We start from the raw sequence: 53798 nt of genomic DNA on the forward strand, positions 1-53798 counted from the left end.
CGCACTGGCCGACTTCATCCGCAAGGGCAAAGGCAAGCCGAAGCGCGTCTTCTGCACCTACACCGCAATGCTCGCCATCCGCCGTGAGCTGTCCAAAATCACCACAGTGGAGGTGGTCTCTTGACCCCCGAATCGACCGGCGGCACTACCGCGTCAAAGGGAACCATCCGGGTTCTGCAGCTGTACCCGCGGGAGATGAACATCTACGGCGACTGGGGCAACGCCCTGGTGCTGCAGCAGCGCCTGAAGTGGCACGGATACACACCGGAGCTGCTCGAGTACAACGTGGGCGACGAGTTCCCGGAGGGCGTAGACATCATCCTTGGCGGCGGCGGGCAGGACAGCGGCCAGCTCGTCATCCAGGACGACCTCCAGTCACGGGCCAGCCTCCTTAAGGGAATGGCCGAGGACGGCACGCCCATGCTGCTCATCTGTGGGCTGTACCAGCTGTTCGGCCGCTTCTTCAAGACCCGCTCAGGCCCGGTCATTCCCGGCATCAGCGTTCTGGACGTGGAGACCCATGGCACGGATGAGCGGCTGATCGGCAACGTCAAGGTCACCACCGCGGAGTTCGGCGAGGTCCTCGGCTACGAAAACCACAGCGGCCAGACCACCCTGGGTCCCGGCGTCGAACCGCTGGGGACGGTGGCGAAGGGCACCGGCAACAACAGCAGCGACGGCCAGGAGGGAGCCCGGTACCGCAACATCGTGGCCAGCTACCTGCACGGTTCCCTGCTACCCAAGAACCCGGCCATCGCCGACTTCCTGATCCGGACCGCCGTCGAACGCAAGTATGGAACCTTCACTCCCGGCGAAGCGGATGACCGCTTCGCCGTTCTGGCCCGCGAGCACGCGGCCCGCCGGCCGCGTTAGGAGCAATCGCGCGAGGGCAGCGCTCCCGTTTCAGCGCTCCAGTGTCAGCGTTCCTTGGTGACCAGCAGCTCGCGGGCTCCGGCCTGCGCCGCACCCATGGACTCCACCACCTGTTTGGTCCGCAGCCGGGTGTCGGCGTCCGCCGCGGGACTGGCGCAGACGCCCTGCGGGGCGTCCGCGGCCACAGAGCACCAGCGGTAGGGGGCGCTGACGATGACTGACGGTGCCCAGGCGACATCGGCTGCGGTCCAATTGCCGGCACTGTCCTGATTGAACTGTGCCCGGAGCAGCAGGCCCTCGTTGTTGACAACGTACGTCGGGGACAGTTCTGTCACGCCATTGCCCAGGCCGTAGGCGATCCACGTTCCCTTGTAGTTTTCGACGGGGAGCACCGAGTGCGTGTGATGTCCGTAGATCATGGTGAACTGGCCGCTGTCGGCCAGCGCGTGCGCCACTTCCAGCTGCTGGGCGTTCGGGGCACTGGCGTACTCGTCCCCCGCGTGCACGGCGGCCAGGACGATGTCCGCGCCCAGCTTTCTGGCCTCCTTGGCCTTGGCGATCATGGTGGGCGCGTCGAGCATGTCCACCTGCCAAGTCTGTTCCGGGACCTGCCCGTTGAGTCCGTAGGTGCCCGCAATGACGGCAATCCGGGCGGCATCGGTCTGCAGGATGAGGATGCCCTTGGACTCGGCCTGCGTACGGTAGGAGCCGGTGTGCTGCAGCCCGGCTGTATCCAGCACATCCAGTGTCCTGGCGAGGCCCTCGGTGCCTTGGTCGATGGTGTGGTTGCTGGCCGTGGTGCAGGCACGGTAGCCGACCGATTTGGCGGCAGCGGCAATCTGCGGCGGGACGTTGAAGGAAGGGTAGGCGGAGAAGGGGCCCCCGGGCAGGGCCACCGGCGTTTCCTGGTGGCAGATGGCTATGTCGCTTTGTTCGATGTAGCGCCTCTGCCCTTCCAGCAGCGGACCGAAGTCCAGTCCCTTGACCCCGCCGGCGACGGCATCTTCGTGGGCCTGTTGCCACAGCTGGGTGTGCACCAGCATGTCACCGGTGACCAGGATGGACGTGCAGCGGACGGCCGTGCACGCGGGACCGACACCCGGGGTGGGGGTCGCTGCGGCGCTCGGTGTGGGGTCGGCCGTCGACGTCGGAGCTTCACTGCTCCCAGCGCTGGACTGCGCTGCCGGGCTTGAGGGCTGTCCGGCCGCGCTGGCAGGCTGGCTGCCGGACTGGCTGCCGGACTCGTTGCCCGGCTGCGGCCGGGCCTGCTCGGCGGCCACGCCGCAGGACGCCAGCCCCGCCATCAGCAGTGCAGCAGCAGCCGCTTGCAACGCACGGCCAGAGACGTTGTTGTTCCCCATGACCCTAGCGTAAGTCCGCGGCACGCCGACGGCGGGCAACCCGCCCGTAGAACCACGCCAAAACATTGTGCACCGCAGAGCTGCATGAAAGGGTTTGCTTCATGACCAATCCCCTCCTCTCCCCCAGCGCCCTGCCCTTCGGATTGCCGCCGTTTGCCGACATCGACGACGACCACTACGCCGAGGCGGTTGACGCCGGGCTCACCGAGCACCTGACCGAGATCCAGGCCATCGTGGACAACCCCGGGCCGGCCACGTTCGACAACACGGCGCTGGCCATGGAGAAGTCCGGCCGGCTGCTGGACCGCGCCGCGGCTTCCTTCTTCACCCTGGTTTCAGCCGACGCCTCGGAGCCCATCACGAAGCTGGAGACCGAACTGTCGCCCCGCTTCGCGGCCCATCAGGATGCCGTGTACCTGAACCGGGCACTCTACGAGCGGTTCGCCGCCGTGGATACCGCGGGCCTGGACGCCGAAGCCAAAAGGCTTGTCGAGGAGTACCTCAAGGAGTTCCGCCAGTCCGGGATTCAGCTGGACGACGACGGCCAGGACCGGCTCCGGTCCCTGAACGCCGAACTGTCCCGGCTGGGCACGGAATTCGGGCAGCGCGTCAAGGAAGCGATGAAGTCCGCCGCCCTGCTGCTGGACAGCGCCGATGACCTGGCTGGCCTTCCCGGGGATGAGATCGCCAGCGCCGCAGAAGCAGCGCGCGTTGCAGGTCATGACGGCAAGTTCCTCCTGACGCTCATCCAGCCAAGCAACCAGCCGGCCCTGGCCGCACTGGACAACCGGGACGTGCGCCGGCGGCTCTTTGAAGCGTCCGTGGCCCGCGGCAGCACCGGCGGCGACCTCGATGTCCTCGACCTCGTGAATTCAATGGTCCGGCTGCGCGCAGAAAAAGCCGCCCTTCTGGGCTTCGCCAACTATGCCGAACTGGTGGTGGACCGGCAGACGGCTCCGGACTTCGGAGCTGTCCGGTCCATGCTGAACCGGCTGGCGCCCGCCGCCGTCCGGAACGCCGACGCCGAGGCAGCCGCCCTGGCCGAGAGCGCGGGCCACCCGCTGGAGGCCTGGGACTGGGCCTACTACTCCGCCAAGGTGCGGCGGGAACGGTACACGGTGGACGAGCAGGCACTCAGGCCGTACTTCGAGCTGGACCGAGTATTGACGGATGGCGTGTTTTTCGCCGCGACCTCGCTCTTCGGCATCACCTTCCATGAGCGCAAGGACCTTGCCGGCTACCACGAGGACGTCCGGATCTGGGAGGTCCGGGACGCGGACGGAACAGAACTGGGGCTGTTCCTCGGCGACTACTACACCCGCGAAACCAAGCGGGGCGGGGCTTGGATGAATTCGCTGGTGGACCAGTCGGCACTTCTGGGCACCAAGCCGGTGGTCATCAACAACCTGAACATCTCCAAGCCGCCCGCGGGTGAGCCCACGCTGCTCACGCTCGATGAGGTGCGCACGGCGTTCCACGAGTTCGGCCACGCCCTGCACGGGCTGTTCTCCGACGTCACCTACCCCCGCTTCTCCGGAACGTCGGTGCCGCGGGACTTTGTGGAGTACCCGTCCCAGGTCAACGAAATGTGGATCATGTGGCCGGAGGTGCTGTCCAACTACGCCCGCCACCATGCCACCGGGGAGCCGCTGGCCCAGGACGTCGTCGACCGGCTCAACGAGTCCCGCCTGTGGGGCGAGGGATTCGCCACCACGGAGTACCTCGGTGCGGCGCTGCTGGATCTGGCCTGGCACGTCCTGGACACCGACGGCGTTCCGCAGGACGCCCTGGAATTCGAGGCGAAGGCACTGGCCGCGGCAGGGGTTGCCCATCCGCTGATTCCGCCGCGCTACCGCACGGGCTATTTCCAGCACATCTTCGCGGGCGACGGCTACTCTGCGGGCTACTACTCCTACATCTGGAGCGAGGTGCTGGACGCCGAGACCGTGGACTGGTTCACCGAGAACGGCGGTCTCAGCAGGGCCAACGGCGACCGGTTCCGCGCCGAGCTGCTCTCCCGCGGCAACAGCCGGGATCCGCTCGAGTCGTTCCGCACCCTGCGCGGCCGCGACGCCGCCCTCGAGCCCCTCCTCAAGCGCCGCGGGCTGGGGTAACTCCCCTAAAAGCAGACGACGGCGGCGAGTCACCCGGCAAAGGTGACTCGCCGCCGTCGTACATCAGGAGCGCCAAGCGAAGGGCGGTGTGGTCCGGCAGCGTGCGTAAAAGGGGCCCCGCGCCCTGAGCAGCAACTTAGCTGCCAATTAGAGCGCGGGGAATAGCACGCAGAGGATCAGCGCCGTCCGCCGCCCCCAACGGCGGAATTACCAGCCGCGCTCTGCGAGACGGTGCGGCTGCGGGATCTCCTCCACGTTGATGCCGACCATGGCCTCGCCCAGGCCGCGGGAGGCCTTGGCGATGACGTCCGGGTCATCGAAGAAGGTGGTGGCCTTCACGACGGCGGCCGCACGCTGGGCCGGGTTGCCGGACTTGAAGATGCCCGAGCCCACGAACACGCCGTCGGCGCCGAGCTGCATCATCATCGCAGCGTCCGCAGGGGTGGCGATGCCGCCGGCGGTGAACAGCACCACGGGGAGCTTGCCGGTGGCGGCAACTTCCTTGACCAGTTCGTACGGGGCCTGCAGTTCCTTGGCCGCGACGTACAGCTCGTCCTCGGGCAGCGCCGCGAGCTTGGCGATCTCGGCGCGGATCTGGCGCATGTGCCCGGTGGCGTTGGAGACGTCGCCGGTGCCGGCCTCGCCCTTGGAGCGGATCATGGCCGCGCCCTCGTTGATGCGGCGCAGCGCCTCACCGAGGTTGGTGGAACCGCAGACGAAGGGAACCTTGAAGTTCCACTTGTCGATGTGGTTGACGTAGTCGGCCGGGGTCAGGACCTCGGACTCGTCAATGTAATCGACACCGAGGGACTGCAGGACCTGGGCCTCGACGAAGTGACCGATCCGGGCCTTGGCCATGACCGGGATGGAAACGGCATCGATGATCTGGTCGATCATGTCCGGATCGGACATGCGGGACACGCCGCCCTGGGCGCGGATGTCGGCCGGGACGCGCTCGAGCGCCATGACGGCAACGGCACCGGCGTCTTCGGCGATGCGGGCCTGTTCGACGTTGACGACGTCCATGATGACGCCGCCCTTGAGCATCTCTGCCATGCCGCGCTTGACGCGGTTGCTGCCCGTCACGCTGTTGGCGGACGAGCCGGCTTCGTTGCTTACATCAGGTGTAGACACAAAAACCCCTATGGGTAGCTAGATGACCTTCGCCGGCGGCGCAGGCACGGACATGCCGTTTTTGCACACACCGGATTACCGGATCCATTGACCGGGCAGTTCTAATACTAGTCCCACGGCGGCAGCCCGGCTTAATCAGGTTTGCTCGGAATCTTCCAGCGACTGGACGCGCACAGCCAGGACGCGCTGGACCACCGTGACCAGGCTCGCCGCCGCCAGCAGCACCAGGGTCGCCAGCAGCACAACGGGCGGCAGTCCGACGCCGGTCAGGCCGGTGATCACCAGGACGGAAACCAGCCGTTCAGCACGTTCGGCAATGCCCACGTTCGCCTGGAAGCCGAGGGATTCGGCTTTCGCCCGGACATAGGAGACCACCATGCCAAGGACAAGGCAGACGACGGCGGCAATGGCTATGGGGGCATCCTCACCGCCGGTGAAAAACCAGATGGCCAGGCCGGCAAAGAGGGCACCGTCAGCCAACCGGTCCAGGCTGGAGTCCAGGAAGTTGCCCCAGCGGCCGCCCAGGTTCTGCATCCGCGCCATGATGCCGTCAATGACGTCGGAGAAGATGAACAGGGTGATAAAGATCGTTCCCCACCAGAGCTGGCCCAGCGGATAGAACACCAGTGCCCCGACCACCACGCCGGCCGTTCCCACAATGGTGATGGCGTCCGGCGAGACGCCAATTTTCAAAAGCCAGCGTGCAAGCGGGGTAAACAGCGCGGTGAAGAACCCGCGGGCATGCCTATTCAGCATGCGTCTCCCCGGGCCAGGCGTCGGCAACCTGCTGGCGGACCTCGTCGAGGGTCTGCGTGATCGCCTTGGTCTGGGCGATGATCGGGAAGAAGTTTCCGTCCCCGCCCCAACGCGGAACGATGTGCTGGTGCAGGTGGCCCGCGATGCCGGCCCCGCCCACGACCCCCTGGTTCATGCCCAAGTTAAAGCCGCCGGGATTCGCCACCTTCCGCAGCACCCGCATGGCGGTCTGCGTCAGGTCGGCGAATTCGGCGGTCTCCTCCACCGTCAGGTCCGTGTAATCGGGAACGTGGCGGTAGGGGCACACCAGCAGGTGGCCGGGGTTGTAGGGGAACAGGTTCAGCACCACGTAGCTCGTGCGGCCGCGGTACACGATGAGCGACTCCTCATCCGTGCGCGCGGGCGCAATGCAGAACGGGCAATCGTCTTGGTTCTTGAACTGGTGCTGCCCGCCCTTGATGTAGGCCATGCGATGCGGAGTCCACAGCCGCTGGAAGGCGTCAGGAACGCCGGCGAGGCCAAAATCGTCCGTTGCTTCCGCGTCCCCCGGATAGCCCGGCCCTGTGTTCTCCTGCACGTGTGCCCCCTCCGCCGCGGCTAGCTGGTCCGGTTGCGGACGGCGTCCACAATCCGCTGGACAGCCTCGGCCACGGGCACGCCGTTGTCCTGGCTGCCGTCCCGGAACCGGAAGGAGACGGCACCCGCCTCCGCGTCCTCACCACCGGCGATGAGCACGAACGGGATCTTGTCCTTGCTGGCCGTGCGGATCTTCTTCGGGAAGCGGTCCGAGGAGATGTCCACCTCGGCGCGGATGCCCGCAGCCTTGAGCTTGTCGACGACGTCGAACATGTAGTCGTTGAAGGCCTCCGCCACCGGGATGCCCACCACCTGCACGGGAGCAAGCCATGCCGGGAAGGCACCGGCATAGTGCTCGGTGAGGACACCCATGAACCGCTCCACCGAACCGAACAGGGCTCGGTGGATCATGACCGGACGCTGGCGGGTGCCGTCGGCGGCCTGGAACTCGAGTTCGAAGCGCTCAGGCAGGTTGAAGTCGAGCTGGATCGTGGACATCTGCCAGGTGCGGCCCAGGGCATCCTTCGCCTGCACCGAAATCTTGGGTCCGTAGAACGCGGCTCCGCCCGGGTCCGGAACGAGCTCCAGCCCGGAGGCCTCGGCCACTTCGGCCAGGGTGCGGGTGGCTTCCTCCCAGGTGGCGTCGTCGCCGACGAACTTGTCCTCGTTCTTGGTGGACAGCTCGAGGTAGAAGTCGTCCAAGCCGTAGTCCTTGAGCAGGCCGAGGACGAAGTTCAGCGTGGTGGTGAGCTCGTCCTTCATCTGCTCGCGGGTGCAGTAGATGTGGGCGTCGTCCTGTGTCATGCCCCGCACGCGGGTCAGGCCGTGGACCACACCGGACTTCTCGTAGCGGTAGACGGAACCGAATTCGAAGAGCCGCAGCGGCAGTTCGCGGTAGGACCGGCCGCGCGAGCGGAAGATGAGGTTGTGCATGGGGCAGTTCATCGGCTTCAGGTAATAGTCCTGGCCGGGCTTGCGGACGGTGCCGTCCTCGTTGTGCTCCGCGTCGATGTGCATCGCGGGGAACATGCCGTCCCGGTACCAGTCCAGGTGGCCGGATACCTCGTACAGGTGGCCCTTGGTGATGTGCGGGGTGTAGACGAACTCGTAGCCGGCATCCACGTGGCGCTGCCGGGAGTAGTCCTCCATGGCCTTGCGGATGATGCCGCCCTTGGGGTGGAAGACCGGTAGGCCCGATCCGAGCTCGTCCGGGAAGGAGAACAGGTCCAGCTCGGCGCCAAGCTTCCGGTGGTCGCGGCGCTCAGCCTCGGCGATGCGTTCCTGGTACGCCTTCAGGGCGTCCTTGGTAGGCCACGCGGTGCCGTAGATGCGCTGCAGCTGCTGGTTGTTCTGGTTGCCCAGCCAGTACGCGGCCGAGGACCGGGTCAGGGCGAAGGCGTTTGAGATGAGCTTGGTGTTGGGCAGGTGGGGGCCGCGGCACAGGTCGCACCAGACGCTGTCCCCGCTCTTGCGGTCGACGTTGTCGTAGATGGTGATGTCGCCGGCGCCCACTTCGACGTTGACGCCTTCGCCGGCATCGGCGGCCTCGTTCTTCTTGCCCAGCAGCTCGAGCTTGTAGGGCTCGTTCTTCATGGCTTCGCGGGCCTCGTCCTCGGAGACGACGCGGCGGACGAACTTCTGGTTCTGGTTGATGATCTTGAGCATCATCTTTTCCAGGGTCTTCAGGTCTTCCGGGGTGAACGGCTCAGCGACGTCGAAGTCGAAGTAGAACCCGTCAGTGATGTAGGGGCCGATGCCCAGCTTGGCGTCCGGGCGCAGCTGCTGCACGGCCTGGGCCATGACGTGGGCGGTGGAGTGGCGCAGTACGTTGAGCCCGTCGGGGGAATCAATGGTGACGCCTTCAACCTCGACACCCTCGGGAAGGGGCTGGTCCAGGTCTTTGAGTTCGCCGTCAACACGGGCCACAACGACGTCGCGGCGCTCAAAGAAGAGTTCCGCGCCGGTGGTCCCGGTAGTCACCTTCATTTCTTCGCCATCGACGATGAGGGTGATCTGCTGGGCATCTGACACGGGTGTCTCCTATTCAAAGTTCAGGCTTCGTAGCTTGTGGCGTACGGGGACCACAGCCAGCCTCGTCAATGTTATCTGTTGCGGAAGTGGCGAGCCAAAGCGCCACGGCGGCGGCCAATCGGAACAATTGGAAAAGGACGGGGCCGGTCAGCTTCCCAGGCCGGTGATGGCCAGGTTTCTGCTGATGCCATCCAGTGGCCCCGGCTGCCAGAAGTCCTGTTCAGGGTCATCTGGTCCGACGGCCCCTGGTTCACGATTTCCCTGGTCAGCGCTCCCCCGTTCGGGGAGCGGCAGGGTGTCCACCTGGCTGAGGTCCCAGGCCATGCTGGCACTGAGGCTAATGCCGCGCGGACCGGTCCGCCTGGTCGTTCCCCGGATCAGCAGCAGCCGGGTCCCGAACAGCAGCGGGCCCGCATGTTCCTGGGCCTCGTGGAAGAACACGGAATCCACGCACCCGGTGCCGTCGTCGATGCTGATGAAGACCACACGCCTGCCGCCGCGCATGGGCGGGGTCTGGGTCGCGATCCTCACACCGGCCACCAGTACCTCCGTGCCGTTTCGCAGCCCCAGCAGCTTGTCCGCAGTGGTGACGCCCAGCCGGTCCAGAAGCGGCCGGTGGCTGGACATCAGGTGTTCGCTGACGTCAACCGCCATCAGGTCAAGTTCCGCCCGGACGTTCTCCACCGTGGTGGGTTCAGGCATCCCGGGCTTGACGTTCCGCAATTCGACGTCCCCAAGGGGCAGCGCGAGTTGCCCCTCAATGACCTCGGCGCCTTTCTTTACTGACTTGCTCTGCAAACTTTGCAGGTGGTGGACAAGGTCTGCCCGGTTGGCTGTCCCGCCGGATTCCCGGTGCAGCGTGTCAAAGGCACCCAGTTGGGCAAGCCGCTTGATGCTGGGCTTGCTCAGCCTGGAGCGTGCCCTCAGATCCGCCAGGGAGTCATAGGGCTGGCCTGCAACGATCCGCTTCAATTCAGAACCGGACAGCCCGAAGATGCCGTTGAGGCTCAGCCTGATCCCCAGCTTTCCCCGGTCAGGGCCCTCCGCGACACGCTCCACCCGGTATTCGGCACCGCTGCGGTTGATGTCCAGCGGAAGAATGGGGATGCCCATACGCCGCGCCTCGGCCACAAGGAGACGCTTGGGGTACATGCCAGGATCGTGCTCCCACAGGCCCGCAAGGAACGCCTCCGGATGGTGGGCCTTCAGCCAGGCCGACTGGTAGGTGGGCACGGCAAAGGCCGCGCCGTGGGCTTTGCAGAACCCGAAACTGGCGAACGATTTCAGGGTGCCCCAGACCTTGTCCACTACCTCCGGCGAATACTTCCTGGCCTTTGCCTCGCGGCGGAAAAACTCCTCAACCTGGCCCTCCTTGACCTCGTTGCTCAACGCCCTGCGGAACTCGTCGGCTTTCGCCAGCCCGCAGCCGGTCATCACATCAAAGGTCCTCAGGATCTGCTCATGGAAGACCGTCACCCCATGGGTTTCCTGAAGCACCGGCTTCAGGTCCGGGTGCGGGTAGGTCTCCGGCGCGAAGCCGTGCCGGTGTTCAAGGAAGGGCCGCACCATGTCCGATTTCATCGGCCCAGGGCGGAACAGTGAGATGTCGATGATGAGGTCGTTGAACTCGCGCGGGGCCATCTTGCCCACCAGCTCCCGCTGGCCCGGCGATTCGATCTGGAAGCACCCCAGGGTGTGGGTGCTTCTGATCAGCTCATATGTCGGCTCATCATCCAGGGGCACGGCATTGAGGTCGATCAGGCCGTCCTCGGCGATGTAGTCCGGCCCGCTGCCCCCAGGTCCAGCGGGATGGGCTCCGGCTGCCACCACTTCAGCCTTGGAGGGGTGGATCCGGATGATCTCCCGTACGGCAAAGGCCATGGCACTTTGCATCCTGACGCCCAGGACATCCAGCTTCAGCATGCCCATCGGGTCCATGTCGTGTTTGTCGAACTGGCTCATGGGCAGGCCGAGGCCGCTGGGCTGGACCGGGGTCCGGTCCAGCAGGGTGGCATCACCGAGGATCACCCCGCAGGGGTGCATGGAGATGTGGCGCGGAAGGCGGTCCAGCCGTTCGGTGAGGTCCACCAGCAGGTCCAGCTGCTGGTTCTCAGAAAAGTTCCGCTGTTCCACCCGTCCGGCGAACTCGCGAAGTTCCGGTTTTTCCTCCAGCGCCTCCCGGAACTTCCGTGCCGAAAAGCGCCACAGCTGTTTGGCAATCTCGCCGACATCGCCGTCGTCCATCCCCAAAGCCATGCCGGCATCCCGCACGGCACCGCGAGCGCGGTAGCCGTTCTGCATGCTCATCAGCGTGACGCGCTGTGAGCCGAACCGGTCAAAAATTTTCCGGTAGACGTTGTGCCGCTCAGCGCTTTCCACATCGATGTCGATGTCCGGCAGCGTGGACCGGTCGCCGGAGAGGAACCGTTCGAAGATCAGGTCATGCTGGAGGGGGTTCACCTGGCTGATGTCGATCAGGTAGTTGACCAGGCTGGAAGCGCCCGATCCCCGTGCTGCCGCCCTCACATTCATGTCCAGGATCATGCGGGAAACCTCGGCCACGGTGAGGAAGTAGGAGGCAAAGCCTAGGCGGGCGATGATCTTCAGCTCATGCTGCAGCCGGGCGCGCATGTCTGCTTCTGCCTTCCCGGTGATGCCGGGGAATCGCCGCGCAATTCCGGCCTCGCAGCGCTGGGCCAGTTCTGCCAGCGGATCCCCTTCAATGCCGATGACGGCGGCCTCGGGCACCACCGGCTGCTTCCAGCCCATGTCGGACACGGGATCCATGCGGCAACGGTCCACGAGCGCCTCAGTCTGCGCGAGCAGCACCTGGAGATCGGCGGCACCGTAGCCGGCGGCATGGATGATCTCCTTGCCCAGCTCCACCATTTGGTCCGGGGATTTCAGCCAGCCCTGCCCGTTGGGCTGGAGCAGCGGCTCGGCGGAGAGTTCGGGAAGCGACTTGAGCGTGCGGGCCGAATCCAGGACGTCGGCGGTGGCCGCCCCGTCCTCCTCGCAGTAACGGACGGCGTTGGTAAGCACAGCCGGCACGCCATACTCCTGCGCCAGCTTGAGCATGCGGACCGCATGGGCCGTGCTCAAGGGCGCACCCGGTGCACTGAGGTGGGTGACGATCTCTGCCGCGACGCTCCCGGCGGGCATGGCGTCCAGCCAGCCTTTGAAAAGGGTGCGGGGCCGGAGGTACCGCCGCCCGCCCAGTGCGAGGCCGACGTCGGAATCCGGGCCCAACAGCACGGTGAGCACCGGCTTCAGGGTTTCCGGGTCCAGCACGCGTGAGGCGAGTTCAGCCCTTGTGACAGCAACGGGCACCGCTCCGCCGGCTTTGCCCGTGGTGCGGGCGTGTGCGTCGGAGATCAGCCGGCACAATGCCTTGTACCCCGCACCGTTGTTATGGCCATGCGCCAGGACAACGACCCGTCCGGTGACGCGGGCTGCCGAAAACCGGATTTTGGAAAACCGGGCGCCAGCCATCTGCTCACCAGGTAACCCGGCGTCGTGGTCATCCTCGTCGTCGAACACTGACAGATCCACGCCGACCACCGGGTCAATCCCGGCAGCCATGCATGCCTTGAGGTGTTTTACAGTGCCGTAGAGACCGTCCCGGTCAGTGCACCCAAGGGCGGTTGCTCCCTGGGCCGCTGCTGCCTGGGCAAGTTGATCTGGCCAGGAGACACCGTAGTGGGCGCTGAAGGCGGTGGAAACGTGTAAGTGAGTGAAGCTCATGCTGATTTGTGATGGAGTGCGACTTCGGGCCGGAGGGCGTCGTGGATGCGGAGCAGCCGCCAGCGTCCGCTGCCGGCATGCCGCACCAGGTCAAGGGTTAATGGTTCCAGTGGTTCTGCAGCCGGAGTTTCCGGCGGGCTGCTTCTGCCGGCAGGCACGACCTGCACCCGCCAGATCTCATGGTCCACAAGCCCGGGGCCGCTTCCCAGCGGGGCACGCCGCTCTTCGGCCCACCACTGGCGGCGTTCATACCAGCGCAAGGGTTCGGCGCAGACCCGGTATTCCCTGCCGCCCCACCGAAGCTCCGCTGGCTCACCGGTAGGTGCGCAGACGACGTCAACAGACTCGCTGAACGTTCCCATGGGTGCCTCCGGATACCAATCTCATCCTGCAGAAAATACGCAGCCATTCGAATATGTATTCGAATAGTTCCAGTCTACGCCGGGCCGGGGACAAAACCTAGATGGGTGTGGACGGACGGCGGCTCACAGGGCAGGATGGTCCCATGAGTTCCAATGACGCGCTCCTGAAGCAGGTAAGCATCGCCGCCAAAGAAAGCACATTGGTGGCCAGGTTTGATATCGACGGCAACATTCCAGCATCGGGCGCCTTTGTTGTGGGGCTCGTGGCTGCCACTCCGGATTATTCTCATCAACGGAGGCTGGGAATCGAGTTCATGAACGGCGAGGCGGTCTCGATCTATTCCTTCAGCCATGACGGCACGGAGGAGAACTTCGACCTCAGCAGCGTTGAGCACTCGGGCAACACCATCACGGGCAACTTCCCCATGAGCACGGTACTGGGGCTGGACAAGAGCCACCTTATGTCCGCGTTCAGCGAGGCCGACGGGCGGGAATTCCAGTCCGGCGTGCCTGTCGAGGAGAAGCTCTAGAGGGTCAGCGCCCTTTCAAAGCGGCACCGGGCAGCAGCCCGGACCAGCCGGCCCGGCGCCTCGGCGCGCCTGTCAGCGGCCCAGCCCCCACTGCAGGAAGCACCCGTCTGCGGGGAGAACCCGTCAGCCGCCAGAACGCTTCAGCGGACGAACGCGTCCGCAGCCAGAAGCAACAGCTCAGCTGTTGTCGTTGTGGATTTTCATCTCAAGCTCGATGAACTTCGAGATCATGGCCCGGTACGTGCTTTCCACGATGTCCGGGTCTATTTCTTTTTTCTCCGCGGCCGAGCGCACATGCTCGATGACCCGCTCCACGCGTCCCGGCGCCCGCACTTCGGCGTCGTCCCCCTTCAGGGTTCCCGCGATGCGGATCAGGCGCTCACGGCGGGCGATCAGCGTGACGATCTGCTCGTCCACCTCGTCCACCGCAACCCGCACGGCGGCGAGCTGTTCCCGGTCAGCCTGGGCGTTTTTCTCGTCTCCGTGATTTGTGGGCATGATCATGACAGTATCGAACCATGCAGCCCAGAGTCGATTTTATTTCATTGGGAGTGCGCAGCGTGGCCGCCTCCCGGCGCTTCTATGTGGACGGCCTGGGTTGGCCGGTCCACCGTGAGGTTCCCGATGAGGTGGTCTTTATCCAGGCCAACCACGGCCTGATTCTTTCCCTCTGGGATGCGGGGCAGATGCAGGCCGAGGCCGCCGTTGATGCTCCCACCGCGGTCCCCTGCATTACGCTCAGCCACAACGTCGGCAGCGCCGAGCAGGTAAACCAGGTGATAGCCCAGGCAGAGTCGGCCGGCGCGGCCGTCGTGGCCCCTCCCAAGACCCAACCGTGGGGCGGCTACACCGGATACTTCGCCGATCCGGACGGCTTCCGCTGGGAGATTGCCTACAACCCCACGTGGACAGTGGACGACGGCGGCCAGGTCACCGTCTGATTGCAGGCTCGGCTCTGATTCCGGTCAACTCCCCTGCCCGGCACGCGCAACCTCAGAAAGTCAGTCTCAGAAGAGTGCCTCCACGGGCTCGATGAGCTCCGGGGAGTTGTTGCGGACGTTGCCCACGGCCTTGCCCACGGAATCCACCCGCCAGCCGGCGGCGACGTCCTTCACGCCGGACCGGACGAGTTCCACCAGGCCGGCAGCGTCATCGACCTGCGGGTCAAGCCAGGCCGCCATGGTGTCGCGGCTCATGGGCAGCGGGACGCGGTCGTGGAGCGCCGTCAGTTCGGCGAACACCGTGCCTTCAGTTCCCGCCGGGGGCGAGTCCGCCGTCATGATGGACATCGAGAGCATCCACTGGGCTGGTTCACCCGGCGGCACGGACGGGTCCTTCCACCACTCGTACAGTCCGGCGAAGGCCATGGCGGAGTCGTCCCGGGGGTGGACGTAGTAGGGCTGCTTGCTGCGGCCCTCGCCCTGTTTCCATTCGTAGTAGCCATCCGCCGGGACGGCACAGCGCCTCGATTGCACAGCCTTGCGGAAGGCCGGCTTCTCGAGGACCGACTCGCTCCGGGCGTTGATCATCTTCGCGCCGATGCCCGGGCTTTTCGCCCAAGACGGCACCAGGCCCCAGCGGGCGACGTGCAGCTGGCGGACCGTGTCGCCGTCGATAAGCCGTTCCAGGACGATGGGCGCGCCGTCCGTGGGCGCAACATTCCACGACGGCGGGATTTCGGTTTCGTTCTCAAGCTCAGCGTCGAATTCGGCCAGCAGATCCCCCACTGCCCGGGCCATGACGTAACGTCCACACATGGCACCAGCATGCCATTGCAACAGAGGCTGGGGAATACCGGTGCCCGGGTTACGGTTGTGGGGAAGGAAACCGACAGGACCATATCAATCCGAGGAGAGCCCGTGGACTTTACCCCCGAAGACGGCACCATCACCATGTTCTCGACCACCTGGTGCGGCTACTGCAACCGGCTGAAGAAGCAGTTGGACGCCCAAGGAATCGGCTACACCGAGATCAATATCGAAGAGGTCGACGGCACGGCAGACCTCGTGGAGCAGATCAACGGCGGCAACCGCACCGTCCCCACCGTTCTCTTCCCGGACGGCACCGCTGCCACGAACCCGTCCGCAGCCGAGGTCAAGAGCAGGCTCGCCGCGTAGGGCTGAAGCCGCAGTCAAGATGCACCAGTAAAGGCACCGGAATCCGGTGCCTTTACTGTTTGGTTCAGACCTTTTCGTCGATCCGGTCCTGCACCGGCCTGCGGGCGTGGGCTTCCTTGCGGCGGGGCTCCTTGCGGCGGGCCAGGAAGGCCCACAATCTGGTGTCGTCCGCGTGGGTCCGGGGTTCCGGATGGTCCACAGGCAACGGTTTCCCGGGCGCAGCTTCCGGCGTCGCCGGTTCCCGGTGCGCTTCAGGCTTCCGGACGGCATCCTTCCGGGTGTCCCAGCCGAAATCCGCACGCGATGAATAGCACATCACCGACCTCCTTTTCAGCGGCTGTTCCTTAATCGTCCTCTCCTGCGCGTTTGAAATCGACAGGTCTGGGTACGAAAAATCCGGGCGAGCCCTGCTCCTGGCGACGGCCAGTCCAGCGCATTACAGTTGGAGTTCCTTCCCGCGTTCCAAAGGATTGCTGTGAACCCAGTTTCCCCGCAGATCGGCACCGTCTTTGTCCCCGTCAGCGACATTGAGGAAGCCCGCGACTGGTATTGCGGCATGCTGGGCGTGCCCGCCGATGACAAGATCCTGCTGGACCATCTGTACATACTCCCCATGGAGGGCGCCGGCCTCGTCCTGGACAGCAAGATCTACTCCCCCGGCGCCGTCTTCCAGGTTCCTGCGTTCCACTTCAACACCGCCGACATCCAGGCCGCCCACGCCTTCATGAAAACCCGCGGCGTGCAACTCACCGAAGTCAACGATGACCAATGGTTTAACTTCCGGGACCCGGACGGAAACGTCCTCATGATCTGCCAGATCCCGCTGGCCACCGAATAAACCGGCCGCCCAAACCGGGCGCCGGAGGCAGAGTGCAGGGCTAGGCGCGAAGACTGCTGAAGTCCGCCTGCCCCAGCGTGGCGTACTCCGCGTAGGTGCGGACCACCGCGTCCTCGATGGCCTGCACGTCGAGGACAGGAACAAGGTCGTTAACGGCACCGGCGGTCGCAGGATCCCACTCCAGGCCCAGGGCCTCGTAGCTGGCCGTCAGCACCTCGCGGATGGGCGCCGAGTTCTCCACCACGACGACGGAGCTGAACAGCCAGGCGCCGGACACCACGCGCTGGGCTGTGCCTACCAGTTTGATCCGGTGGTCAGGGGCCCCGGGCGCGAAGCCGTGGACGCTGTATTCGCCCGGACAGTACTCCCCGGGAATCTCGCCGACGGCGGCGTGCACGCCCACGCTCTGGAGCGCCCCCGACAGCATCTCGCCAAAAAATGCGAAGCGGCCTTTGGCTCCGGCGATCGCATCGCTGTGCGGCTCCACGTGGTCAATGATCAGCGTGCCTTCGTGATACGCGGCGGCGCGGCCTCCTGCCTTGCGGATCAGCGGTTCGAACCCCAGGTCGCGGCAGGCCTGGGCTGCGGCGCCGAAGCCGGGCAGGCGGGTGTCACGCTGGCCGAAAGCAACAGTCGGTGCGGGCCGGTACAGCCGAAGCGTGGATCCGATGGCCCTGGCCCTGGCTTTGCCGAGGAGCTCGATCCCGAAATCAAGGTCGCGGACGGCGCCGAGGGACTGCTCCTGCCGGACGAGGGTCAGAGTCCGTGAATCAGCCCCGGCCTGTTGCATGTTGCTAGCTCCCTTGGTCGTGTTGCAATTTTTGGTCGTCGCCGCCGCCTTCGCCGTGATCGACGCCGTGTGGCTCAAGATCATGAACCCGTTCTACCGCAGCCACATCGGTGAGTTGCTGGCCGACCGGCCCCATCTAGGGTACGCCGTGGCGTTCTATTCGATTTACATTGCGGGCATCGTCTTCTTTGCCCTGCGGCCGGCGCTCGACGGCGGCACTTGGCTGACCGCCGACGGCCATGGGGCGGCTGGGCGCCTTCGCCTACGCAACGTACGACCTCACCAACGCCGCGACGCTCAAGACCTGGCCGCTGCAGCTCCTTGCTGTGGACATGGCGTGGGGCGCCCTGCTGACCGGCCTCGCCACGCTGGCGGGCTGGCTGGTCTTCCACCAGGCAGCCCAGCGGTCAGCTCTTCCGCAGCGTGAGGATCTGTTCCGCCCGTCCGAACGGGCCGGAGCGGTCATGAAGCACTGTCGAGGTGAGGCCGATGCCGTCAGCACCGAAGGACACGGCGTTGTCCAGCCCCAGCCACTCGCCCTCCGGCCGCCGGTACATGTGGATCTGGAGGTCAAGGTTCGGGAAGGCGTAACTGTCTTTGCCCGGAGGCACCCGCGCGGCAATACCGTTGGCGGTGTCCACGAGCCCCATGAGCCTTGCCATGTCCGTGCTGTCGTTTCGGTCCGTCAGCGGATGGTCCGTGCGCAGCCACACTTTCCCGGCACCGGGCCGGTGACCTTCCGCCACCCGCATTTCCAGGGAGCGGATGTAGCCTCCCGGCCACACGCTCGCGCCGTCATAGGGTTTGCATTCTTCCGGTGAGGGAATGGCGCCGTCCTCGACGGCGGCCACGGCGGTCGTGTCACTGGTGACCATGCGCCAGGCCGTCGCCCTGATGGCCACACGCCCGGCAGCCACCAGTTCAGCCTGCAGCAGCTCGATGGTGCGTCCCGGGCGCAGCGTCGCGGTGACGATTTCAAATTCACCGCCGGGAATCAGTCCCAGGATTTCGTAGCTGAGCCTGGCCATCCGCATGTCGTCCCGGGGGTCGTGCCGGTCCAGCCGGTCCGCCAGGAGCCCCGACGCCGGTGCCATGTGCTGTTCGTGGGCGTTCCAGGCCCCCTGGGCGTGGATGGTGGAGCGGAAGCGGCCACCGCCCAGGTCCTCGTAGTAGGCGTCGCCGCCGGCGAGTTCCGGGAGTTCAGCAGTCAACGGTGACTCCTTCAAAGCGTGATCGGTTAATCCCGGTTCACTCTATCGCTTCCGGCTATGGAGCCGTCTCAGGCCTCGATCCGGACGCCGTGCCAGAAGGCCACGTGATCCCTGATCCGGGCTGCCTCGGCGGAGGGGTCGGCGTAATACCAGGCGGCATTCTCATTACGCAGGCCGTCAACCCGCAGGCTGTAGTAGCGTGCCTCCCCCTTCCAGGGGCAGTACGTGGAGTGGGAGCTGTCCTCCAGGTACTCGGTGCGTACTGACGATTTGGGGAAGTAGTGGTTCCCCTCCACCTTCACGGTGGCCTCGCTCTCCGCGATCACGGCGCCGTTCCAGACCGCTTTGACCATAGTGCTTCCTCCTCCAGGACAGGTTCGCTTCATCCACAACACCCGGCTGTCCGCAATGATTCCTGTGGCAGGAGCGCGTCGGCTGGCCGCGGACCTTCAGCCCGCAAGCGCGGCAAGGCCAGGCCGACCCGCAGGGCCGTCCTCGCCGGAGCCCTCGCCCTGACACTGTCCGCCGGCGGTGCCACGGCCTGGGCGCTGGACAAGTTCGTTGTGCTGCACGTGGAAATCTCCGATGTTTCCGCCTACGAGGCAGCCCAGGGTGTGGCCTCCGAGGCCACGACGGTGCGATCGTCCGCCTCCCTCACGGACACCTCCTACACGGCCGACGGCGCCAACATCAGCATCTCCACGGTGGTGACCGGCAGCGGTGACAGCACCGTCACCTACTACGTTGCCGACGTCGTCCTCGACGACGCCACGACGCTTAAGTCCGCGTTCGCCAACGACAGTTTCGGCGAGAACATCACTCAGGCCACCTCGGAAATCGCTGCAGCCCACAACCGCATCTTCGCCATCAACGGCGACTACTACGGCTTCCGGGACACCGGCATCGTCATCCGCAATGGTGTTATCTACCGGAACGAGGGCGCCCGCCAGGGGCTGGCGTTCTACCGGGACGGCACCATGAAGGTCTACGACGAAACAGCCACCACCGCAGAACAGCTGGTGGCCGACGGCGTCTGGAACACCCTGTCGTTTGGACCGGCGATCGTGCAAGACAGCCAGGTTGTGGACGGCATCGAGGACGTCGAGGTGGACACCAACTTCGGCCACCATTCAATCCAGGGCGAGCAGCCGCGCACCGCCGTGGGGCTCATCGACACCAACCACCTGGTCTTTGTGGTGGCTGACGGCCGCAGCCCGGGCTACAGCGCTGGCGTGACCATGACGGGAATGGCGCAGATCATGAAGGATCTCGGCGCAGAAACGGCGTACAACCTCGACGGCGGCGGCTCCCCCACCATGTATTTCAACGGCGCACTGGTCAACAATCCGCTGGGTGCAAACCGCGAGCGCGGCACCTCGGACATCGGCAAGTGAGGTCCCGCCATGATCATCCTGATCCCCGCGTACGAGCCGGACGCCCAGCTCCTTGAAGTGATCGGCGCGATCCGCGCGGCAGACTCCGCCCTCAATCTCGTCGTCGTCGATGACGGCAGCGGACCGGCCTCCCCTTGACTTGGCGCCACGGAGCTCGGCACGGTCACGGCCGGAGAGTACACACAGGGACACGGCCCCGGCGGAAGGTAATTCAGGCCAGAGGCCACAGCACCCTGTGGAAGCCGGCATACGTCCGGCGCGGCATATTTCGCCCCGCCGGACGCGCACTTAATGTGCGGCTCTCCATATGATGATCTGGGTAGACTCGGAGACTGGTCCTTCTAGCAGCCCTCGAAGAGGTGTTCGATGCGAGTTATTAGCTACAACCTCCGCAAGCACAAGGCGAGCGGCGAACTGATGAATCTGGCCCGCAACTTTGGGATAGACGTCCTCTGCCTTCAGGAATGTGACTCATCCGATCTGCCTGACACACTCGGCCCGCTCCACCTGGCCGACTACACAAAGGGCAACAGGCTGGGCCTGGCCATCTACTACCGGATTGACCGGTTCACGGCCTTGGATACGCAAACCTTTTCCCTGAAGAAGTCAATGCATGACCGCATAATGGCACCCGCCCATGAGCGGCTGATCGGCACCCGGATGGTGGACAATGAAACCGACCATGAGCTGGTGGTGGGTTCGTTTCACGCCGCCCCGCTCACGGCGTCAAACTCGCTGCGGCGCAAGCAGATCCACGCGGCGCATGCCGAGCTGCTGAGCATGGGCACCGGCCTCATGACGCTGATGGTGGGCGACTTCAACTACCCGTTCTTCACCAAGAGCCTTGACACGCACATGAAAAACTCCGGCTACGCCCTGTCCCTGAGCAACCACAGGACCTACACCCGGTACAAGGTCTTCAAGGGCCACTTCGACTTTGCCACGTCACTGGGCCTGGACATCGAAAGCGTGGAAACCCTCCCCCGGGGGAAGTCGGACCACCTGCCCATCCTGGTGACGGCCGAATACGGCGCCGACCGGTCGCCGATCAAGGGGCAGCCCGTTTCCTGAGGCGTCTGTCAGGAGGCTTCTGTCATGAGGCGGTGTGGTCCTGTACGGGGATGACATCGATCCGGACGCCGGGTCCGACGACGACCAGCACCCGCTCAGCTCTCACCCCTTCCAGCGCGGCCAGAAGGTTTCCGGCATCCGGCTGTGCGGGATCCGGCCCTGCCGTTTGGCCGGATCGCAGCCAGACCGTCACGTCGGCACCGGTGGCTTCGCGGATGGCGCGTGACAGCGGAACGTGATCGGAGCCCGTCACCAGGACCACCTGGCCGATCGTCCGTCGCGCGGTCCGTACCGGACCGGCGTCTTGCGCCCCACCAGCTTCCTGCAGTGAGCCGGTTTCCTGCAGTGAGGCAGCCTCCGCCGGCAGCACCGCACGCTCCCTACGCCAGACGCTGTAGTGATAGGCGGCCACGAGCGCGGTGGCGGTCAGCAGTCCGAGCGGCGCCGGGGTCCGTCCCACCAGGTTTCCAGAGCGCAGCGGATCCAGCAGATACCCAAAGGCCTGGTAGCCGACCACTAGCAGGGCGATCAGGGCCACGACCGCACTGATCGCGAAGATAGCCACGAGGTAGATGCGCCCTCCGGCAGCGGTGCGGGAAGGCACGGTATCTGCCCCGTCTGCATTATCGGCGTTCGCCGATCCACGGCGGTTCGCTGGCTGCCACGCCCTCCACCAGACCGCACCGCCCACAAGCAGGGCACTGATTCCGCCCAGCAGCAGTGTGCGCGTGCCCGTTCCCGCCAGCGTTGTTTCGGCAAAGCCCAAGGCCGCGTTGACAACAACGCCCACACCTGAGGCCGCAGCGACCACCGCCACTCCGGCTGCCAGCAGCCGCCCCGTCACCCGCATCTTCTCCGACCGCGCGGCGGTCAGCACCGAGTGGTAGCGCCAGACGAGGGACCCGACAGCTGCCGCGGCCAGCGCGGGGCCGAGGGGTTCCACGAGCCGGATCATGTCTTCGGAGCGGTCCAGTACCAGCCGCAGCAGGACAAACACCGCCGTGATGGCGCCGGCCATTGCCGTAATGCAGCCGCCAAGCACACCGAAGACCGCCGCGGCCACGTTGGCCAGCGGTGAGGAAAGGTGCCGCGCTTCGCCATGGACCCAATGCCACCACCAAACCAGGAATCCGCCGCCGGCCCAGATGAGTGACTCCAGCACCGAAACCCACCAGGGCGATCCCACGTCATGCGTACCTGCCAGGCCCCGCAGCGCCGCATCGAGAAGACTGCCGAGCGCAGTCACGGTCCCGCCGGCACCTATCAGCAGACCGAACACCGACCCCGCGAGCGCCGGGACGGTGTCCAGCCGGCGCGGGCCCTTGCTGCAGTGCTGCCAAATCCACCTGTGCCATGCCCAGATGGCCGCCCACACCACACCCGTGGCCAGGGACGAACGCCATTCCAGGTCCTCAACCACCGCACCCGCCGGGCCGAATGCGGCACGGGCCAGCAGCCCAACCAGCTGCGATGCAGCGCCGAGCGCAGCCGTAACCGCGGTGATAAGGGCAACGATGTATACGCCGGAGACGTACAGCCCCCAGGCAACCGAGGAGCGCTCCGCTTCCTCCCCCTGGCGGCGCCACACGAGCCACCACAGGACTGCGGCCATGGACCCGCCGACCAGTGCAAATGCAAGGGACCGGGCGAGGCTGCCGACGTCTTTCCCGGCCAGCGCTGCGCCGGAGGTAAACAGCCGCTCAAACAGGCCGCCCACGCCGGACGCACCGATCAGCACGAGGACAAAGAGGAGTGCAAAGACCACCAGTCGCCGCACCATGGGCACCGCCGGAGATGATGATCCGCGTGTGCCGGGCCGGACGGTACTCACGGCCTTGCCGCCGGAACGGGACAGATGGTGAGCTGCCACGGGGCGGTCGCAACGAGCCAGTTGCCGTTGACCCGTTCCAGGCCAAACACGGCCTCGGTCTCGAATTCGGCGTTCCCGAAAGGACCGCTGCCGTTGGAGGTGGTCAGGACGACGTGCACGTCCGCTGTGTCGGCATGCTCCACGGTGGAGGCCAGCGTGACCCGGAGCGTGCCCGCCGCAGGACGGTCCGCCGGCACGCACGGCCTGTCCGGGTACGAAGTCCCGTAACGTCCGTCAGTTGAGTAGCGTGCGGCAGCCGCGCCGTCATTGTTGAGGACGGCCGCCGCATACCGCTGGACCACACCCGCCGGCGTATTCTCAGCGAGCGGCTCCGGCTGGCCGCGGAAAAAGACCACAGCGAGCGCCACGGCGACGAGACCGGCAATGATGGCGAGAACTGTAATCAGAGTCCGGTCGGGCCGTGGCGGTGCGGTCATCCGGGCAGCTAGGTGGTGTGGTGCTCGACGGTGAAGTCGCCGCCGGGGTACAGAATGGTCTCGTGGCCATCGTCAAAACGGACGTGGTACGGCGGCGCTCCGTCGGCGCCCCGTACCTCCAGAATCTCACCGTGCCGATCCGAGGACTCCACTGTCCTGCCCCGAATGATGATGCGGTCTCCCTGGGTTGCCTGCATGGCAATCACCTCCCAGCCCTAGAGTACGATGCTCTTCCCTCTGGCGGAACAGCCCCCGGGCATCCACCGCCGCCGGACTGGGGTTAGGCCCGGCCCCCTGTGTGGCGGATGCAGACAGGGGTCCACGGGCGGGCCTCCAGCCGCCCTTCGGCGATCTGCTCTCCGCACACCGCGCATATTCCGTAAGTGCCCGCGTTGATCCGCTCAAGGGCAGCGTCGACTTCCGCGAGTCCGGACCGGCTTTGGTCCAGGAGGGCTGACGCCTGCGAGAGTTCGAAGGCGATGGTTGCGCCTTCGGGGTCATGCTCGTCGTCGACGTTGGAGTTCTGCCGGGCTGCATTCGCGGAGGCAATGTCTGCGCTGAGCGCCGGCAGGAGGGCGAGCTTCCTCGCCCGTTCCTCTTCCAGCAGCAGCCGGAACTTCTCAGTGTTCAACACCGGAGCCGTCCAGCAGCCTGCCGCGCAGGTCCGGCCAGGAGGCGGCAAAGGCAGGATGCAGGTTGATGCCGGCCACCTCTTCGACGGGAATCCACAGCAGTTCGATGCTTTCGGGGTCGCTGATGGCCGGCTCGAAGGGCTCCAGCACCCGCACTGCCACGGTGGTGTAGGACCAGTAGCCGACGTCGAACACGGACGTGAAGAGCACTTTGACGTTCTGTTCGGGAACAGCCGCCTCCTCGTGGGCCTCCCGCAGTGCGCCGGTCACGGCGTCCTCGCCCTGGTGCAGCGCGCCGCCGGGGAGCCCCCAGGTTCCGCCGTGGTCGCTCCAGGTGGCGCGGTGCTGCAGCAGGACGCCCTTCTCCGCATCATGGACCAGGAGGCCGGCCGATCCGAAGCGCCCCCAGAACCGTCCGCGGTCGCCCTCCACCCAGGCATCGCCCGGGTCGCGGGGGCCAAGGGGACGGCGGGGATCACCGGGTGAGGGTGGAACGATTTTCTCCATCGTCCCAGTCTGCCCCATGGGAAGATGCTTCGATGAGCCTGCGTCTGGTCCTTGTTGCCGACACCCACGTCCCCAAGCGCGCCCGGGCACTGCCCGAGCAGGTGTGGGCCGCCGTCGAGGCTGCTGACGTGGTGTTCCACGCGGGTGACTGGGTCAGCGCGGACCTGCTCGACGAGTTCGAACAACGCAGCCGCCGGCTGATCGGTGTTTACGGCAACAACGACGGCGACGAACTTCGCCGGCGCCTGCCCGAGACGGCCAGCGTGACGCTCGACGGCGTCCGTTTCAGCATGATCCACGAGACCGGTCAGGCAAAGGGCCGGGAGCAGCGCTGCGAGGCCCTTTTTTCCGGATTCCGACGTCCTGGTTTTCGGCCACTCGCACATTCCCTGGGACACGCTGGCGCCCGGCGGGATGCGCCTCCTCAACCCCGGCTCCCCCACCGACCGCCGCCGGCAACCGGTCTGCACGTACATGACCGCCGTCGTCGTTGATGGCTGGCTGGCTGACGTCCAGATGGTGGAGGTCAGCGCCAGCCGCTAAGTGGCCACACGGGAAAGGGAGCCCTGCCACGGTTGACCGGGCGGGACTCCCTTCGAATCTCCGCAATAGACGGAGAGTCAGGCGTGGTGATCCTTTTGGTCAGTCCTTCTTGAAGGCGTCCTTGACCTTTTCACCGGCCTGTTTCAGATCGGCCTTGGACTGGTCAGTTTTGCCCTCGGCCTCAAGGCCGGGATCGTCGCCGGCCTTGCCCGCGCCTTCCTTGGCCTTGCCGCCAAGTTTTTCTGCTGCATTGTCGATTTTGTCGTCCAGACCCATCCCACTGTCCTTCCGTCTGCGCAGCCCGCTGGGTGCAGGCTGGCTCGTGCTCCCAGTCTAGGTCCGCCAACTGGCGCGGTGAAGGGCAGCTACCACTTACGTGCCTGGGCTTGCCAGCAGCCCGTCGGTGGCGGCGTCGGCTTCCCCGCCGAAGTAGTGCTCCAAGACGCGCCGGAACACCTGTTCGTCCGGCGCCGCACGCAGGAACAGCGTCATGGAGGACTGAAGCTTCCGGGCATCGATGCCGCCGAAAATCTCCGCCGCGCCGCGGTTGCCCACGTTATCCACCGCGGTGGCACACTCGATCAGCCGCGGCCCCAGCACGGGATGCTGCAGGTACGCCCGGGCTTCCTCAAGGGAGGCGATTGCGTACCGTCTGGAGGTGGCGCTTTGCCCCAGGCCGGCAATCTGCGGAAAGACGAACCACATCCAGTGGCTACGCTTGCTGCCTGCGCGGAGCTCCTCCAGAGCATGTGCGTAGGTGGCCCCGTCATTCTGCGCGGCGACGAACCGTTCCAGGTTATGCGGGTCATTCATGGGTTTTCCTAGCTGGATACGTCCCGCTCGATATCTTCGGCGAGGTCGTCCACGTCTTCAGGCCGCATGCTGATGCCGGCTTCGTCCAGCCGTTCCTCAAGCACGTGGCTCACCTCGTCCTCGACGTGGCCCAGCCGGATCTCGTCGCGCACCTCCTCCGCGATGTCTTCGACGGTATCGGGCCTGTCCGCCCCTGCCGCGGCATCAGCGGCTTCCGCCACAACATCCGCGTGCGGATTCTCAGTGAAGTAGTCGTCGCCGGTAGCTGCAGATTCAGTCATATCCCATGGTGGCGGCACCGCCTAGACCCGGTCAACAGGTCCGGCAGGGAAACCATCCTGCGCCCGGCAATGGACCCGGACATGGATATGTTTCATTCATGTGCTTGTAACACGTCATAACAGCGGCAATCCTCACCGCGGCGCATGGGTTCCACCGGCGGTTCCGGCCAGATGACTGCGGAGACAGCAAAAAAGCGCCCCGGCCATCAGGCGCCGTTAACAAATTCGAAACACGGCAGTCACGCGGGCTTTACGTAGACGCGATTTTTGAAACCCGTGTGTAACTTGCCACGCCCAGACCCGAAACATAAGTCCACGAATATCAATGAGGGGCGTGGCGCCGGCATCAGCGGTCCGCGGAAGGAATGAGTTTCCTGGGAAGGGAAAGCGCGTTGGAAATCACTGCGGCAAACGTTTGGATGATGGTGTCGGCGGCACTGGTGCTGCTCATGACCCCGGCACTGGGCCTCTTCTATGGCGGCATGACCCGCGCCAAGGCCTCCCTCAACATGATCATGATGAGCTTTGTGTCCGCCGGCATCGTGGGCGTCGTCTGGGTGCTGTGGGGCTACTCCATGAGCACCGGCGAAGGCGTCCTGGGCCTGTTCGGCAACCCGTTCGCCAGCTTCGGTCTGAACGGCCTCATGGGCACTCCCGACCTCATCAAGGCCGGCTTCGCCGGAACCTTCGCGATCCTCACCGTGGCCCTGATCAGTGGCGCGATCGCCGACCGCGCCAAGTTCACCGCCTGGGTTCTGTTCGTGCCGCTCTGGATCACGGCCGTGTACTGCCCGCTCGCCTTCATGATCTGGGGCGGCGGCCTCATGAGCCAGGGCGGAGCAGTGACCGCCATCTTTGGCCAGGTCATCGACTTCGCCGGCGGCGCCGTCGTCGAAATCAGTTCCGGCGTTGCCGCCCTCGTACTGGCACTGATCGTCGGCAAGCGCCACGGTTTCGGAAAGGACCCGGGGCACCGCCCGCACAACGTCCCGTTCATCATGCTCGGCGCCGGCCTCCTCTGGTTCGGCTGGTTCGGCTTCAATGCCGGCGCCGCCACCACGGCAGAACAGGCCGGACTGATCTGGGTCAACACCCTGGTTACGCCGTGTGCCGCCATGCTGAGCTGGCTCCTCACGGAGAAGGTCCGCCACGGCCACCCCACCTCCCTGGGCGCAGCGTCCGGCGCCGTCGCCGGGCTCGTGGCCATCACGCCGTCGTGCGCCAACATCAGCCCAGTGGCCGCCATCGGCCTGGGCCTCGTTTCGGGCGTGGCGTCAGCACTCTTCGTCGAACTGAAGTTCAAGTACGGCTTCGACGATTCCCTGGACGTCGTCGGCGTGCACCTGGGCTCCGGCCTGGTCGGGACCCTCGCCCTCGGTTTCATCGCCCTCCCCGTCAACGGCGAAGGCGGCGGCCTCTTCTACGGCGGCGGCGTCCAGCAGCTCATCGCCCAGACCGTTGCCGTACTCATCACGCTCGCGCTCTCCGGCCTGATGACCGCAATCATCGGCATCGCGATCCACAAGACCATCGGCTTCCGCGTCAGCCATGAGGCCGAAGTTGCCGGCGTCGACCGCTCCGAGCACGCCGAGAGCGCCTACGAATTCGGCAGCATGGGGCACAGCCAGTTCCACCCGCTCCGCCAGCACATCGCCGTGGCTCCGGCCGTTCACCCGGCAGGCACGCCGGGTAACCCGGCGGCGGGAGATGCCGGCTCCAGCGAGGCGGCAGAGGAACTGCAGCCCGCACCGGCTTCCGTCTAGCATTCCCGCGTCCGCAGGATCTGGGTCCTAGCGGCGGAAGGAGAACCGGAGCTCCGGTCTTCGCTCCGCTACGGCGTCCAGCACGGCTTCAACGGCCTCCTGGTCTGGGCTGCTGCCCGGCGTCGTCATCGCCGGCAGTACGTCCGCGGCGATCCTGGCGCGGCGGACGAAGCCGTCCCAGTCACCGCCACCCGATCGAAGTGCCCGCAGGGACGCCATCAACGACGCGCGGCGGAGCCAGACGTCCGGGTCACCCGCCCACCTGTCCAGCACCGCGTCGGCACGCACGCGAGCCTGGCCCCCGAGCCTCTCCACCAGCGGACCAACGACGTCGACGGCGAGAGGGTCGACGAGCGTCGGCATGTGCGCGTCCCGCATGAAGCCCTCCATGCGCGTCAGGTCAGAGTTGGTCAGCAACTCCAGCTTGGACTGCAGGAGGACGACGGCGGCCAGGCGCCGCTCGTAAACAGGCACCTCCCACAGTTCGGAACTCAGGGAGGTGATCTCATCGTGGGTCAGTCCGGCATGGCGGCGAAGGGCATCACGGACCGTTCCGCGCACCGCGCCCACCGACGCGCCGTAGTACTGCATCCCGCTGCCGAACCGGTGGCGCATTTCCTCGGCCCGGTACCACGAAGCCTCGCGCTGTAGGGTGTCATCCACGAACTCGCCGGCAGCAGTCACCCGCTCATTCTTTCCGCCGGGCGCCGGGCAGTCCAACTCCTGTCTCCTGGCCCCGGCCCCTCGTTAGCGACGACGCGGTGACGCTCTGTTTCCGGCCCCCGTCATAAAAGTGTTCCCGCAGGTCAGTTCGGGGAAACGGTTGCATGGTCCGTCTGCGGCCTTCCCCGCGCTTTGCGGGCCTTGGTAACGATCAAGTAACGTTGAGGCCTGTTCCGCAAGGGACGGCCCCATTGGGGCCCCGGAGGCCCCCGCTGGACTCCGGAAGCGCAGAGCGGCAATTCGGCTGCTCCGGCCCCGACGACCGGGGCCCAGAATCGCTTCGTGCTTTTCTTTACCACCTAGATTGTGGCTGCCTTCTGCGCGGCAGCCGTGTGCCCGGAGGGGTCTTTTGCTTAAGAAGAACATAGCCATTGCCATTAGCATCGGCGCACTTTCGCTGACCGGATGCGGCCTCGCTCCCTCCGCGGAACAGGCTGCCGGTCAGGCTGCCGCCGCCGCTGGAACGGCTTCCACGAGCCAGGCCTCTGAGTCGGCTTCCGCCAAGACCGTGTCGGCTCACGCCGCCAAGGCTCCCGCTGCGAAGGCTGCCGCGGCGAAGACTGCGGCCACCAAGGCTGCTGCATCCAGGGCTGCTGCGTCCAGGGCAGCAGCGGCGAAGGCCGCCGTCGCAAAGGCAGCGGCAGCCAAGACGGCGGCAGCGGCGAAGACGGCAACCGCCGCTGTGCCGGCAGCCGTTGCTGCTGCCGCTCCCGCAAAGGCGGCACCCGCCGCCGCCGCTCCTGCCGTCGCTTCTACCGGCACAACCGCGCCCGCCATAGCCGCTGCGCCGAAGGCGCCCGCAGCTCCCGCCCAGCCTGCTCCGGCCGCTGTCACTCCGGCAGCCACCACGCCGGGAAGCGGCACGCAGGCCGCCAGCGCGCTCGGGTGGGGTTCGGTTGTGGCCGGCGACGAATTCAATTACACGGGCACCCCGGACCGCACCAAGTGGAGCGTGTACAACAGCCCCGGACATGCAGGCAACGGTATCCGCAGCCCCAAGGCGTGGTCGGTGGCCAACGGCGCGGCAACTGTCAGCGGAGATTCGGCCGGTACCACCGGCGGCATGTCGGCAAAGTTTGCCAACCAGAAGTACGGCCGCTGGGAGACCCGCATGAAGACGAACCGGCGGGATTCCGAATACCACCCCGTCCTCATTCTCAATCCGGTCAGCAAGTCGTCGACCTGTGACGAGGTTGATTACGCCGAGAGCACCTCCGATACGACCCTGGTGAAGTTCTTCCTGCACTATGCGTGCAGCGGCACTAAGCAGACCTACTCTGCCAAGGCGGTTGATACCACCCAATGGCACAACTACGCCGTGGAGTGGACTGCGGCTGGCATCACAGGCTACATCGACGGTGTCAAGACCTTCACCGACACCACCCCGTCCCACCAGCCCTCCGGCAGCGTGCACCAGACGCTGCAGCTCGACTGGTTCCCTGACGGTTCCAGCACCACGCCTTCCCAGATGCAGGTCGACTGGGTGCGCGTCTACAAGTAGATAAACCTCAGAAGTCGATATTGAGCACCGAGGGTGTCCGCATTGAGCGGGCACCCTCGGTGCTCACTTGGCCTTGCTGCCGTTCAGGCCTTGGGACGCAAGGGACCCGGAACCGTATTCAGACCGACGCCGGATAGCTGGCGAGGATGTAATCCGCAGCTGCCGGCCCTTTCATGCGAAGGCCGTTCGGTTCGGGGATAAGGCGCCCTTGCATGCCCTCCCAAAAGGTCTCCTCCCCGTGTGGCACGGTGCCGGTGACATGACACCAACTGGTGTACAAGCCGTAAAGGGGGTCTGGCCGGAGGGTGAATCCGGAGCCGTCGTCGGAGGTCGTGGCCTCCATGAGGAACTGGTCAAACTGTTTATCAGCCACAGGTAGGCTCTTTTCGCACGCGTGCATGGCACCGCCGTTCGGCTACAGCGGCTACATTTCGGGGCCAGCACGGGGCACCAGAAACGGATGGTTCAATCTGTATTCGTTGCCGCATTCCCGGTGGATGGGTGGAAGGCCGCCAAATATTAACGCCTGCGAGCGCGGATGCCTGCGAGCGCGGCCGTTCCCCGACCCGCCTGCTGACTGCCGTGCCTGTGAGACACTCGGTGTCATGCGCGAACTCGTCGTCCTTGGAACCGCATCGCAGGTCCCGACGCGGACGCGCAACCACAACGGATACCTGCTGCGGTGGGACGGCGAAGGCCTCCTCTTCGATCCCGGCGAGGGCACGCAGCGGCAGATGATCCATGCAGGTGTTTCCGCCAACCAGATCACCCGCATCTGCCTGACCCATGTTCACGGTGACCATTGCTACGGGCTTCCCGGCGTGCTGTCCCGCATGGCCCTGGACGGCGTGAAGCACCCGGTGCACCTGCACTATCCCGCGTCCGGAGAGGACGTGGTCCGGGCGCTTGTCTCGGTGGCCTCGCCCGGGATCGACCTTCGCCTGCAGCCGCACTCGGCTGCCGGTGAAATCGCCCCGGGGCTGGAAGTGCGGCCCTTGCGGCACCGCGTTGAAACCTATGGCTACCGGCTGACCGAGCCGGATGGCAGGACCATGCTGCCGGAGCGGCTGGCGGCAGCGGGCATTACGGGCCCGGACGCGGGCCGTCTGCAGCGGGAAGGAGTCCTGCGGGGTGTGCGGCTGGAAGACGTCAGCATCCCCCGCGCCGGCCAGGGCTTCGCCTTTGTCATGGACACTGCCCCGTGTGAGGGCGCCGAAGGGCTCGCCGACGGCGTCGACCTCCTTGTCACGGAGTCCACATTCAGCGACGACGACGCCGCTCTGGCCGCGCAGTATGCGCACCTCACGGCTGGGCAGGCCGGGGATCTGGCCGCCAACGGCGGCGCCGGAACCCTGGTCCTCACCCATTTCTCGTCCCGGTACGGCGACGTGGATATCCTCGCCGAGCAGGCGCGGGCCCGGTCGGGAGGGACCGCCGTCGTACCTGCCAATGATCTGGACCGGTTCAGCCTCCCGAAGCGGCAGCGGCCGCCATACTGACCGGCGGCCAGGGGAAGCCCGCAGAAAAAGTAGAATTAACCAGACATGCAATGTTCCTACTTCGATGCCGCCCGCTGCCTCTCCTGCACCCATATGGGCAAGCCCTACGACGAGCAGCTGGCCGGCAAGCAACTGCACTGCCAGACACTCCTCTCCGGCCACACGTCCGCAGAGTGGCTGCCGCCTGTCGCGAGCCGCGAGTCCGGCTTCCGCAACAAGGCCAAGATGGTGGTGGGCGGAACCGCCAAGAACCCCACCATCGGGATCCTTGACGCCGAAGGCCGAGGCGTGGACCTGCGCGAGTGCGGCGTCTGCTCGCCCGGCCTACTCGCCTGCTTCCCTGTCCTGGCGGCCTTCATCAGCCGGGCCCACTTGACGCCCTACGATGTCCCACGGCGCAGCGGCGAGCTCAAGCACCTGATCATCACCGAGTCCCCGGACGGCGAGATCATGCTGCGCATGGTCCTGCGTTCGGAAAAGCTGGTGCCGCGCATCCGGGAGCACCTCCCCACCCTCCTGGCCTCCCTACCGCAGGTGAAGGTTGTCTCCGTCAACCTGCACCCGGAACACAAGGCGGTCCTGGAAGGCGACCGCGAGATCCTGCTCACCGAGCAGTCCACGCTGCGCATGCGTGTCAACGACCTCGACCTCCACCTCCGGCCGCAAAGTTTCTTTCAGACGAACAGCGACATGGCGGCGGCCCTGTACCGGCAGGGGCGCGAATGGGTCAACGAACTGGCACCGTCGTCAGTCTGGGACCTGTACTGCGGCGTGGGCGGCTTTGCCCTGCACTGCGCTGACCCCTCCCGCGAGGTCACCGGGATCGAAACCAGCCGCGAAGCCATTGTGTCGGCCAAGCTCAGCAGCGACGAGGCAGGGCTGGAGCACATGAATTTCCAGGCGGGCGATGCCACAGCCTTTGCCGTCGCCGCGGCCCGGGCACCCGAACTGGTTATCGTCAATCCGCCACGGCGCGGCATCGGCAATGAACTGTGCGGCTGGCTGGAATCGTCTTCCGTTAAGCACGTGGTCTACTCCAGCTGCAATGCGCAGTCACTGGCCCGCGACCTGGCGGCACTCCCCTCGTTCACCGCACGACGGGCCAGAGTTTTGGACATGTTCCCGCAAACCACGCACTACGAAGTGATGGTGCTGCTCGAGCGGGCCTAGCCGACCTACATTCTTGATCCGAACATCGGCAAAAGTTTCTCCTGTCTTGAGGTCCCCGCGGGAAAGTGACCGGTAAGCCGCGCGGCAAGGTCGCGGCAAGAACTGATGGGCTCAGCATGCGACGGACAGCAGGCGGTGCGAAGTGACCGGCACAGAAGACATCCCCGTCCTGGACGCCGGTCCGCTGCAGGTCCTTGCCGCCGAGGTGGGTCCGGCTTTCGCAGAGGCCTTTATCGATGACTACCTGCAGATGTTGCCCGACCGGGCGTCGAAGATCCTCCGCGCCCTGGCCGGCGGCGACGCGCGGATGGCGGCTGACGCCGTCGTCAGCCTGAGGGCGACGTCCGCCATGGCGGGAGCCCTGCGGCTGGAGCGCTGCTGCAAGGAACTGGAATCGCGCATCCGGCGCGGGCAGCGGCTGGAGCCCGACGCGGTCAGGGCAGTGCTGTACGCAAACATCAGGCTGCTGGTGCGGGAAGCCGGACGCCAGGGCCACCTCCCCCGGACGTAGAATCGTCGGACAAGATCGCCTGAAGAGCAGCCGAAGGCTGAACCGTTTACAGGAGGATTCACATGAGCCGCACGATCAGCCCAGCCGCCGCCACTGCTGCACAGACCATTTTCCGCGTGGGCCTGGGCAGCGTCCTTATTGCCCACGGCACCCAGAAGCTCTTCGGCTGGTTCGGCGGCGGCGGGATCGAGGGCACCAGCAAGGGCATGCACGCCATGGGGTTCCGGCCGGCGAAGCCCAGCGCGGTCCTGGCCGGCCTCGGCGAAGCGGGTTCCGGGCTGGCACTCGCGCTGGGCCTCGGCACTCCGGCTGCCGGGGCGGCTGCTGCCACCACCATGGGCGTTGCGGCCAGCGTGCACGCCCCCAACGGCTTCTTCGCCACCGAAGGCGGCCTGGAATACCCGGCCGTCCTGGGACTTGCGGCAGCATCCTTCACGATTGGCGGGCCGGGCAGCGTCTCCCTCGACTCCGTCACCGGCCACGTCCTGGACCGCCCGTGGATGCGGGCCGTAGCCCTGGCCGTCATTCCGGCGGCCATCGCGATCCAGGTCTACCGCCGCCAGAAGGCCCTGGCCCACGACGCCTCCGGCCCGGACGCCGAAAACCCCGCGGGCCAGGACACCGCCAGCCAGGACGCCGCGAGCTAAGGCACCGCGAGCTAAGGCACCGCGGGTTAGGCAGCCACTAGACGTACTTCTTGAACCACTCCAGCGTGTCGTTCCAGGCGGCCGTTGCCTGCTCCTGGTTGTAGCGGTCGCCTGTGTCGTTGTGGAAAGCGTGGTCGACGCCGGGATAGACCTTGAGCTGGTTGCGCACGCTGGTGGCCGCCAGGGCATCCCGGAGTTGCGGCATGGGCCCGGTGATCCGGTCGTCCAGTTCAGCGTAGACACCGAACACCGCGGGCTTGAGGGACGGCACCTTATCCAGGTCGGGCGCCGGACCGTAGAAAGCCGACGTCGCCTTGAGTCCCGTAATCTCGACCGCCGACTGCCAGGTGATGCCCCCGCCGAAGCAGTAGCCGGTCATGGCGATCCGGCCCTGCTCCACGAAGGCCTGCTTTTGCAGGTAGTCGAATCCTGCCGAAAAGTCCGCCACGTGCCGCTGCGCGCCGGCCTGCGTCAAGGCTCCCGGAACGGCGTCCCGGTCCAGGCTCGCCGTGCCGCCTTCCCTGCTCAGCAGGTCAATCGCGAGGGCCGCATACCCTTCCTTGGCAAACCGCCGGGCCACATCCTGGATATGGGGAGTCAGCCCGCGGTTCTCATGGCAGACCAGGACGGCGGGGCCGGGTTTCCCGGCTTCGGGCCGGGCGAGGTAACCACTGATCTCGGTGCTGCCGGACGGGAACTTGACTGTCGACGTCGTAATTCCGGCTGTTCCCTCGGGAACGGACAGCGGGCTCTTCGCCCCGGGAACGGCGCCTCCGGACGCCGTGCCTGTGGCGACGCCGGACGTCGGGGTGGGAGTGGGCATGGGATCGGTGCTGCGCGGAACTTCCTGGGGGGTGCAGCCGACCAGGAGCATCGCGGCGGAAGCGGCAGCCATGCTGCCGGTGATGAACGCCACCCGGCGGGTGAAGGTGTGCTGGCTCATGGCCCCGGCACGGTAATCGTCGAAAAATTCCTCGATCAGGTACTTCTCAAACTTGCCAAGCTGGGTCATCACGGCCTCCTGGAGTTTTGCCGCTTATCCTCCTCTGAACCCCATGGCCAGGCAAGGGGACCGCGTGGGTATGTGCGAACCGTCAGGTCCGCCCGCCGTCTTTCAGGCCCCTGGCGTATGCGGCCTGCCCCACGTGCTGAAGGCAGTCGGCAACCGTGCTGACCAGCCGGACGCCGAAAGTGACCGGCGGGTCCCAACGGGTATCGACGACCCGGTCAAGGCCATCGTCAGCAAGGCTGCTAAGAACCTCCACGGTCTGCCGGTGGACCGCCTCGTAGTAGTCAGCGAGCAGCTCCCGCGTGGCCCGAACGGCGTCGACGTTATCCGACGAATGGCCGTAGCCGGTGTCATGTTCGGGAAGCGGCAGGCCGAAACGGCCGGCAAAGCCCTGCGAGGTCCAGACCTGTGGCAGACCGGCAGCGGAAGCAACCTGCGTATCCTCTGTCCGGCCGAGGTGCCAGATCAGCCACGCGATGGAGTTCCCGTTGCCGGCGGGCCGGTGGACCAGGGTTTCGTCGTCGAGCCCGTCGAGTGTGACGTCCACGATTTCCCGTACGCGGCCAAAGGCGTCCAGCAACAGTTCATTTGATTTCATCGGGTCCCCTTACTTCTGGCTGTGGGCGGTTTACATTTGGCTGTGGTCGGCGACGGCGGGATCAGAACCGATGCGGGACCCGGCTTCGAGGGCGGTGATGCCGGCCATCTCTTGGGGCGTCAGAACGACGCCGACGGCGGCCAGGTTGTCCCGCATGCGGCCGCTGTTGGCTGACTTGGGAATGACGATGGTGCCCTGGGCGAGGTGCCATGCCAGCACCACCTGGGCAGGGGTGACGCCGTACTTGCCGGCAATGGATGTCACAGCCCCGGCGTCCAGATCGGCACCCTGGCCCAGCGGGCTGTACGCCTCCACGGCAATGCCCAGGGAGCGGCTCTTTGCCGCCAGTTCGGACTGCTGGAACGTCGGGTGCAGCTCAAACTGGTTAACCGCCGGAATGACGTCCGCGCTTTGAAGGAGTGCTTCCAGGTGGTCCACCAGGAAGTTGGACACACCGATCGCGCGGATCTGGCCGCTGGCGTGAAGCTTCTCCATCGCCTTCCATGCCTCGGTAAAAAGGTTCCGGGACGGCACCGGCCAGTGGATCAGGTACAGGTCAACGTAGTCGACGCCCAACTCACGGCAGCTGTTCTGAAAGGCTTCCTGGGCCACGCCCTGCTCACCGTTGCGCAGCTTGGTGGTCAGGAAGATGTCCTCACGGGGTATCCCCGAGGCAGCGATGGCTGCGCCGACGGCGGCTTCGTTCCGGTACGCCGCCGCCGTGTCGATGTGCCGGTAGCCGGCTTCCAGCGCGTCCTCGACAATGCGCTGGGTCTCTTCCGGCGGAACCTGGAAGACGCCGAACCCGAGCTGCGGGACCTTGACGCCGTTGTTCAGGGTGACATTCGGTACGGCTGGGTGTGTCGTCATCAGAATCTTCCGTTGCTGGGGCGGGCCATCCCAAGTATGCCTCCCACCCAGGCGGCGGAGCACCCCTCAGGGTGAGCGGGCCACCTGGACCATTGGTATGACTTTCGACAAAGCCATGCGCCCAACACGGCCAGCGCAATTGCCCAGGTTGTTCTCTGCCGTTTCAGGCCCGCTCACTGAGACTTATCCTCACGGTGTTTATCCCAGCACCATTTCACATCAAGACGACGGCCGGGCGCCAGAGGAGTCGGATCATCGGGTGCGGTCCGATGGCGCCTTTCGGCCTGCCCGGCCCGGGACTACGATTTTGCCTGTTGCACCCGCCAACGCTAACCGGCACCGGTCCGGCAGCACCAGAGCAAAAGGGGGAAGTTCCGTGAGGAGAGAGACCAGGCAGAGCGGGCCGCACTGGCGGCGGGTCATGGCAGCCCTCGCCAACCGCGACGCGCGGACCGCCTACGCGCAAATTGTCCTCGGAGCCAGGCACGATGACGTGTCTTCCGGCCTGGCCGGCCAACGGCGGGACCGGGCCATCGCGGCCCTGCTCGACGCTGGCCTGGTGGAACGGAGTGCTGACGATGAGCTGGAGGCGTCCGAGTCCATCTTTCACGACCTCCTCACCCAGCAGCCCAAACGCCAGGCGCAGATTGGAGTGGCGCGCTTCATGCGTCTTGGCCGGATCGACAGGTATCCGGCCAACCAGACGGAGCGGCGGGAGCTCCTGGCCTGGATTGCCGGCGAGACCTTCGAGCCGGGCGAGGAACTCTCCGAACGAAAGGTCAACGAACGGCTCCTGGGCTACACCGACGACGTCGTGCTGCTGCGCCGCTACATGATCGATTTCGGCGTGCTGGAGCGCACGCCGTCGGGATCCTCCTACTGCCGCCCTAGAGAAGGGTAGGTTCAGTCCCCGCGCGCCTTCCGGGTGGCGGCATCGTTAGCTTTCTGGATCGCCTCGACAAGGTCGTCCTTGCCCATCTTTGAACGTCCCTCGATGTTCAGCTCCCGGGCTCGCTTATAAAGGTGATCCTTGGAGGCGTTCGCGTCCACGCCTCCGGCGGTGGGAGCCGATGAATCCACTCCCTCCGCCGCGTGCTGGTCAGAGGGGCCGCGCTTCTCCTTGGGCTCCCAGTGGTCGCCCACCTTCTCATAGGTGTGCTTTAGGGATGCGAAGGCTGTCCGGGCAGCCCGGCTCTCGTCGTTGTCATAGGACTCGAGGGCTGAATCGTAGGTCTTGGCGAAAGTGTCCTGGGCTTTCTGCTCAGAACGCTGCAGGGTCGACGGAAGCTCGTCCTTGCGGGCGTGATCGTTTTTGCCGGTCTTGGGCATGCCACCAACGCTCCTTCATCAACTGTCGATACATGCGGATGCAACCAGCTTGGCACTGATGCTTGGCTTTTGCATGGGCATGAGGTGTGAAGGGCCATTCAGAAATTTTCCCGTATGGCCGATAGTGCGCGCGGAGCCCTATACCGGCCCATGACGCTTTCTATGGCCGCGAGGCAATCGAGGGCGGTGGCAGCAGCACCCGGAGCACCGTCGTCGAACCACCGGACAAATGCCGGCGTGAGCGAGTCGACTGCGCGCCCTGCCCGGAAAGAGCTCAGGAAAGCGGGCGAAGAGCCGCGTGCGGCGGAACTTCCAGTGCCGGCGGGACCCTTGCGCTTGTTCCGGTTCCTGCCGTTCTTGCTCAATGCTGCCCCTGACTGATTGCGCGTCGGTTCTTACGACGACGGTACTTACCATCCGCGCGCTGTGCCAGCCGTCGCGCTGCACTCATGGGCGTGCTCCTGGCCACTAGGCTTCCCGCGTCAGGCTGCGGTTCCGCCCCTGGTAGAGGCGGCGGTAGCTGGAGGGTGTGGTGTTGAGTTCGCGCATGAAGTGGAGCCGGAAGTTGGCTGCCGTTCCCAGGCCTGTCCTGGCAGCAACTGCTTGCACGGTCAAGTCGGTCTTTTCGAGCAGACGGCAGGCCTCGGCAATGCGCTGGCTGGTCAGCCAGCGCAAAGGCGTTGTCCCCGCGTCTGCCAGGAATTTTCGCGCGAAACTGCTCGGTGCCCAGCCGGCGTGAGCAGCCATGTCGACGACGGTCAGTGGCTCTGCCAGATGCTGCCTGGCCCAGGCGCACGTTTCAGCGAAATGGGTCAGCGGCGCGGCCACCGGGCGCTCGATGAACTGAGCCTGCCCGCCTTCGCGGTGAGGGGCTACGACCATCCGCCGGGCGATGCGGTTCGCTGCCTCGGTGCCGTAGTCTCTGCGGACCAGATGCAGGCACAGGTCGATCCCGGCCGCGACACCGGCGCTGGTGCTGACGCGGCCCTCGTCGATGTACAGCACCCCTGCGTCAACGGCGACCGCAGGGTGCAGGGTTTGAAGACGCTGGGCGTTCCTCCAGTGCGTCGTAGCGCGTTTCCCGTCAAGGAGGCCGGCAGCCGCCAGCGCGAAGGCCCCTGTGCAGACGGACACCACCCGGGCCCCGTTCCCGGCAGCCGCGCGAAGCGCGTCGCAGACACTGGCCGGAGGGTCCGTGAGCGGGCTGAACCCGGGCACAACGATGGTGTCGGCTGACAGAAGGGCTTCGAGCCCCTCCGCGGCGTGAATGGCATACCCGGTTGTCGTCGGGACCAGGCCGGGTTCGGCTGCGCAGACCGCAAAAGAGTACAGTTGCCGCTCGTCCTCATGGCCGAAAACCTGCGCTGGGATGGCGAGGTCAAAGGCGACGACGTCCGGCAATGCGAGGGCAACGACACGGTGCATGAGGCCACTGTACCCACGCGGCCACTGTCCCGATCCCTGTCTGCAGGATCCTTTTCATGCTGGTAACTTTTACCACTCCCCCGCGCTGCTGCCGGTTGGCAGTCTTAGCCTATGATCAACTTTCAACATTCACTGCCGGCACCCATCATGACCGCCACCGCATCAAGCCACGCCAAGTCTCCGCGCCGCCGGCTTCGCACAGTGGGTTTCACGGCCGTCATCGTGGCTGGCCTCCTTCTCGTCTCCACATTCGCCAACGTCGCCATGAATCAGGCTGAGCGGTCCGCGACCGCTCCGTACGGTCAAAGGGTGCAGACAAGCCACGGTGCGCTCAACGTCGTCCGCGCACCAGGGAACGGCAGGACAGGACAGTCAATCGTGCTGCTAAGTGGCCTCGGCACACCGGCACCGGCGCTGGACTTTGCGCCGCTCGTCCGGGAGCTCGGGGACTACGACGTCGTTGTCGTGGAAGGGTTCGGCTACGGGTACAGCGACCAGCCCCCGGTGGAGCGCACTGTCGAGAACATCACCTCCGAACTGCATGAGGCCCTGGCAAACGCGGACGTGCCCAGACCCTATGTTCTGGCCGGCCATTCCATCGCCGGTTTCTACACGCTCGCCTACGCCAACCGGTACCGGAACGACGTCGCGGCTGTCATCGGCATCGACCCCACGGTGCCTGCCGCCCGAACGATCCACGCCGACGAGACTGGCGTCCCCACCGGCGGCATCAACTGGGAAGGCCTTATCGCCACCAGCGGCCTGCTTCGGTGGGCGACCACACTCGCACCCAGCCTGGTGGAACCGGACGGCACAGCCTACACGTCCCGCGAGCGGGACCAGATGCGCAAGATGGCCACCTGGAACTTCGGCAACCCCTCCGTCCTCGACGAGACCAACCGGATCGCCGACAATGCCCGCAAGGTGCAAGGAATGCGCTACCCGGACGACGTCCCCGTGCTCACTTTCGTCGCCTCGGCGAAGGAGACCCCTGCGGACCTCGCACTGCACGAAAGCCGGCTGCAAAACGTCCGAAAGCACGAAACAGTGACGCTCCCTGGCGGGCACTACCTGCACTGGACCCATGCGCCGGCCATGGCCAGCACGATCAATGCCTTCCTGACCACCAACACGCCCGGAGCGCGCTGAGGCTGCCGCTTCGGTCCTGACACCGTCCCGCACTTGCCCTAAGACTTGTCACCCCCTGCAGCGGCAGCGTCTTCACGCTCCAGCAGGTAGCGCAGGAACGCGGCCTGGTTGTCGATTTCCCGTTGCTTGCGGGGAGACAGCCAATCCAGCAGCTCTTTGTCGTCAGCCATTGATGTTCACCCCCTTAGGCTCGAATTAATGCTCACTCCGCTGGGGCAAGATCGGCGAAAGTTTCAGGCAGGATAGGCGAAGGTCTTGTAGCGAGGAGGCTTCGGCCCTTGGCAGGCCACACCATTCCGCCTCGTCCGGTAACCAGTCAGGCAGACCTGGTCTCCCAAACGTGATGTGTTCGACGCCCCCGGAACACCGACGGGTAGCCGGGCCGGGCACCTGCTGGGGGAGTGGCGCCAAGCCCGGCTAGCCTGACCCGGACGGACGCCGGCAGACCGTCCGGAGGGCTTCAACATTGTTATCCGCCCGTCTCATAGTTAACACCCCATCAGAAATTAGAGCAGCAGTGGCAGTTACCTGTTTTTCGGCCCGTGCGGCTACGCGTTTGCGCAGGCGCATGCGAACACTTCCAAGGCAACTTGACCCGCTGTCCCCGAAGCTATTCGTCCTCGCACTGTCGCATGGTTAGATAGGCGCATGAGGAAATCTTGCGGGATTTTGGCCGTCGCAGTGCTCACGCTCACGGGTTGCGGATCCAGTTCCAGCACGCAGTCCAGTCCGGAACCGTCGGCCGCAACGACGCCAGCCACGGAACCTAGCGCCATGAGCAAGGCCGGGGGCGGCGAGTCGACCTGCAAGGACAAGGCGGGCGACTCAGCGTCGAAGGTTGTTGACCTCGCCCAGGCTCGGCTGCTCAGCGACGGCACGGAGCTATTGGCCACCTTCAACACAGTGGCGAACGTCCCGACCACCGGGACCGTTTTGTATTCCGTGAGGGCGTGGAGCACAGCCGGCAGTAAGGAATACCAGCTCGGAGCGAAGTTCAAAGACGGCAAGGAGATCGCTACCTTCGTGGTCGACGTCGGAAGCGGGAAGCAGGAAAACATCACCAACGGAGCTGTGGCCGCAGACAAGCAGGTCAGCGGCCGATACCCGCTAGCCAAGCTGGAGGGTCTCGGGGACAAGTTCGAGTGGTCAGCGAAGGTGACCGTTGACGGTACGGAGGCCGACCGTTGCCCCGGTGGTGACGTCAGGTCACGGTTCCCCGGGGCCTAAGGCCTGCGACAAATCCTGCGGCGTCCCATCAGAGCTCGGGGACGGTGGAATCCGGCGCCGGTCGGCGGGTTCGGCGGCGGTCCCTGATCTTCAACGCGGTGAATACAATCAGCTCCAGAACCAGGACGACCAGCCAGAGGAACGGGGCGACAACTCCGACGGCGTATTCACGCGGGAGATCGTTGAAGCTGTTGACGGACTCTCGCGGTGACGGGTTCGTTAAGAAGTAGATGGCCAGGGCCGGCAGTCCTAGGAAAAGCGCCCAGAATGTGCCCCAGTACAGCCGCCGTTGACTGTGACCGCGGTCTAGCTGGTAAACGTCCTCCTGCGCCTTGCTGGCCTAACCAAGGGCGAGCCCATCACCCCGGAGGTCGTCGTCGCCGTCTGGCACAAATGGTTCGGAGACTCCCCGAAGAGCCCGGACTGCCCACGTCCGGCATGACGGTACTCGCCGCAGACGTGTCGGCCGTTCAGCAGGTGTACGGCCTTCCGGGGCAGGTCTCCTAGGCGACTATCTGGCCGCGCATACACGAGAGGCTTGCGGGATGGTCGCGGGCACCGCAGCTTGGGAAAACCTTGGAGGCCGCCCCCAGCCCCCTCAAATAGGGGGTTAGACTGGGCACCGGCTCTCAGGTAGACCACACATTTCACAATGTGCCGGGTACACGCTAGGTCTTGTCACTGAAGCATAGGTAGCCGCGAACCTGAGCTTCAGATCGCCGGGTCCGGAAACGCATTCCCCCTTGCACCCGGACCCGGCGTACGATTTCAGCGAAGGCGCCAGCGCAGGAGTGGCGGCGTACGCTTCAACGAACGATCCTTAGTTTGGATCAACGTTCAGCCTGGGGTGCTTTTCCTCCTGACCGGCGTACAGACGCTGAATAGCCTGCTTCATGACGGGTGCAATCTCGGACGGGTGGACCGCCTGGGGCGCCCGGGCGTAGACAGATCGGGTGACGGCGGCCGAAAACTCGTCCCAACTTAAGAACTGTGCGGGGAGCCTAACGAACCAGCGGAAACCCAGAGGACGCTGCTCCGCGCCGGCCTCGGCCAGATACGCATTGGCTTCCTCCTCGACGATTTGCCGGTCCTCAGCGGTAAAAGCCTCGACCCACTCCACAACGTTTCCGTCCTTGTCGGTCCTCGTCACGGCCACCGTCCCGGCGCTGTCATCCTGTAGGGGTCCCCGGCGGAGGTTCTCCGGACCTGCAGCCCAGCCAATCAGGGCACCCCAGCCGTTTTCATCAAGTTCAGCCCAACCCTTGGCCGGGCGGCCCTCAGGCACCGACGCCCACATGCTGCTTCCTCCGGCCAAGGTCTGCGTCGTCAGCCGTTCTCGCGCCCGGGCAACGGCGCGCCGTTGAGAAAGGCTTCGTACTCCGCCTCGACGTCCTCATCGACGTCGGGCCGCTGGTGGCTGTACCGCGCATCAGTGCGGTCGCGCTTCGGCCCGGAGACCCAGAACTCATCGCCGTTGCCGACGTCGTAGAAGTTGGCGCGAGCCAGCCCCGTCACCCTTTCCAGCGTGCGGCCCCGGAAGTGGGCAATTTTCCACGACTTGGAAAACCGCAACCTCGTGATCCACGCCGGCCCGCGGTCCGTGTTGTAGCCGGTCTTCAGCTGGACGTACATAATCCTCTCGGGCATGGCCACATCGTAACGCCGGATGCATGGACGGGTTACTTGCTTCCAGGGAGCACTTTCGCTCCCGGGTAACACCGCAGCAGCCGCGGCACCCGGCCAGCCCATTCGAGAACCCTGCGCCTGCTGCCCCTACTTGCTGACCGGCTTCGCCAAAGGTGGATGAATATGCCGGTCGGTGGCGGTGAACAGGGCCGCGGTTGCCCCTACCGAAGCCTTGGATTTCCGGCCGGTGTCTTCGAGCTGGGCAGCATCTTTGGCCTGAAGTTCCCGGCGGCGAGGGTGGTGTTCCAGACGGCCTCGTACACGGTGCGAAGCTGGGTCATTTTTCGGCGCATGTCGCTACGCATTGCGCAGCTGTCTTTGGATTGAGGCGGTTGCTATGGCCTTGCGCTGCTCCCTGGGCTAGACGATTCATCGATACGCGAGCAAGAGCGGGAAAGAAGTATCAGGGAGCTGTACCGGAAACGGATGTTTCGATGGCGGTCCACCCTACTGCCGTGCCCGCAGGGATAACACCGTACGCCTGAGTGAGCACTTCGCGCTCACCAATCAATTGCCCGGTCTTGGGATCGATGATGATCTCCTGGCGTTGGCCGGCTGCTGATGCTTCAGTGCGGCCGATCGCGACGCCGGTGCGGCCGGCCAGGTTTGCTTGTCCCTCGGTGATTGTCACCCCGGGAATCATGGCCGCAGCCTTGTAGAGAGCAGCCCGCAAATCGGCAGGCACTACGCCAGTCCGGAGCAGGTCAGCGATGAACACTAAGGCTTCGCCGTCCACCGACTGGCCCTTACCCAAAGTTTGTTTGTAGATGCTGTTGAGCAGACGGTAAGGGTCGCGCGGCAACAACGTCATGTCAGGTGCAAAGGCTTGGGGGCCGTAGAACTCCCCGCGGGGGGCGCGAAGCAGCTCGGGATGCGCTTGGACGTTCTGTTCCCGGACGTATTCCTTGGCCTTGGGATCAAAGAACGTCGTGGGCACGCGTCCTGACCGTCGCCACACCCACTCGCCTGAGCGGTCAAATGGTACGTACATGTCGAATTTTTCGGTGTCCAGCCACTGGTAGCTCGCACCATCGGCTTCCACTGACGCCGTCATCCAGACATTGGTGCTTTTGATCCTCAAGTACTGACCCCGACTAACCACAGGGTCTGATGTGGTGATAGCTGTGTGTGCGGCGCTGTTGAGCACGTCTGAGGCCTGAGCTGTGGCTCCGCCGCGCCAGCCGGCCAGCCCTACAACGTCCCCGCCGATCAGCGTTGCCACAACAGCCGCAGCAGCTGCTGCAGTCAGCCAGGCCCGTGCGCGGCGGGATCTTCTGCCGGAAAGTTTAACCGCTGCAGCCCACGGTTCCAGCATCCTCACGGCTGAGATCTCCTCGGCATCCCGAACTGGCAAGGGGACGGACTGGGTAACCCCGCATGAACGGTCCCGGCTCCGGGCCATTTCGTGGTCGGTAATGCGTGCTGCGGGATCTGCCGAAGCCATGTGGTTTCGCACCTGCTCGGCTACTGTTTTCCTGTTCACAGTTCTGCACCTTCTGTCTGAATTAGGCGGCTTAGTGCCTTGCGTGCCCGGTGGAGGCGCATCCTGATCGCCGTGGCACTGGTGTCGAGCAAGTCCGAGATTTCCTTGGACGTGAGGCCGTCCCAGTAGGTCAGGAGGAGAACTTCGCGTTCGTCCGCGTCGAGCCGTAGCAGGGCTTCATGAAGAGGGGAATCGCGGGCAGACGCTTCGGCGTGCCGCTCGGAGCGGAGCTCACCGAGGAGTTTCGCGGACCGCACAGCGGAACGTTCATGATTGCGAAGCACGTTCCTTGCGACACCGAAAAGGATCATGACTGTGAGGCTCGCGCTGTCAGTCGATTTCTCCCAAGCGATCCTGAACACCTCGGAGCACAAATCTTCAGCGGTCGCGGCATTCTCGGTCCGCCGGCGAAGATAGCGGTATATGCGGTCATGAGCGGCCGCATGCGCTACTAAGAAACGCTTCTCCCGCTCCAAATCCGCACGATCCTTCCGGACTGTTTGAAAGCTCATACCCGGTTAATGTCCGGCAACTCCGAAAGTGTAACGAGCAGGCGCAACAAATATTGGCAGGCTAGGTGCGCGGACATGCCCCCTCCGCACATCGTGTGGCGGCAAACTGACTGTTCTCAATCTGGGCGACCTGCGCGTCCCCTCAGGGGCATTGGGCGGCTGCGACCCCTTCGTGAACCTGGACCAGCCGGTGATCGTGAAGATTCCGCCTGGCGACTACCCGGTCCGCGTCACCATCGCGGACGTCTCGCCTGAACAGGACGGATCGAATCTGCGTGAGGCCTACCTTTCCCTCATCCTCTCCCCGGCGGAGTCAGTGGCCGTGGAAGCTGCCCGCGGGCCGGACGGCCAGTTCTACGGCGGGGGCGTAAGCACCGGGACCGTGGCCTTCGTTGACGCCGAGGCTGTAACCGGCTGCATGCCGCATGAGTCAACCTGGTACGAGGAAGTTTTCGAATCAGAAGACCCCCCGACTGCTGGTTCGACCTCATGGACGCCGACGGACCGCATCCGCCCGGCGCTGCAAACATCGTGATGCCACTGGGCGAGGACGGTGAGAACGTCGTGCTGTCCCATTCCGGCTGGGGCGATGGGAGTGGGCTTTGCGGGCTTGAGCGCCAAGACCTTCGTCGCACAGGTGAGCTGGAGCCCGTCGCCGGAGGAGTCGAGCCGGCAGTCCTGGTCTTTGACCCCCGGCCATCTGGATAAGTCCGAGGCGAATCGGTCGAACCTGTAGGGAAAGTCGCCGTGCTCGGTGTAGATGTTGACGATGCCGCCATCGAAGCCGTCCTGGGTGATGAGAACGGACTGGCCGTCCGGGGCCACGAGCTTCACAGGGTCACCAATGCCAACAGCATTCAGAATCGCGAAGAAGAACACCAGCCCTAGGAAGGGCGCCGCCTGTTTACGGCGCTCAGGTCTGATATGCCGGCCAGCCGTCGCCACAAAGACGAACCGGTCTCCAGCGTGAGGATGAATTCGATGACTCCGCCAAGTTCGCTGGTGTCCGGACCTGGGGCTCAGATGTCTTCGCCACGAAGGCGAGAAAGAAGCAAGCGCGAGGACGGCCAGACCTGGCGATCCCCACACAGGCGTGGATGAGCCAGAGCACGCCCACGATGACTGGCAGGAAGATGAAGGGACTCATGGCGCCCGCCGGTCGTTGTCTACGCACTTATGCGTCTGGCCCGCGTCCCCCAACGTCATGGACCTCAGCCTAGCGGAATCGCTGGAGGCGCTTTCACAGTCGTGGGTTCAGGGCACTCTGGCCGAATGAAGCTCCACGGATGGTTGGTGCGCCTGTGCATGCCGGCCTATGCTCGCGATTCCCGGTCGTGCGCGCTCTCGGCTGCGCCGAGGCACCTGCCCTTGATGGGGGTGTGTGGTTGTCGACGGCGGACTGGGTTAGGAAGCCAAGTCCCGGAGGGTGGACCGATGGTTCACCGCCGCCGACCGATTCAAGTGTCCACATTCGTCCTTGGAAGAACTATGGAATTCCTTGGAACGCCTCGTTGGCAGTCCAAATGGTTGTTGAGTTGGCCCCGCTTGGACCCGGCTCTAGCCCTCCAGATCGAAGTCCAGGTCTAGATCTTCGACGGCTCCCAGCTCACGCCAGGTGGATCCCACTGGGGCTGCTCCGATGGTCGCGGCGATGGGCATCCGGTCCACTTCGACCAGCTGGTCCAAGTCCAGCCCGGTCAGTACGGCGATGTCCCTGATCGGGGCCTGGAAGGTGCGGAACGGGCCCAGCGGCGGGACATCCTCCGTGACCCCAGGACGCGGCATGTCCGGCATGTCGGCCAGTTGCGGGGACTGGTCCACCACGTATCCGGTGGCCGCCAGCTCGCTGTCGTGGATGAAGGCGGCGACCTTGAAGAAGCGCAGCGGGATGTCCACGCCCCGGTATACCGGATCGAGGGCACTGAAGATCGGACCGGTGAAGACCACGGCCCGGCTGCGGTACTGGGCGGCGTGCTCCTGGAGGTAGTCCTCGATGCCCAGCCACAGTTCCATGCCCTGGTTGAACTTGGCGGCCTGTGGGGCGGCGTTGGTGTAATGGAAGGTGTCCTCGTTGGCCTGCTCGGCCTCTGCGACGGTTTCGCCCCAGCACGCCGAAGACCGGCGGACGAGGTGACCGCGGTCGATGTCATTGTGGGCGTACACCCGCTCCCCCGTCTGCTGGTCCTCCCTCAGCCGCGGATCCAGCCGCCAGTTGATCCCGGACCGGTCCAGGTGCATGAGCTTCTCGCCATCGATTCCCACGCCGGTGACCGCGGCCAGACGCTTGTCGAGGCGCATCAGCACCGAGAAGTGCGTGTAGGGCAGCAGGACCGTCTCCGCGCCGTCGAGGCCCGGCAGCGGCACGTGCACGCCCAGGAAGTTCTCGTCGAAACCGTCACGGCCGGCATAGTCTTTGGCGCTTGCGGTGGGGTTCAGGTCGGTCAGCAATTCGTCCATGAGCGGACAATACCAGCGGTCACTGGCAACCAGATGAACGATGGGCCAAAACGAGGCGGCTCCTTTACTCAGGGACGGTGAAAAAGAATTTTCGGGTCGTCACACCGCCATCGCGCTGGTACGCAGAAAACCAGTCGAGTCCAGCTTGAGGTTTCTCATGCCCCTATGTGTACGGGCCCACAGGAATGCCGCGCCACATGGGATCGTGGCGCGGCTTCTGGGTTCCTGCAGCAGACAGGGAGCGGGTGGTTGCGTCCGGGGCCGTGTCTCAGACAGTGGTAGCGGGACGAAGATCTGCCGGTTCGGCCGCCGTAAGCTCGTGGAGCAGCGCGGTCGATGTGGCTACCCATCCGAAGAGTGTCTCGATAGAGAGCAACGATGCCTCGTGATTGGTGCGATCAGCCGCAGCGCCGATAGGCTCGGCGGTGCAGTCTTCCAGCAGGAGGCAGCGGAAGTCCCGGAACATCGCATCTCTGAGCGTCGACTCGACGCAGATGCTCGTTGTGCAGCCCGTAAAGATGATGTCCCGAACCGCCTGACTCCGCAGCAGCCCTTCCAGCTCGGTCTGGAAGAAGCCACTGAAGCGGCGCTTGTAAATGACGTGATCCCCCGGGGCCGGCGCCAACTCATCAACGATGTCGGTGTTCCAGGTGTCGCGGACAAGCACGCGGCTGGGGGTGCCGTCCGGCGCCACCACCGGTTCACCTGCGCCCATGAACAGGTGGCGCTGGCGGTTGGTCGAATGATCTGGCCCGAGGTCGGAGAGATCTGGCCGGAACCCCATCTTCAGATAAACGATCGGGATCCCCACCTCCCGCGCCGCGTCCACGACGCGAACTATTGGCCCGACGGCCGCTCGGATCGGGGCGATGTCGATGCCGGCCCGTTCGAACATGCCACCCGTCGATCCGAAGTCGTTCGTCATGTCGACGACGATCACCGCCGCGTGGCTGAGATCGAGACCGAAAGGCCCGGGCCGAGCCTCGACCGTCAGCATGTCCTGCCGTGTCATGTGCCATCCTGTGACGAGGACGCCTCACAGCGCCCGACGCGATAATGGGTAGAAGTTCAACCTATATCAGCAGGTTAAGACTCGAATTCTAGTGAGGCAACAGGCCGACCAGGAACATTACCAACTAGATCGGAATCCGGTCACGTAGACCGGAACGAGGCGACGACTTCACGTCCGCGGTGCCGAATTGGCTCGGAGCCTCAGGTTCAGGCACCAGCGAGTTTCGGACCCCACGTGCGGTCGCGCGGATCGCCGGCGGGTTCCTGATCGCCGACGGCGGCAACCACCGGGTGGCGTCGATCGACGACGCCTAAGGCAGCGGTGGCGCACTTTCGGTGCCTACGGCTCCGGTACTGGGGAGTTCAACCAGCCCACCGGCGTGGCGGTGGACAGCAAGTCACGCATCTACATCGCGGACACCGGCAGCGGGCGAGTAGTGCGCATGGACGGCATCGACGGCTCCGGATGGGTCTCTTTCGGTGTCGGAGGTACGCCCACGGTCGCCGCGATCGGCGCGAAGCGGATCAGCCGGCTCGATGCCGCGACGGGAGCCCTCACCGCCGCGACGCCGGCCAACTCGACCGCCGCCGCCGGCCGCATGGTGACGATCAACGACACTTTCAGCCAGGTCACGACTCAGATTCATCTCGCCGACCTCAACGTCCGGCAACCCATGGGGATGGTGGTCTGGTGACGCGACGACTGCGGGTGCTCACATACAACGTCCAAATGCGCTTCTGGGCATGGAGACTCGGCTGGACGGCTGAACAGGGCAAGGACATGACCTCTGCACTACCGCCAACTAGCTTCCGCTCGCACAGTCGGCCAAGTACAGCCCTGGATGAAGGAAGTGGCTGGTGGCTCGTGTCTCGGATCAATGTTACGTGACAGGAGTTCATGTCGATGCGGACCGGCTGCCTATTACCGGCTGACGCCCGAGCGCCTGCCTCAAAGTCAGCGCAGGGGCCGATCCAACGGCACGTCCGGCAACTCCTGACTGAGGTGAGTCCCCCGGTGTACCCGGCCTCACGGGCCGAGCGCTTCAGCGCATGTTCCCATTCGCGGTAGGCAGAGGCGTCGGGTACCAGGTGCGTCAGCACGAACCTTCTCGTCCTCCATGACGGGGAACGGCGCCGGACGCGGGTTGGACCATGACGCGCGGGCTGCTTGTGGAGCCTGCACCTATTGGGCTTCGCATCATCTTCGCCGGGTCACCGATGAAGCGCTCCGCGATGAAGAAGTGGTTGATCCGCTGAAGGCCTAGTCGCGCAGCAGTTTCTAGGTGCCGGGTGTTGGGTGGTCGGGGCCCGACCAGTCCGGAGGAGCAAGCCTATGCGGGAGGGTCGCTCACGTAACTCCGGCCCGGGCTACCGGCGAACGGGGTAGGGCGAGTGCCCATCCACCGGCCACTCCAATGGCAAGTAGTACGGTTAGGAAGCCGATCGCCGGCGCGCTCGGCCATGTCAGGGCGTCGCCATATCGCAGCAGGGCAAGCGCCTGCAGAATGACGAAGGCAACGGAGGTTAGGGCCACGGGGCGGACGGTGCGGAGGTCGCCGCTCAACTGGCCCTGCGCGGCCGCCCACCCAAGACCGACCAGCCAAGCTCCTATCGCCCTCGCTGTGAGCTCGGACAGTGGCCACGGCCACCACGTCGCCGCATGAATGGGTACTGCCAGGAGCGCCACGCCATATAGCAGCAGTACCCCGGCGATTCCCACCAGGAGCAGTCGGAGCGCCGGGGGTAGTACTGGCCGTCCCGCCGTTACGGACATTGAGGCAGGACGCCCGGACCGGATCTGCATCCAGCTGATGACGAGCATCGCCACGGGCACGATGGCATAGATTGCCAGCCACGCCCAGGTGGCCACTTGGGCAGCGGGGGCAGTGTCTGACGACAGGTGAAAGCGATCGAGATGAAGCAGGGTGACTCCGAAGGTCAAAGTCGTGAAGACGAACACGGGCCAGACTGCCAGCCTCGCTAAATCCCAACTCGCTGAGCGGGCGCCCGTCACCTCCAGGCCGGCGCTCGACCAGTATGCTGCCCCGAGGAAGACCGCGGTCATGGGCGGATTGACTGTCCACGCGAACCATTCCTCAGTCCGGAGGGGAAACACGAACAGCACGAGCCCGGCAAGAAACACGAGGAATGCAGCGACGTAGAGCAGCCACCGCATCGGCGTAATCAACGGTGTGACCTCAGTTGAAGCGGACATCACCGGGCAGCTCCTCGGGTGCGGCTGCCTCACCATGGGCAGGGGGCGAGGCAGGCTGGGGGTTCTCGGCTAGGTAAGCGTGAAGCATCGAGACCACGGTGGCGCCGTCCCCGACTGCGGTAGCCACTCTTTTGATCGAACCGGCCCGCACGTCGCCGATCGCGAAAATGCCGGGCATGCTGGTTTCCAGCACCAATCGCGACCTGTCCGGCCTGACGGACCCGGCGTCACTGACATCCCGGCTGGCGCCCGTGCGCAAAAAACCGGCTGGGTCACGCTCTACGGTGTCGGGCAGCCAGGAGGTCCGCGGCACCGAACCGATCAGCACGAACATGCCGCCCGCTTCGATCTCCTCGCTCGAGGTTGCGTCGGCGGCTCCAGATGCGGCGACCGTGACGGCGGCAAGGAATCCGTCCCGATCGCGGGCCCCCACGATCATGGTGCTATAGCGGATCGCAACGTTCCGGGTGGCCTCAAGTTGGGAGATGAGGTAGTCCGACATACTGACCGACAGAGTGGGTCCTCGCACTAGCAGCGTTACCCTGTTCGCGTACTTCGCAAGGTGCAGAACCGCCTGTCCGGCCGAGTTGCCGCCACCCACGACACAGACGTGCTTTCCGGCCATCGACGGCGCCTCGGAGACTGTGGCCCCGTAGAAGACGCCTCTGCCGACCAGATCCTCTAGCTGAGGTATGCCGAGGCGACGGTAGTCCACGCCGGTGGCCACCACGACTGTGCGGCACCGTACGACACTGCCATCTGAAATCGACGCAGCGTACAATGCACCGTCCGCGCTGAGCCCCTCCACCTTCCGCAAGAACAGGAAGTCCGTGCCCAAAGTCCAGGCCTGCTGAAATGAGCGGTAGGCCAGGTGGGCGCCACTCACACCGCGGGAGAAGCCAGGGTAGTTGCGGATCAACGAGCTGGTGCCGGCCTGGCCTCCCACAGCTTCTTCCTCCACCACCATGGTGGAGAGGCCCTCAGAGGAGGCATACACGGCGGCCGCGAGACCGGAGGGACCGGCTCCCACGACCACCACATCGAAGATCTTGTCCGCCGGTGGCGGTCGCGTCACCCCCATCGCTTCGGCGATCTCCAGGTCACTGGGGTTCTCAAGGACAATTGGTGAAGCGGTGAACTGCAGCACCATGACCGGCAGCACGGGGTCGCGCAAGTTCACGCTCTCCAGCGTCCGTTCCGCCGTCTCGGACCCGACAGGGTAGAAGCCCACCGGGATGTGGTTTCGGCTCAAGGAGTCGCGCAACGTATGAGTCCTTTCATCGCCCACCTCCCCGATCAGCCGGACCGCCTCGAACCCGACCCCTTGGGCCAGGTGCCAGTCGTCGAGGGCGTCGGTAATCGCCCCATGGAATTCTTCGTCGCGCAATCGTTCGGGACGTATGACCACCAATTCGGCGTACCCCTGCGCGATCGCCCGGAATACAGTGGGGGCGCTGGCGAAGTCACCCCATGTCACCACAACACCGCGCTTGGCGGCCGGGTGAAAGCCATAGGCACGCCGCAGGAAATCGAGTCCATCGCGGTCACCCGGTCCGTAGCACCCAAGTATGAGGGCGACCGGGCGATTCCAGCGGCGGAGCCCCTCAAGCACCGCCCGCCCGTGGGCGTGGTCGGCGCAGGCCACCACCTCGTAGTCGGCACCGTAGCGTCGACGTAACTCATCTTCAATAATGCGCCGAGAGGTCGGGTCTGTGGTGGCAATCAGCATGATCGGAACCGAGTGATCCATGGCCGCCGTCTTTTCGGTTCAATGGTTCAGTGGCGCTCACGATACTCGCGCTAGGACATTGGGGACAAGCGGTGCTCGTTGCCTCCGGGAAGGTCCTTCGGTCGGAGTTGTACCGGGCCCGGGCTGTCGCCTCGATTCTGTCATTCCAAGGGCGCGGAGTTCTGCCAGAATACTCCCGACGGTGGGCAAGCGGGATGACCTGAGCATAACCGGAGCGATGGAAATGGAGGACCCCATGGAGGATCGCCCAATGCCGGGAAACAGCCTCGCCGCCACACCCGTTGGAACAGGATGTCTGGAGTGCCTCAGCGATGACGGCCCGGGATGTTGGCTATATCTGCGCCCACGCGGCCACATCGGATACTGCGATTCATCACCCTCACAGCATGCCAGTGCCCACACGTACCGTCTCCCGGGGCATCCCCCGCCACTCATCCCGGTTCCGGGTCAACGACGGGGCCATCGTTTTAGCCGTCCACCCTCTAGCTCGACGTCTGCCGGTCCCGGAATAGCCAGGCACGAGCCTTGGGCATTACCACCCCGCTGGGGCGTGCGGAAGGAGGGGTTCGGTCCTTCCTGGAACCGGCAATCGGCAACATCGCGGCAGCTGGCGAGCTCTCCCATCAGTGACTTCTTGTTCCGGAGGTTCACAGGTGGGATCCGGTGGCGCTGCCGTCGTCAAAGTTATTCCATGCCGTTGTCTTGGGCTTCGAGGTGTTTGGCCATGGCTTCCATGGCTTGGTTCCAGCGGGCTGTCAGGGCATGCCGGCTAAGCGGTTCGAACATGCTGCTAAATACCTTTTCAACTGCATCGTATGCGGCGTCTCTGGCCCGTTCCTGCGCCGCCGGGCTGTAGTAGTTCATACCGGTTATTCGACGCCGAAGCAGGCGAAGATGCCCTGTCAGGGCCCTTTAATGCCCCATAGTCGGGTAATGGGATCGCACAATGTTTATCCCTGGCCGCGAGTACCTTGTATGAGCCGAAAAAAGAGGTGTCGTGCCAGCGTCTCGATCTCGCCCCTGCGCAATGTCCTGGAGTCTCTCCGAAGCGGGCCACCAGAGCATGGGCTTCGGCGACCCTGTGAACATGCGTCCCTTTGTGGTGGGATTACGTCATCGAACACGGCACGAAAAGCAACAGGAGGAACATCGTGAGCAACCCCGGAACTGAAGGACAGCCCCACGGCAAGCCCAAGGACCCTGAAGCTGAAAACCCGAACACCCAACCCGAGGAAGACCGCCCCATTACGGAAGACCCGGACGGCACACCGGTTGAGA

At 65.2% G+C, this 53798-nt stretch carries 62 protein-coding genes and 4 pseudogenes (2 of these 66 cut by a window edge); 28 read left to right on the forward strand and 38 right to left on the reverse strand.

What is annotated here, in order from left to right:
• Window positions 1-124: the final stretch of a Mur ligase family protein gene (locus QFZ33_RS15440; protein ID WP_307028862.1), read on the forward strand. Its footprint begins 1166 nt before the window's first position; the window shows 124 of its 1290 coding nt (coding positions 1167-1290); its start codon lies off the left edge, out of view; the stop codon is at window positions 122-124.
• Entirely contained in the window at window positions 121-873 is a 753-nt protein-coding gene (locus QFZ33_RS15445) for a type 1 glutamine amidotransferase (RefSeq protein ID WP_307028864.1), read from the forward strand. The genes QFZ33_RS15440 and QFZ33_RS15445 overlap by 4 nt, the downstream gene beginning before the upstream one ends.
• A gap of 44 nt (window positions 874-917) precedes the next feature.
• Here the strand turns inward: QFZ33_RS15445 and QFZ33_RS15450 are convergent, their stop codons facing one another.
• Window positions 918-2234, reverse strand: a complete 1317-nt coding sequence (locus tag QFZ33_RS15450) for a CapA family protein (RefSeq protein ID WP_307028866.1) — start codon at window positions 2232-2234, stop codon at window positions 918-920.
• A gap of 101 nt (window positions 2235-2335) precedes the next feature.
• Between QFZ33_RS15450 and QFZ33_RS15455 the strand changes: the two genes are divergently transcribed.
• A complete protein-coding gene (locus QFZ33_RS15455) occupies window positions 2336-4348 on the forward strand; it encodes a M3 family metallopeptidase (RefSeq protein ID WP_307028868.1) in 2013 nt (670 codons plus the stop codon).
• A gap of 207 nt (window positions 4349-4555) precedes the next feature.
• On the opposite strand, the gene pdxS is transcribed toward QFZ33_RS15455, so the two are convergent.
• The 6 genes from pdxS to QFZ33_RS15485 all read right to left on the reverse strand — a co-directional run bounded on the left by pdxS (window position 4556) and on the right by QFZ33_RS15485 (window position 12951).
• Window positions 4556-5482, reverse strand: coding sequence for a pyridoxal 5'-phosphate synthase lyase subunit PdxS (gene pdxS, locus QFZ33_RS15460; RefSeq protein ID WP_307028870.1), 927 nt, complete (start codon window positions 5480-5482; stop codon window positions 4556-4558).
• Window positions 5483-5617: 135 nt separating this feature from the next.
• On the reverse strand, window positions 5618-6238 hold the full coding sequence (gene pgsA, locus QFZ33_RS15465) for a phosphatidylinositol phosphate synthase (RefSeq protein ID WP_307028872.1): 621 nt from the start codon (window positions 6236-6238) through the stop codon (window positions 5618-5620).
• Window positions 6228-6815 (reverse strand): HIT family protein, encoded by a 588-nt coding sequence (locus QFZ33_RS15470; protein ID WP_307028875.1) that lies wholly within the window; start codon window positions 6813-6815, stop codon window positions 6228-6230. The genes pgsA and QFZ33_RS15470 overlap by 11 nt, the downstream gene beginning before the upstream one ends.
• A 20-nt stretch (window positions 6816-6835) precedes the next feature.
• Window positions 6836-8800 carry a threonine--tRNA ligase gene (gene thrS, locus QFZ33_RS15475; protein ID WP_373427357.1) on the reverse strand — a complete coding sequence of 655 codons (1965 nt, stop codon included), beginning with the start codon at window positions 8798-8800 and terminating at the stop codon, window positions 6836-6838.
• 192 nt (window positions 8801-8992) lie between these two features.
• Window positions 8993-12589: a DNA polymerase III subunit alpha gene (locus QFZ33_RS15480; protein WP_307028879.1), complete on the reverse strand. Its 3597-nt coding sequence runs from the start codon at window positions 12587-12589 to the stop codon at window positions 8993-8995.
• A complete protein-coding gene (locus QFZ33_RS15485) occupies window positions 12586-12951 on the reverse strand; it encodes a DUF6504 family protein (protein ID WP_307028881.1) in 366 nt (121 codons plus the stop codon). Before QFZ33_RS15485 ends, QFZ33_RS15480 begins: the two co-directional genes overlap by 4 nt.
• 143 nt (window positions 12952-13094) lie before the next feature.
• Here QFZ33_RS15485 and QFZ33_RS15490 point away from each other — a divergent pair, with 143 nt between their 5' ends.
• Window positions 13095-13481: a hypothetical protein gene (locus tag QFZ33_RS15490; protein ID WP_102972335.1), complete on the forward strand. Its 387-nt coding sequence runs from the start codon at window positions 13095-13097 to the stop codon at window positions 13479-13481.
• Between the two features lie 177 nt (window positions 13482-13658).
• On the opposite strand, the gene QFZ33_RS15495 is transcribed toward QFZ33_RS15490, so the two are convergent.
• Window positions 13659-13985 (reverse strand): chorismate mutase, encoded by a 327-nt coding sequence (locus QFZ33_RS15495; protein ID WP_102972334.1) that lies wholly within the window; start codon window positions 13983-13985, stop codon window positions 13659-13661.
• A gap of 14 nt (window positions 13986-13999) precedes the next feature.
• Between QFZ33_RS15495 and QFZ33_RS15500 the strand changes: the two genes are divergently transcribed.
• On the forward strand, window positions 14000-14422 hold the full coding sequence (locus tag QFZ33_RS15500) for a VOC family protein (RefSeq protein ID WP_307028884.1): 423 nt from the start codon (window positions 14000-14002) through the stop codon (window positions 14420-14422).
• 66 nt (window positions 14423-14488) lie between these two features.
• Here the strand turns inward: QFZ33_RS15500 and QFZ33_RS15505 are convergent, their stop codons facing one another.
• On the reverse strand, window positions 14489-15238 hold the full coding sequence (locus tag QFZ33_RS15505; protein ID WP_307028886.1) for an SOS response-associated peptidase: 750 nt from the start codon (window positions 15236-15238) through the stop codon (window positions 14489-14491).
• 102 nt (window positions 15239-15340) lie between these two features.
• Here QFZ33_RS15505 and QFZ33_RS15510 point away from each other — a divergent pair, with 102 nt between their 5' ends.
• Complete coding sequence (locus QFZ33_RS15510) at window positions 15341-15598, forward strand: mycoredoxin (protein ID WP_214856427.1); 258 nt, start codon at window positions 15341-15343, stop codon at window positions 15596-15598.
• Window positions 15599-15662: 64 nt separating this feature from the next.
• Here QFZ33_RS15510 and QFZ33_RS15515 read toward each other — a convergent pair whose 3' ends face one another.
• Entirely contained in the window at window positions 15663-15914 is a 252-nt protein-coding gene (locus tag QFZ33_RS15515; protein ID WP_307028889.1) for a hypothetical protein, read from the reverse strand.
• Window positions 15915-16073: 159 nt separating this feature from the next.
• Between QFZ33_RS15515 and QFZ33_RS15520 the strand changes: the two genes are divergently transcribed.
• Window positions 16074-16436 (forward strand): VOC family protein, encoded by a 363-nt coding sequence (locus tag QFZ33_RS15520; RefSeq protein ID WP_307028891.1) that lies wholly within the window; start codon window positions 16074-16076, stop codon window positions 16434-16436.
• A gap of 40 nt (window positions 16437-16476) precedes the next feature.
• Here QFZ33_RS15520 and QFZ33_RS15525 read toward each other — a convergent pair whose 3' ends face one another.
• Window positions 16477-17226 carry a lipoate--protein ligase family protein gene (locus tag QFZ33_RS15525; RefSeq protein WP_307028893.1) on the reverse strand — a complete coding sequence of 250 codons (750 nt, stop codon included), beginning with the start codon at window positions 17224-17226 and terminating at the stop codon, window positions 16477-16479.
• Between QFZ33_RS15525 and QFZ33_RS15530 the strand changes: the two are divergent.
• Together QFZ33_RS15530 and QFZ33_RS15535 are read left to right on the forward strand one after the other, a co-directional pair.
• Window positions 17225-17413 (forward strand): annotated as a pseudogene (locus tag QFZ33_RS15530) (DUF2177 family protein); the annotation flags it as partial. The gene QFZ33_RS15525 and the pseudogene QFZ33_RS15530 overlap by 2 nt on opposite strands.
• 52 nt (window positions 17414-17465) lie before the next feature.
• Window positions 17466-17549: pseudogene (locus QFZ33_RS15535) on the forward strand (DUF2177 family protein); the annotation flags it as partial.
• Between the two features lie 84 nt (window positions 17550-17633).
• Here QFZ33_RS15535 and QFZ33_RS15540 read toward each other — a convergent pair.
• Both QFZ33_RS15540 and QFZ33_RS15545 read right to left on the reverse strand, forming a co-directional pair.
• Window positions 17634-18437, reverse strand: coding sequence for a thioesterase family protein (locus QFZ33_RS15540; protein ID WP_307028895.1), 804 nt, complete (start codon window positions 18435-18437; stop codon window positions 17634-17636).
• A gap of 68 nt (window positions 18438-18505) precedes the next feature.
• On the reverse strand, window positions 18506-18790 hold the full coding sequence (locus tag QFZ33_RS15545) for a DUF427 domain-containing protein (RefSeq protein WP_307028897.1): 285 nt from the start codon (window positions 18788-18790) through the stop codon (window positions 18506-18508).
• 159 nt (window positions 18791-18949) lie between these two features.
• Between QFZ33_RS15545 and QFZ33_RS15550 the strand changes: the two genes are divergently transcribed.
• The 3 genes from QFZ33_RS15550 to QFZ33_RS15560 all read left to right on the forward strand — a co-directional run bounded on the left by QFZ33_RS15550 (window position 18950) and on the right by QFZ33_RS15560 (window position 20902).
• The gene (locus tag QFZ33_RS15550) at window positions 18950-19831 is read left to right on the forward strand and encodes a phosphodiester glycosidase family protein (RefSeq protein ID WP_307031843.1); all 882 of its coding nucleotides are present in this window, start codon (window positions 18950-18952) and stop codon (window positions 19829-19831) included.
• A gap of 9 nt (window positions 19832-19840) precedes the next feature.
• The gene (locus QFZ33_RS15555) at window positions 19841-19969 is read left to right on the forward strand and encodes a hypothetical protein (RefSeq protein WP_307028899.1); all 129 of its coding nucleotides are present in this window, start codon (window positions 19841-19843) and stop codon (window positions 19967-19969) included.
• 228 nt (window positions 19970-20197) lie between these two features.
• Window positions 20198-20902, forward strand: a complete 705-nt coding sequence (locus QFZ33_RS15560; RefSeq protein WP_307028901.1) for an endonuclease/exonuclease/phosphatase family protein — start codon at window positions 20198-20200, stop codon at window positions 20900-20902.
• Window positions 20903-20924: 22 nt separating this feature from the next.
• Here the strand turns inward: QFZ33_RS15560 and QFZ33_RS15565 are convergent, their stop codons facing one another.
• From QFZ33_RS15565 to QFZ33_RS15585, 5 genes are all read right to left on the reverse strand, one after another.
• Complete coding sequence (locus QFZ33_RS15565; protein WP_307028903.1) at window positions 20925-22772, reverse strand: DUF5671 domain-containing protein; 1848 nt, start codon at window positions 22770-22772, stop codon at window positions 20925-20927.
• Window positions 22730-23209 carry a hypothetical protein gene (locus tag QFZ33_RS15570; RefSeq protein ID WP_307028904.1) on the reverse strand — a complete coding sequence of 160 codons (480 nt, stop codon included), beginning with the start codon at window positions 23207-23209 and terminating at the stop codon, window positions 22730-22732. Before QFZ33_RS15570 ends, QFZ33_RS15565 begins: the two co-directional genes overlap by 43 nt.
• Before the next feature lie 8 nt (window positions 23210-23217).
• On the reverse strand, window positions 23218-23406 hold the full coding sequence (locus QFZ33_RS15575) for a DUF1918 domain-containing protein (RefSeq protein WP_102972420.1): 189 nt from the start codon (window positions 23404-23406) through the stop codon (window positions 23218-23220).
• 83 nt (window positions 23407-23489) lie between these two features.
• Window positions 23490-23840 carry a TraR/DksA family transcriptional regulator gene (locus QFZ33_RS15580; RefSeq protein WP_373427286.1) on the reverse strand — a complete coding sequence of 117 codons (351 nt, stop codon included), beginning with the start codon at window positions 23838-23840 and terminating at the stop codon, window positions 23490-23492.
• Entirely contained in the window at window positions 23830-24348 is a 519-nt protein-coding gene (locus QFZ33_RS15585) for an NUDIX domain-containing protein (protein ID WP_214856375.1), read from the reverse strand. The genes QFZ33_RS15580 and QFZ33_RS15585 overlap by 11 nt, the downstream gene beginning before the upstream one ends.
• 32 nt (window positions 24349-24380) lie before the next feature.
• On the opposite strand from QFZ33_RS15585, the pseudogene QFZ33_RS15590 reads away from it, so the two are divergent.
• Window positions 24381-24891 (forward strand): annotated as a pseudogene (locus QFZ33_RS15590) (metallophosphoesterase family protein).
• A 99-nt stretch (window positions 24892-24990) separates the two neighbouring features.
• On the opposite strand, the gene QFZ33_RS15595 reads toward QFZ33_RS15590, so the two are convergent.
• From QFZ33_RS15595 to QFZ33_RS15605, 3 genes are all read right to left on the reverse strand, one after another.
• Window positions 24991-25167, reverse strand: a complete 177-nt coding sequence (locus tag QFZ33_RS15595; RefSeq protein WP_214856371.1) for a CsbD family protein — start codon at window positions 25165-25167, stop codon at window positions 24991-24993.
• A 96-nt stretch (window positions 25168-25263) separates the two neighbouring features.
• Window positions 25264-25704 (reverse strand): DUF1810 domain-containing protein, encoded by a 441-nt coding sequence (locus QFZ33_RS15600; RefSeq protein WP_307028911.1) that lies wholly within the window; start codon window positions 25702-25704, stop codon window positions 25264-25266.
• A gap of 8 nt (window positions 25705-25712) precedes the next feature.
• Complete coding sequence (locus QFZ33_RS15605) at window positions 25713-25985, reverse strand: hypothetical protein (RefSeq protein ID WP_307028913.1); 273 nt, start codon at window positions 25983-25985, stop codon at window positions 25713-25715.
• Between the two features lie 392 nt (window positions 25986-26377).
• Between QFZ33_RS15605 and QFZ33_RS15610 the strand changes: the two genes are divergently transcribed.
• On the forward strand, window positions 26378-27748 hold the full coding sequence (locus QFZ33_RS15610) for an ammonium transporter (protein ID WP_307028915.1): 1371 nt from the start codon (window positions 26378-26380) through the stop codon (window positions 27746-27748).
• A gap of 27 nt (window positions 27749-27775) precedes the next feature.
• On the opposite strand, the gene QFZ33_RS15615 is transcribed toward QFZ33_RS15610, so the two are convergent.
• A complete protein-coding gene (locus QFZ33_RS15615; protein WP_307028917.1) occupies window positions 27776-28432 on the reverse strand; it encodes a DNA alkylation repair protein in 657 nt (218 codons plus the stop codon).
• Window positions 28433-28820: 388 nt separating this feature from the next.
• Here QFZ33_RS15615 and QFZ33_RS15620 point away from each other — a divergent pair, with 388 nt between their 5' ends.
• Window positions 28821-29972 (forward strand): glycoside hydrolase family 16 protein, encoded by a 1152-nt coding sequence (locus QFZ33_RS15620; RefSeq protein ID WP_307028919.1) that lies wholly within the window; start codon window positions 28821-28823, stop codon window positions 29970-29972.
• Window positions 29973-30090: 118 nt separating this feature from the next.
• Here the strand turns inward: QFZ33_RS15620 and QFZ33_RS15625 are convergent, their stop codons facing one another.
• A complete protein-coding gene (locus tag QFZ33_RS15625; protein WP_307028921.1) occupies window positions 30091-30345 on the reverse strand; it encodes a hypothetical protein in 255 nt (84 codons plus the stop codon).
• 232 nt (window positions 30346-30577) lie between these two features.
• Between QFZ33_RS15625 and QFZ33_RS15630 the strand changes: the two genes are divergently transcribed.
• The 4 genes from QFZ33_RS15630 (at window position 30578) to QFZ33_RS15645 (ending at window position 33799) form a co-directional block, all read left to right on the forward strand.
• The gene (locus QFZ33_RS15630) at window positions 30578-31471 is read left to right on the forward strand and encodes a ribonuclease Z (protein WP_307028923.1); all 894 of its coding nucleotides are present in this window, start codon (window positions 30578-30580) and stop codon (window positions 31469-31471) included.
• A gap of 45 nt (window positions 31472-31516) precedes the next feature.
• Entirely contained in the window at window positions 31517-32641 is a 1125-nt protein-coding gene (rlmC, locus tag QFZ33_RS15635; protein ID WP_307028925.1) for a 23S rRNA (uracil(747)-C(5))-methyltransferase RlmC, read from the forward strand.
• A 142-nt stretch (window positions 32642-32783) separates the two neighbouring features.
• The gene (locus QFZ33_RS15640; protein ID WP_307028928.1) at window positions 32784-33152 is read left to right on the forward strand and encodes an Hpt domain-containing protein; all 369 of its coding nucleotides are present in this window, start codon (window positions 32784-32786) and stop codon (window positions 33150-33152) included.
• Between the two features lie 62 nt (window positions 33153-33214).
• Window positions 33215-33799 (forward strand): DoxX family protein, encoded by a 585-nt coding sequence (locus QFZ33_RS15645; protein ID WP_307028930.1) that lies wholly within the window; start codon window positions 33215-33217, stop codon window positions 33797-33799.
• A 37-nt stretch (window positions 33800-33836) separates the two neighbouring features.
• Here QFZ33_RS15645 and QFZ33_RS15650 read toward each other — a convergent pair whose 3' ends face one another.
• The 3 genes from QFZ33_RS15650 to QFZ33_RS15660 form a co-directional block, all read right to left on the reverse strand.
• Window positions 33837-34811, reverse strand: a complete 975-nt coding sequence (locus QFZ33_RS15650) for a dienelactone hydrolase family protein (RefSeq protein WP_307028932.1) — start codon at window positions 34809-34811, stop codon at window positions 33837-33839.
• An 82-nt stretch (window positions 34812-34893) separates the two neighbouring features.
• Window positions 34894-35406: a mycothiol transferase gene (locus tag QFZ33_RS15655; protein ID WP_307028934.1), complete on the reverse strand. Its 513-nt coding sequence runs from the start codon at window positions 35404-35406 to the stop codon at window positions 34894-34896.
• A gap of 30 nt (window positions 35407-35436) precedes the next feature.
• Window positions 35437-36276 carry an aldo/keto reductase gene (locus QFZ33_RS15660; protein WP_307028936.1) on the reverse strand — a complete coding sequence of 280 codons (840 nt, stop codon included), beginning with the start codon at window positions 36274-36276 and terminating at the stop codon, window positions 35437-35439.
• A 376-nt stretch (window positions 36277-36652) separates the two neighbouring features.
• On the opposite strand from QFZ33_RS15660, the gene QFZ33_RS15665 reads away from it, so the two are divergent.
• A complete protein-coding gene (locus QFZ33_RS15665; protein WP_307028938.1) occupies window positions 36653-37177 on the forward strand; it encodes a DUF2087 domain-containing protein in 525 nt (174 codons plus the stop codon).
• 2 nt (window positions 37178-37179) lie between these two features.
• Here the strand turns inward: QFZ33_RS15665 and QFZ33_RS15670 are convergent, their stop codons facing one another.
• Window positions 37180-37605 carry a ChaB family protein gene (locus QFZ33_RS15670; RefSeq protein ID WP_307028940.1) on the reverse strand — a complete coding sequence of 142 codons (426 nt, stop codon included), beginning with the start codon at window positions 37603-37605 and terminating at the stop codon, window positions 37180-37182.
• Window positions 37606-38073: 468 nt separating this feature from the next.
• The gene (locus QFZ33_RS15675; RefSeq protein ID WP_307028942.1) at window positions 38074-39030 is read right to left on the reverse strand and encodes a helix-turn-helix domain-containing protein; all 957 of its coding nucleotides are present in this window, start codon (window positions 39028-39030) and stop codon (window positions 38074-38076) included.
• Window positions 39031-39141: 111 nt separating this feature from the next.
• Here QFZ33_RS15675 and QFZ33_RS15680 point away from each other — a divergent pair, with 111 nt between their 5' ends.
• On the forward strand, window positions 39142-40179 hold the full coding sequence (locus QFZ33_RS15680) for an alpha/beta fold hydrolase (protein WP_307028944.1): 1038 nt from the start codon (window positions 39142-39144) through the stop codon (window positions 40177-40179).
• A 38-nt stretch (window positions 40180-40217) separates the two neighbouring features.
• Here the strand turns inward: QFZ33_RS15680 and QFZ33_RS15685 are convergent, their stop codons facing one another.
• A complete protein-coding gene (locus QFZ33_RS15685) occupies window positions 40218-40349 on the reverse strand; it encodes a hypothetical protein (RefSeq protein ID WP_307028946.1) in 132 nt (43 codons plus the stop codon).
• 604 nt (window positions 40350-40953) lie between these two features.
• On the opposite strand from QFZ33_RS15685, the gene QFZ33_RS15690 reads away from it, so the two are divergent.
• Window positions 40954-41406 (forward strand): hypothetical protein, encoded by a 453-nt coding sequence (locus QFZ33_RS15690; protein WP_307028947.1) that lies wholly within the window; start codon window positions 40954-40956, stop codon window positions 41404-41406.
• 820 nt (window positions 41407-42226) lie between these two features.
• Here QFZ33_RS15690 and QFZ33_RS15695 read toward each other — a convergent pair.
• Complete coding sequence (locus tag QFZ33_RS15695) at window positions 42227-42703, reverse strand: DUF5956 family protein (RefSeq protein WP_307028949.1); 477 nt, start codon at window positions 42701-42703, stop codon at window positions 42227-42229.
• A 29-nt stretch (window positions 42704-42732) separates the two neighbouring features.
• Entirely contained in the window at window positions 42733-43053 is a 321-nt protein-coding gene (locus QFZ33_RS15700; protein ID WP_307028950.1) for a hypothetical protein, read from the reverse strand.
• Window positions 43054-43215: 162 nt separating this feature from the next.
• Between QFZ33_RS15700 and QFZ33_RS15705 the strand changes: the two genes are divergently transcribed.
• Window positions 43216-43419, forward strand: a complete 204-nt coding sequence (locus tag QFZ33_RS15705) for a hypothetical protein (RefSeq protein WP_307028952.1) — start codon at window positions 43216-43218, stop codon at window positions 43417-43419.
• A 76-nt stretch (window positions 43420-43495) separates the two neighbouring features.
• Here QFZ33_RS15705 and QFZ33_RS15710 read toward each other — a convergent pair whose 3' ends face one another.
• Together QFZ33_RS15710 and QFZ33_RS15715 are read right to left on the reverse strand one after the other, a co-directional pair.
• A complete protein-coding gene (locus QFZ33_RS15710) occupies window positions 43496-44536 on the reverse strand; it encodes a CU044_5270 family protein (protein WP_307031845.1) in 1041 nt (346 codons plus the stop codon).
• 35 nt (window positions 44537-44571) lie between these two features.
• On the reverse strand, window positions 44572-45087 hold the full coding sequence (locus QFZ33_RS15715; RefSeq protein ID WP_307028954.1) for an RNA polymerase sigma factor: 516 nt from the start codon (window positions 45085-45087) through the stop codon (window positions 44572-44574).
• Window positions 45088-45217: 130 nt separating this feature from the next.
• Here QFZ33_RS15715 and QFZ33_RS15720 point away from each other — a divergent pair, with 130 nt between their 5' ends.
• Together QFZ33_RS15720 and QFZ33_RS15725 are read left to right on the forward strand one after the other, a co-directional pair.
• Complete coding sequence (locus QFZ33_RS15720) at window positions 45218-45622, forward strand: DUF4241 domain-containing protein (protein ID WP_307031847.1); 405 nt, start codon at window positions 45218-45220, stop codon at window positions 45620-45622.
• 212 nt (window positions 45623-45834) lie between these two features.
• On the forward strand, window positions 45835-45975 hold the full coding sequence (locus tag QFZ33_RS15725; RefSeq protein ID WP_307028957.1) for a hypothetical protein: 141 nt from the start codon (window positions 45835-45837) through the stop codon (window positions 45973-45975).
• A 669-nt stretch (window positions 45976-46644) separates the two neighbouring features.
• Here QFZ33_RS15725 and QFZ33_RS15730 read toward each other — a convergent pair.
• Together QFZ33_RS15730 and QFZ33_RS15735 are read right to left on the reverse strand one after the other, a co-directional pair.
• Window positions 46645-47544 (reverse strand): DNA/RNA non-specific endonuclease, encoded by a 900-nt coding sequence (locus QFZ33_RS15730; protein ID WP_307028959.1) that lies wholly within the window; start codon window positions 47542-47544, stop codon window positions 46645-46647.
• Between the two features lie 268 nt (window positions 47545-47812).
• The gene (locus QFZ33_RS15735) at window positions 47813-48556 is read right to left on the reverse strand and encodes a cysteine hydrolase family protein (RefSeq protein WP_307028961.1); all 744 of its coding nucleotides are present in this window, start codon (window positions 48554-48556) and stop codon (window positions 47813-47815) included.
• A 179-nt stretch (window positions 48557-48735) separates the two neighbouring features.
• Between QFZ33_RS15735 and QFZ33_RS15740 the strand changes: the two genes are divergently transcribed.
• Together QFZ33_RS15740 and QFZ33_RS15745 are read left to right on the forward strand one after the other, a co-directional pair.
• A complete protein-coding gene (locus QFZ33_RS15740; protein ID WP_307031989.1) occupies window positions 48736-48870 on the forward strand; it encodes a hypothetical protein in 135 nt (44 codons plus the stop codon).
• 59 nt (window positions 48871-48929) lie between these two features.
• Window positions 48930-49250: pseudogene (locus QFZ33_RS15745) on the forward strand (hypothetical protein); the annotation flags it as partial.
• A gap of 653 nt (window positions 49251-49903) precedes the next feature.
• Here QFZ33_RS15745 and QFZ33_RS15750 read toward each other — a convergent pair.
• The 3 genes from QFZ33_RS15750 to QFZ33_RS15760 all read right to left on the reverse strand — a co-directional run bounded on the left by QFZ33_RS15750 (window position 49904) and on the right by QFZ33_RS15760 (window position 53384).
• Window positions 49904-50770 (reverse strand): hypothetical protein, encoded by an 867-nt coding sequence (locus QFZ33_RS15750; protein WP_307028962.1) that lies wholly within the window; start codon window positions 50768-50770, stop codon window positions 49904-49906.
• Window positions 50754-52520, reverse strand: a complete 1767-nt coding sequence (locus QFZ33_RS15755) for an FAD-dependent oxidoreductase (protein ID WP_307028965.1) — start codon at window positions 52518-52520, stop codon at window positions 50754-50756. Before QFZ33_RS15755 ends, QFZ33_RS15750 begins: the two co-directional genes overlap by 17 nt.
• Window positions 52521-53204: 684 nt before the next feature.
• Window positions 53205-53384, reverse strand: coding sequence for a hypothetical protein (locus QFZ33_RS15760; protein WP_307028966.1), 180 nt, complete (start codon window positions 53382-53384; stop codon window positions 53205-53207).
• 287 nt (window positions 53385-53671) lie between these two features.
• Here QFZ33_RS15760 and QFZ33_RS15765 point away from each other — a divergent pair, with 287 nt between their 5' ends.
• On the forward strand, window positions 53672-53798 hold the 5' portion of the coding sequence (locus QFZ33_RS15765; protein WP_214856258.1) for a hypothetical protein. 17 nt of this gene lie beyond the right edge of the window; 127 of the gene's 144 nt are visible here — the first part of the coding sequence; it begins with the start codon at window positions 53672-53674; its stop codon lies beyond the right edge, outside the window.

The organism is Arthrobacter globiformis, assembly GCF_030815865.1.
Classification (GTDB): Bacteria; Actinomycetota; Actinomycetes; order Actinomycetales; family Micrococcaceae; genus Arthrobacter; species Arthrobacter globiformis_B.

Excerpts from the sequence above, each read along its gene's own strand:
- QFZ33_RS15450 (WP_307028866.1), bottom strand. The coding sequence starts at position 2,234 with ATGGGGAACAACAACGTCTCTGGCCGTGCGTTGCAAGCGGCTGCTGCT.
- QFZ33_RS15455 (WP_307028868.1), top strand. The coding sequence starts at position 2,336 with ATGACCAATCCCCTCCTCTCCCCCAGCGCCCTGCCCTTCGGATTGCCG.
- pgsA (WP_307028872.1), bottom strand. The coding sequence starts at position 6,238 with ATGCTGAATAGGCATGCCCGCGGGTTCTTCACCGCGCTGTTTACCCCG.
- thrS (WP_373427357.1), bottom strand. The coding sequence starts at position 8,800 with ATGAAGGTGACTACCGGGACCACCGGCGCGGAACTCTTCTTTGAGCGC.
- QFZ33_RS15480 (WP_307028879.1), bottom strand. The coding sequence starts at position 12,589 with ATGAGCTTCACTCACTTACACGTTTCCACCGCCTTCAGCGCCCACTAC.
- QFZ33_RS15485 (WP_307028881.1), bottom strand. The coding sequence starts at position 12,951 with ATGGGAACGTTCAGCGAGTCTGTTGACGTCGTCTGCGCACCTACCGGT.
- QFZ33_RS15490 (WP_102972335.1), top strand. The coding sequence starts at position 13,095 with ATGAGTTCCAATGACGCGCTCCTGAAGCAGGTAAGCATCGCCGCCAAA.
- QFZ33_RS15495 (WP_102972334.1), bottom strand. The coding sequence starts at position 13,985 with ATGATCATGCCCACAAATCACGGAGACGAGAAAAACGCCCAGGCTGAC.
- QFZ33_RS15500 (WP_307028884.1), top strand. The coding sequence starts at position 14,000 with ATGCAGCCCAGAGTCGATTTTATTTCATTGGGAGTGCGCAGCGTGGCC.
- QFZ33_RS15505 (WP_307028886.1), bottom strand. The coding sequence starts at position 15,238 with ATGTGTGGACGTTACGTCATGGCCCGGGCAGTGGGGGATCTGCTGGCC.
- QFZ33_RS15515 (WP_307028889.1), bottom strand. The coding sequence starts at position 15,914 with ATGTGCTATTCATCGCGTGCGGATTTCGGCTGGGACACCCGGAAGGAT.
- QFZ33_RS15525 (WP_307028893.1), bottom strand. The coding sequence starts at position 17,226 with ATGCAACAGGCCGGGGCTGATTCACGGACTCTGACCCTCGTCCGGCAG.
- QFZ33_RS15545 (WP_307028897.1), bottom strand. The coding sequence starts at position 18,790 with ATGGTCAAAGCGGTCTGGAACGGCGCCGTGATCGCGGAGAGCGAGGCC.
- QFZ33_RS15555 (WP_307028899.1), top strand. The coding sequence starts at position 19,841 with ATGATCATCCTGATCCCCGCGTACGAGCCGGACGCCCAGCTCCTTGAA.
- QFZ33_RS15560 (WP_307028901.1), top strand. The coding sequence starts at position 20,198 with ATGCGAGTTATTAGCTACAACCTCCGCAAGCACAAGGCGAGCGGCGAA.
- QFZ33_RS15570 (WP_307028904.1), bottom strand. The coding sequence starts at position 23,209 with ATGACCGCACCGCCACGGCCCGACCGGACTCTGATTACAGTTCTCGCC.
- QFZ33_RS15575 (WP_102972420.1), bottom strand. The coding sequence starts at position 23,406 with ATGCAGGCAACCCAGGGAGACCGCATCATCATTCGGGGCAGGACAGTG.
- QFZ33_RS15585 (WP_214856375.1), bottom strand. The coding sequence starts at position 24,348 with ATGGAGAAAATCGTTCCACCCTCACCCGGTGATCCCCGCCGTCCCCTT.
- QFZ33_RS15595 (WP_214856371.1), bottom strand. The coding sequence starts at position 25,167 with ATGGGTCTGGACGACAAAATCGACAATGCAGCAGAAAAACTTGGCGGC.
- QFZ33_RS15600 (WP_307028911.1), bottom strand. The coding sequence starts at position 25,704 with ATGAATGACCCGCATAACCTGGAACGGTTCGTCGCCGCGCAGAATGAC.
- QFZ33_RS15605 (WP_307028913.1), bottom strand. The coding sequence starts at position 25,985 with ATGACTGAATCTGCAGCTACCGGCGACGACTACTTCACTGAGAATCCG.
- QFZ33_RS15630 (WP_307028923.1), top strand. The coding sequence starts at position 30,578 with ATGCGCGAACTCGTCGTCCTTGGAACCGCATCGCAGGTCCCGACGCGG.
- rlmC (WP_307028925.1), top strand. The coding sequence starts at position 31,517 with ATGCAATGTTCCTACTTCGATGCCGCCCGCTGCCTCTCCTGCACCCAT.
- QFZ33_RS15645 (WP_307028930.1), top strand. The coding sequence starts at position 33,215 with ATGAGCCGCACGATCAGCCCAGCCGCCGCCACTGCTGCACAGACCATT.
- QFZ33_RS15650 (WP_307028932.1), bottom strand. The coding sequence starts at position 34,811 with ATGACCCAGCTTGGCAAGTTTGAGAAGTACCTGATCGAGGAATTTTTC.
- QFZ33_RS15655 (WP_307028934.1), bottom strand. The coding sequence starts at position 35,406 with ATGAAATCAAATGAACTGTTGCTGGACGCCTTTGGCCGCGTACGGGAA.
- QFZ33_RS15660 (WP_307028936.1), bottom strand. The coding sequence starts at position 36,276 with ATGACGACACACCCAGCCGTACCGAATGTCACCCTGAACAACGGCGTC.
- QFZ33_RS15670 (WP_307028940.1), bottom strand. The coding sequence starts at position 37,605 with ATGCCCAAGACCGGCAAAAACGATCACGCCCGCAAGGACGAGCTTCCG.
- QFZ33_RS15675 (WP_307028942.1), bottom strand. The coding sequence starts at position 39,030 with ATGCACCGTGTCGTTGCCCTCGCATTGCCGGACGTCGTCGCCTTTGAC.
- QFZ33_RS15680 (WP_307028944.1), top strand. The coding sequence starts at position 39,142 with ATGATCAACTTTCAACATTCACTGCCGGCACCCATCATGACCGCCACC.
- QFZ33_RS15685 (WP_307028946.1), bottom strand. The coding sequence starts at position 40,349 with ATGGCTGACGACAAAGAGCTGCTGGATTGGCTGTCTCCCCGCAAGCAA.
- QFZ33_RS15690 (WP_307028947.1), top strand. The coding sequence starts at position 40,954 with ATGAGCAAGGCCGGGGGCGGCGAGTCGACCTGCAAGGACAAGGCGGGC.
- QFZ33_RS15695 (WP_307028949.1), bottom strand. The coding sequence starts at position 42,703 with ATGTGGGCGTCGGTGCCTGAGGGCCGCCCGGCCAAGGGTTGGGCTGAA.
- QFZ33_RS15700 (WP_307028950.1), bottom strand. The coding sequence starts at position 43,053 with ATGCCCGAGAGGATTATGTACGTCCAGCTGAAGACCGGCTACAACACG.
- QFZ33_RS15705 (WP_307028952.1), top strand. The coding sequence starts at position 43,216 with ATGCCGGTCGGTGGCGGTGAACAGGGCCGCGGTTGCCCCTACCGAAGC.
- QFZ33_RS15710 (WP_307031845.1), bottom strand. The coding sequence starts at position 44,536 with ATGGCTTCGGCAGATCCCGCAGCACGCATTACCGACCACGAAATGGCC.
- QFZ33_RS15715 (WP_307028954.1), bottom strand. The coding sequence starts at position 45,087 with ATGAGCTTTCAAACAGTCCGGAAGGATCGTGCGGATTTGGAGCGGGAG.
- QFZ33_RS15730 (WP_307028959.1), bottom strand. The coding sequence starts at position 47,544 with ATGGACGAATTGCTGACCGACCTGAACCCCACCGCAAGCGCCAAAGAC.
- QFZ33_RS15735 (WP_307028961.1), bottom strand. The coding sequence starts at position 48,556 with ATGACACGGCAGGACATGCTGACGGTCGAGGCTCGGCCCGGGCCTTTC.
- QFZ33_RS15750 (WP_307028962.1), bottom strand. The coding sequence starts at position 50,770 with ATGTCCGCTTCAACTGAGGTCACACCGTTGATTACGCCGATGCGGTGG.
- QFZ33_RS15755 (WP_307028965.1), bottom strand. The coding sequence starts at position 52,520 with ATGGATCACTCGGTTCCGATCATGCTGATTGCCACCACAGACCCGACC.
- QFZ33_RS15760 (WP_307028966.1), bottom strand. The coding sequence starts at position 53,384 with ATGAACTACTACAGCCCGGCGGCGCAGGAACGGGCCAGAGACGCCGCA.